Origin of the sequence: Rahnella sp. BIGb0236, from assembly GCF_004364755.1 — a bacterium.
GTDB lineage: Bacteria > Pseudomonadota > Gammaproteobacteria > Enterobacterales > Enterobacteriaceae > Rahnella > Rahnella victoriana.
Genome location: NZ_SOAO01000001.1, coordinates 1 through 57,671, shown reverse-complemented (window position 1 = coordinate 57,671; position 57,671 = coordinate 1). Strand labels below are relative to the sequence as shown.

Below are 57,671 nucleotides of genomic sequence, written 5' to 3'. Positions count from 1 at the left end.
AATCGGTGCCCTTGCAATAAATAAGCGGAATAAAACCAAGTTCAGCCAGTTCCTTTTCGCGACGGTCAGAGATCGCCACTTCTGTCGGACACTGCATGACCTTTTCGCCGGTCTGTGAAATGTAGTTGTAGGTTGGCAGGGATTTCACCAGACCACCGCCTTCCACGCCGCGGATTGCCGCGCACCAGCCGTGCTCTTCAAAAGCTTCCACCATACGGCCCGCTAAATCGTAAGCCGCGTTGACCCACAGGTAGCTGGCACCGTCGTTATTTTCGTCAATTTTCTCTTCGAAATTGAACGCATCCACGGACACGGTTTTCGCACCGTAAGGCAGACGGCCAATGACGCGTGGCAGCGTCAAACCGACATAGCGTGAGTCATCGCTCTGGCGGAAGGATTTCCAGCGGGCATAGTCGGAGGTTTCAAACAGCTTGCCCAGATCGCGCGGACGCGGCATTTCGGAGAAGGATCCCATAGCAAACATGCCAGGATTCGCAGCACTCAGGAATGGCGCGTGGGCTGCGGCGGCAACATGGGAAATGTGCTCGAGCAACTGAACATCTTCCGGCATGCAGTCGAATTCAAAATCGCCGACAAAAGCCGAATACGGGTCACCGCCGAAGGTGCCATATTCACTTTCATAAATGCTTTTAAATAAGGAAGACTGATCAAAGTCGGAGGCTGATTTAAAGTCACGCATCAGCTCTTTCTTGGTGCAGTTAAACACGCGCACTTTAGTGTTTTCTGTAACGCTGCTTTGCACCAGTTTGTGCAGACCGCGCCAGGAAGATTCCATACGCTGGAATTCCGGAGCCTGAATAATTTTGCTGACCTGAGAAGAGAGCAGTTCATCAATGGCCGCAATGCGGGCTTCGATGCTGCCGACCAGATCATTGGACACGATGACCGCGCCGGATGCCACTTCCGACAGGAAGTTATCCAGCTGACTTTTCACCTTGGTCCGGTCGGATTCGCGGCGGATGGCCTGGGTATTGTCGATAATCTGATCAAGATAATCGCCGGATTGCTCCGCCTGGGCAGAGGCGTTCATCACCTGGATATCGCTCATTCTGCATCTCCTTTGGCGGATTCTGCGTCTTTTGCGATACCTTCGAGCAGCTCAACCAATTGCTCTTTCAGGCGATCATTGCTGGCGGTGCGGTTGCGTAAATCGCTCAGTTGCTCACGCAGTTCAAGCAGCTTGCGCAGCGGTTCAACCTGCATCACCACGTTTTCCGGAGAAAAGTCGTCCATGCTGTTGAATTCCAGAGCGACCGCCATCTGGCCTTCTTTTTCTGGCAGGGTACTTTCCACCAGCATTTCGACTGCCGGTTTCATCCCTTCCATCACATTATTAAAGTTGTCTTTATCAATGTGAGTGAAACGACGGTCACGCAGTGGCATATCGTCTTTTGCGAAATCCCCGATCACCCCCATCACTAAAGGTAATTCTTTTTTGGATTCAGCGCCGCCGACTTCAACGTCATACGTTATTTGCACGCGGGGAGGCCGCGCTTTGCTCAGTTTATATTGTGTATTACTCACGGATAAATCACCATAAAGTTTGAGGAGGTAAAATTATGCGGGGATAATAAACAGTAATTAAGAGATTTCACATGTCACTCTGCTTATTATTATATTAACCACCTCTAAATAACTGAGATAAAAACCTTTAAAAACAACAAGATGCGTAAGCATTCATTTTATTAAAACAGTGAATTGAGGAGAGGGAAATGATTTATCGTGACAATTGAAAAAAAGCATTTTTCCTTTAGAGAATAAAACCTATTTTATTATCCCAAGATAATTTCTGTTACATATTATTTGCTTTGAATTTTCTTTGTGAGCAGGTATTACAAATAAAAAGGGTAGGATGAACTGTAAAACGCGTTATTTTTATCCAAAAACCTGACATTTTTGCTCCGCCGGCCAAATCTCGTTTGCCGGTAGCGATCCGCATAAACATAAATTCCACCGCCAATCAGGCAGATACATTTTTCTGTCTCTGACAGGCTTGATCAGCGCCACGCTGACGTGAATACTGTATATAAAACCAGTACCACGAGAACTCAGTATGATTTTACACACTCCCGGCAGCCCGCTGAAAAGTATCACCCTGCCGTTGTTTCTGGATCGCGTCCCTTGCGGCTTCCCTTCACCGGCGCAGGATTACGTGGAGGCGCAGCTCGATCTGAACAAACTGATGATCGCTCACCCGAGTGCGACCTACTTTATCCGCGTTTCAGGCCATTCGATGACGGACGCCAATGTTAACGACGGCGATTTGCTGGTGGTTGACAGCGCCCTGACCGCCGTGCACGGCGACATTGTGGTGGCGGCGGTGGACGGTGAGTTCACGGTAAAGAAATTATGTACCCGTCCGGTATTGCAGCTGGTGCCGATGAATCCGACCTATTCCCCCATCACTTTTCAGGATGAAGCGTCCCTGGAGATCTTCGGTGTGGTGACATTTATCGTGTACGCCACGAGATAGGCGCACCGCACACCCCGGGGTCAGATTTTCTGAATAAACCGCATTCGTGCTAAATCCTTATGATGGCAGGCATTTTTGTATGACAGCGCTGCCATTTTCATCAATAAGCGGGCTTATTAACCAAATATAGCCTGTGCTAACTTTCTTAACCAATACTATAACACCTTGAAAATACAGGTTTTTTTATTTCCTGTTTTGTGGCAGACTGCGCACCTCAATTAATAAACAGCCTTTTTTGTCCCTGAAGGCCTGACTGGTCCGTTTTTATGCAACTCTATACCGTCCTCATTCTGGCTTTTGGCATGTCCATGGATGCCTTCGCTGCGGCGATCGGCAAGGGCGCATCACTGCACCGCCCGCCACTGAAAGAAGCCCTGCGCACCGGACTGATTTTTGGCGTCATTGAAGCCATTACACCGGTTATCGGATGGGGGATCGGGCTGGCGGCCAGCCAGTTTATCATGAGCTGGGATCACTGGGTGGCGTTCACCCTGCTGCTGATCCTCGGTTTGCGCATGATTGTGCAGGCGTTCAAAAAAGAGGCCAGCGAAGAAACCGAAGCGCCCCGTCGTCACGGCTTCTGGTTGCTGGTGACCACTGCGGTGGCAACCAGTCTGGATGCGATGGCCGTGGGTGTCGGTCTGGCCTTCCTGCAGGTAAATATTCTGGTGATGGCGCTGGCTATCGGTGCCGCCACCACCATTATGGCGACGTCCGGGATGCTGCTTGGCCGCTTCCTCGGCGCGGCGATGGGGAAATGGGCGGAAATTCTGGGTGGCGTGGTGCTGATCGCCATCGGTACCTCGATCCTCGTCGAACATCTCGGTCTGCTGGGCTAGGTGTTTTCCGGCGGCGACGCCGGTGCCGCGAACCAGTTATCTTTGGTCACCATCACCGCGTTTTCCGGCTGATTCACAAAATTCGGCGACATAATCTGCACATTGAATTCGTTAAAGACATCCTGAATATGGCTGTGTAATTCCGTTCTCACCGCCGCGAGGGATTCGCCCGCCCGCAGATGCACCTGCAATTCATACGCGATATACCAGTCCATCAGGCTGAGCTGGCGGACCAGCGGTTTGTGCTGCGGATCGATGCCCTGCGTGCGGCTGGCGGCCAGTTCCAGCATGGCGTGCACCTGCCGCCACGGCGTGTCGTAACCGATGGTGACGCCGGTGGTCAGATTGACGCCGCCGCCCGGATTCTGGGCACTGAGGTTGGTGATCTTGCCGCTGACCACCACCGCATTGGGCACAGTGACCACGTAACTTTCACGGGTGATGATTTTCGTCGCCAGCATGCCGATTTCACTCACCAGCCCTTCGTTATCGCCAATGCGGATCACATCGCCTTTGCGCAGCGCACGGGAATAAATCAGCACCAGCCCGCTCATCGCGTGGTTCATCACCCCGGCCGACCCCAGCGTCAGCATCAGACCAAAGAACACGCTGACCCCTTTGAAAGCCAGCGAGTTGGCTCCCGGTAAAAACGGATAGGCCGCAGACAGTGCGAACAACCACACCATCACCGAAATCAGTTTACGCGTCGCCCCGACGGTTTCCGGATGCAGCCCCGGCACCTGAAGTTTGCGGGCCTCTACCCGCCGGAGCAGTATTTTCAGCAACTTGAGGATAAACGCGGTGAGCAGGAAGATGATCGCCACAATCAGCAAACCGGGGAACGCCGACACAATGGAGAGCGCGATCCGCTGGATGACATTCACCGACCAGTCGCCAAGGGATTCGCCCCAGACGCGCGTCCACGGATACAGGCGGAACAGCCAGCTCAGCCACAGATAGAATGCCACGATGCTGAGTAAAATCATCAGAGCCGCGTAGGCATGCACTTCCACCGCCCCCAGCAGGCTGCGCCAGCGATAGGGGATCCAGCCCTTCTTCAGCAAAATCCTGGCCGTAAAATAGGCTTTAACCCGCGACCAGGATCGAAAGGCAAGGTAATACAGCAGGATCAGCACAGCGGTGCCCGCCAGCACCTTAACGGTAGCGAGGGTCAGATACGAGGAAGAATACTGATCGATAAGCGAGGTGCGCTGCGCATTAAAACGCGCCAGCACCCGCTGCGCGGCCTGACCGAGCGTCAGGTCATCGCCTTCATCCAGATCACTTTCTGCCAGCAACATCAGCGGCTTACCATTGATAACAAATAACCGGCCCTGCTGACCATAACGCTGCACCGGCAGGATTTGCACCGGATGGCGCATGTCCTCCTCGCTGAGGGAACGCAGCGTATTGCGGATACGCAGCACCCGTTCCTCCGGCGTGGACAAGCCGAACTTCGCCTGCAACATCACGATCGGCTGGTGGAAAATATACACCGTCCGGGCTTTTTCCTGATCAGACGGTGACAGGCGCGGTTCCGCCGCCTGTGAGTGAGACACGCTGAAAAGGGCAATACATGCCAGAAAAAGAAAGACTCCGCCCCGCCTTATCAACGTCGGGATAAACGCGTTCAAGCTGTTGTCGGCCATTCACAGACTCCCTGACTCTCGTTTCGTTAATGTCTATTTATTCAATTTCTGCAACTGTATCTGGTCGGCGTATTTTGCTTTTTCTGCCAGCGCAGGAAATTGTGACGGAGTATAAAAATGCGCGGGCGTTTTCAGCCCGTGCATCTCGCTGCCGGGGTAAATTTGCAGTTCCCCCCGTGCAGACAAACGGTATCCCGCCACCGTCTCAGGCATCGTCAGCCGATAAGGCGGGATTTTTTCGAAAGGCACCGGCGTCGGAAAGCGGCTGTCGCTCAGATCATAGTTGCGGTTTAACACCAGAAATTTATCCGGCACCCGGCGCTTGCTGTTCCACCAGATGCCGTCCACCTCATGAAATTGCCGCTTGGTTTCCGCTTCACTGACCGCACCCAGCCGGATCAGCGCGTCGTGTAAGGCGGATCCCATCGCCGCGTTGTATTTTTCCGGCGAACCGGCGTGGCCGTGCAGGATGACGTTAATCGCCAGCCGCGCGCCCAGCAGATTGGAATAGAGATCTTCCGGCGAAAACGCCGAGATTTCCTCTGAAAAGCCTTTCACCGACTGGAAGCCATACCACTGGGCGATCTCATGCCATTGCGCCAGCTGAAAGGCCAGATGCCCCGCCAGCCAGGCCGCCAGGGTATACCGCTCCGCCGTTGTGTGCGGACGGGTAAACGCCTTCAGCTGAATGCGCCGCAGACCCAGCTCCTCGCTGTAGAACAACCGCCAGCCGCTGCCGAGGCGCGGGTAAATGCGGGTGAACAGGTAAAAGGTGTTATCCGCCGTGTCGCGTACGTGGGCGATATCGATAAAACCGCCGCGCCGGGTGTAAATCAGCCCGCTTTTTTCCGCGCTCAGCCCGACGATACTTTTCACCGCGCTGAGCGCACTGTCGTTGTAATGGTGCGTACCGAGCGAACCGGCGGATAACACGTTGCCGATCTGGTAAAACGGCACCGGCACGCCGATGGCGCGAACACGTAATCCATAGCCAAAGGCACAGCACGGACGCAGGGATTCCGGCGCGGTCAGGTGCCGGGCGACCGGTCCGACACGGGCAGCGGATTCGACGGGCAGAATGTCCGTCGGCATGGTTTCAGCATGGCTCACCGACGCCGCGCACAACAGCCACGTACACAGCATTTTGTGGTTCAAAAAGCCTCCGCAATTTGAAAATAAAAACCTGCGCTTTCCCGGCCGACGCCCAGATCCAGCCGCAAATTCATGTCCGGTTTTACCTCAAACCGGTAACCGGCCCCCGCATTGGGTAACAGAGGATGCGAGGTCAGATCCCCCGGTGTATCGCCCAGTGCGCCCATCCCCAGCCACAGCACATAACCGTGTCGCCAGTTGAGTTTTTTACGGTATTCAAGCTGGGTGCTGACCACGTCTTTATCGCGGTATTGCCCCTGATAATAGCCGCGTAACCGGCGGTCATCGCCGGCCAGCGAAAGACGGTCCCACGGCACATCGCCCTGTGAAAATCGTCCCCACACATCAAACGCCAGCACGTCGCTGTCATTGAGCGGCAGATAATGGTTGTACTGCAACTGCAAGGCGGTGAAATGCGTATCAGAACCGGTAGCCGGATCAAAAACGCTGTATTCGGCACTGAAAAACTGGCCATGCCGGGGCCGGGTGATCACATCACGGGTATCGTAATTCAGCGCGACGGAACCGCCGGAACTCTGCGACCGGGTGTCAGCACCGTAGCGGGTAAAAAGGTCGTTCTGATGGGGATCGTCCACGTCGGCGTGGATCGTCGAAAAATCCCAGCCCACGCCGCCATACCAATGATCGGCCAGCCGGTAGAAAATCTGAGGATGCAGGCGCAGCGAATTTTCGGTGTATTTCATTTCATCTCCCTGCGCCGCGTCGTAACCAATGCCCCAGAAACCGGTGGGGATTTTTGCCAGTGAGCCATCCACGAACAGCCGCCACTGGTCATCACTGAAAAAGGTGTAATTGGTCAGCCCCACGCCCAGCGCCCCGCTGGTACTGACAAAACCGGTAAACGACACGGAGGAGTTCTGCGTCTGCTTATCTTGCGGATCAATACGGTAAATGCCCGCCACCGCCGTGCCGAGACCGAGTTTCAGTTCCGGCGTATAAAACGGGCCAGGCAATACGCTCCAGTCCACGCCTTTGCTGGCATCAAAATGATTGTCCGCGCCGAGTTTATTGAGAAAACCGTCGATCTGCTCATGCGACAGTTCTCCGGCACTCAGCGGCGACACCATCAGACTCAGCACTCCGCCCGCCAGCCATGCTGATCTGTTCATCAGAATCGATATTCACCTGCAACAAAGAAGCTGTTGCGGTCGTTGAAACCGATTTCCGACAGCACGTTAAAGTTTTGCGTGATTTCGTATTGCGCCCCGATCAGCATATTCCACGGCGAATTCAGATGCTGTTTGACGTCAAAACGCCCCTCATCATCCTGATTGACGGCGCTGATCAGCGGCTGAAGTTCTGCGGGCATATGCAGATCAGACAGCTTGCCTTTGAATTCCTGCTGCACATCCTGATACATGCTGCCCACCCAAAGGCTCAGGTGCGAAGGTCCGGTGATGCCTTGCAGGTTGAAACGGTAGCCGGCGCGCGGCGAAACCGTCACTGCCGAAATACTGCCGTCAAGAATGTCGAAATCCGTGCGGGTGTAATTGGTATCCACCAGCGTAAACCAGTTGCCATAGCCGCCCGCCAGCGTGAAACCTGTGCCCCAGGTTCGCCCCTGAAAATCGAGGGTAAAGTCGATATCCTGCAAATCGCCGTTGCGGTACAGATTGTGGACCGAGGTGGCAATCACGCGGTTAAGGCCGGTATAGCGTGACGGATCCGCATCCACCGACACGTTGGAGACCGAAGACCCTTTGGTGTAGCCCAGCAGACCGTACACATTCAGAAAGGGAAACACCCACATATCGAGACGCAGATTTTCTGTCTGGCTGCGCTCGCGGGTTTTGGCGACATCAATATCAAACATGTCGGCAGGAATGGGATGCGCGCCTAATTTCAGGCCGGAAAAGGTGATGCTGTCGACATCGACGTTCTGACGCATATTCATATAACTGAGATTGACGCCAAACGGCAGCGGAATGGAATAGCCACGCGCCCGCGCCTCATCCCCCCAGATCGGGAAGGTGCGGCCGTCGTCACTGGCCGCGTCTTTCGGGTCCGTGACCGCGGGGGTTTCTGCCCCCGCCAGAGGTGCCCACCCGAGGCACAGCACGAGAAGAAAGGGTTGTGCCCTGCTGAATCTGTTCATCCGCCTCCGGTAATGCATTATTTCGCCTGAGCAGCAGGGAAAACGGTTTTCCAGTCAGTTTTCATGCTGACCACCGGCCAGCCTTTTTTCGCCGCCTCATCCAGACCTTTATCCAGTTTGCCGAAGCCGGATTTCCGGTCGTAGGCGTATTCGCGCGCGGCATCGTCGTGATGCAGATAAAGCACCAGATTCGGACCGGCGCCGGAAGAGACGTATTGCAGCATCGGTAAATCACCGTCGGAATTCCCAAACGCCAGCAGCGGCATCCGGCCAATGTAGCGGTGGATCGCCACCGGTTTATTTTCCGCGTCATCGATAAAATTGATCACGCCCTGTTTGACCAGCCGGGCATGGCCCTGTTTATCGATATCAAATTTGATCTTGTCGGTGGAGCCGATCACCTGCTCAGGCGGAATACCATAGGCTTTCTCCGCCCACGGCCGCATAAAGTCGGTGCCGCCGCCGGAGACAATATAGGTATTAAAACCGTGCTCCCGCAGATAGCTCAGCAATTCCAGCATGGGCTGATACACCAGTTCGGTATAAGGCCGTTTGAAACGCGGATCGCGGGCGGTATCAAGCCACGCTGACACGCTCTTTTTAAATTCTTCGGTGGTCATTCCGGCGTCGGCGGCATGTTCAATCGCCATCAGCCCCGGGTTACCGGTCGCCGCAACCGCATGCATGTCATTTTCCAGAACGCCTTTAAAGGGCTGCTGGTTCTTCCATTCAGGGTGTTGCGGAGCCAGCGCCTTAATACGATCCATCAGGTAAATCAGCTGAACGTAGGCCGGTTGTTCGGTCCACAACGTGCCGTCATTGTCGAACACCGCAATCCGCGCTTCAGGCATCACAAATTCCGGTCCGCCTTCCAGCGTCACCTTTTGCACGAAATCAATAATTTTTGATTTTGTGGCGGAATCATTCCAGGAAGGAAGGCTTGCCGTCGCCTCAGTGGCGGCATACGCCATCTGACAGGCGAGGACAATAAACAGCGTAAAAGCGACGACGACACGCGGCAATTTTCCGCCACGATGGGCGGAAACGCGGAATAAATAATTCATCTCAACATCCTGCTAAATAGAAAGAATTGTGTGTTTTCATCGGGAAGGCGTTTGCGTAAAGGCTAGTCAGTAAGTGAAATTATTTCTAGCAGATGGACACATCTTTTTATTTTTTGTTATCGGCTATTTGCAATTATCCGGTTCTTTCTCTAATCGTTAGATAGGCATCACGTCATTCCATCGCAAGCTGATCCCGGGCGAAATATGAAAAGACTTACTTTCTTGATAAGTGGCATTTTATTTTCCATGTCATCACAGGCGGCAGGGCTGTATCTGTATGAAATTGGCACCGAAGACACCGGCCTCGCCGGTGCCGGTCAGGCCGCCCGTGCGCAGGATGCCTCGACGCTGGTGTCTAACCCCGCAGGCTTAACCGAATTACCCGATCATATGCTGACCGGCGGCCTGCAGGCGCTTTACGGCCACACGCCCTATTCCCTCGATGATAATTCCGCCTTACGCGGCAGCAGCCCCGGTAACACCATCGGCTGGTTCCCCGGCGCCAATCTGTTTTATCAGCAGCGGCTGAATGATTCGTTATCCGCCGGGATCGGGCTGTATGGCAATTACGGTCTGGGGCTGGATTTTGGTGACTGGGCGGGTGACCGGCTGATTAAGAAAAGTACCCTGGTCGGACTGACGCTCAGCCCGGCGCTGGCCTGGAAAGTGAATGACCGGTTATCCTGGGGCGCGGGCATCGGGATTAATTACGGGTTTCTTTCCCTGACGCGCAATGTCGATGATGAGGATCATAAGCAGTCGGATCACGACTGGGCGCTGAATTTCCGCACCGGCGTGTTATTTAAAGCCACCGACCAGACCCGCGTCGGTCTGAATTTCACCAGTAAAACGCAGTACCATTTTAATATTGATGGCAAAGCGCGCTTCCCGCAGCTGGATAACCGGGAATATACCCTGCCGCTGACCGCCGACGTGAATACCCCGGACCAGCTGATGTTAAGCGTGGTGCATGACGTGAATAAACGCTGGTCGGTGATGGGCGATCTGGGCTGGCAGAACTGGAGCGCCTACGGCAGCAATCAGATCTACACCGGCAGCCGTCCGCTGGATCGCGACAACAAATTGCAGGACACCTGGCATACCGCATTCGGCGTGCAGTTCCGCCCGGATGAAACCTGGCGGCTGAATACCGGTATCGCCTATGACAGCAGTTTTTATAAATCGCAGGATGACGCCTCACTGACCATGCCTTCCGGCGCGGCGTGGCGTTTTGGTGCCGGTGCGCAGTATCAGGTGACCACCGCCAGCAATGTCGGTATGGCGTTTGAATACCTGACCATGGAATCGTCGCAGGTCGAAAACCCGCTGCTGAAAGGCGGTTATGACGATCCGTCGATTTATTTCTTCAGCATCAATTACAACTATGAATTCTGATTAAACGAACGGTTATCTGAAGCTCCATTGCACGCTGACCACGAACACGGCAGGAATAATAATCCCGCTTTCCACACCAAAGTAATCGGTAAAATTGTACTGAACGGCGTGGTAGATATACGGCGAGAACCCGATGCCGGTGACTTTTTTGAAATCGTTGTACGACCCTTCATCACCGCAATGTTTAAAGGCATCAAAGAAGAACTCACCGGTATACCCGTAGACCCCTTTGAACACCCAGCCGGTGTTGCCGGATACCCAGTCCCTTCGCAGCCCCAGCGCGATACAGCGGTCATCAAAGCTGTTTTTCATGGTGCCCGCTAACAGGCTGTATTTGGAATCTTCAGAGAATTTGCGTTCCACCGAGTAAAAGTGGTTATCAAATTTTTCATTGTACTGGCCGCGGTTGTGGGTCAGATGGTAAACAAAAGATCCGGTGTTTATGGAATATAAATTGATCTCGTCAGCCTGATTTGCCGCAGAGAGGAGTAACAACGGAAAGCATGACAAACCCCAGACTTTTTTGAGCACTTCAACCACCGCCTTAATGAACAAGAAGCTAAGTAGGAAATCGAGTCGCACCGGCCAGATGTGAGTATAGAATGTCCGCTAAAAAACGTTACGACGGAATTAGTTTCACAACGGGAATAATAGCGTCTTTATTATTGCGGTTCTGATCGTACCGGGGAGGTGTGAGTTAAGTTTTACTTAAGTAAAGTTATGAAATAGCGGAATCGTCTTATATTCCTCCATGTTATAAACACCTCAACTTTTAAGGATAAAGGGAGGGTATAAAGCTGTGACGACATTCACCAAAGACGTCATCAACGATATCATCAGCTGGATTGAAGTGAATATAGACACCCCGCTTTCAGTACAGTGTGTGGCAGAGTATTCAGGCTATTCAAAATGGCATTTGCAAAGAATATTCAAAAAGGAGACAGGATTAACCTTAGGGAAATATATCCGCAATAGAAAACTGACGCTTATCGCGCAGAACCTTAAAAACAGTAACGAGCCGATCCTCTCACTCGCATGCCGGTATGGCTTTGAATCACAACAATCTTTTACACGCTCATTTACCCACTACTTCTCTGTCTCACCGCACCGGTACCGTACCAGCGACTTCCGGGCGGAATATAAATATATTCATCAGCCTTCTTCTCCCGGCCGGAACAGACCTGTGACAAAAATCTGAAATATCCCCTTTCCAGCAACAAGGAGGTATTAACATGGAATGGTTGATTGAAAGAAATCTGGTTTGTCCTTCGACGGGGGCTGCCTTTGCGGTGATATCCAGCTATCGGAATCTGAGGATTATTTTATGGTACAAAAGCCATTATTTCCTGCGCCCCGGCGGCGAAGTTATTGTCAGCGATTTAGGCATCGTCGTGAATGGGAATATCCGTGACATTAGCCTTCTTCATGCTTTTCCGTTTAATGATAATCTCTGGCAGACGTTTGAAAAAAGCCTCGACTGTCCGGGCAATAAAGATCCGGCCCTGCATCACTGTGACCGCAAAGACACCTGCCATTTTGACATGTGCCCTTACGGTGTTCACGTCCACGCAATCTGAAGATCATTAACCCGCCTTTCGGCAGCCACGGCTTGCTGAAAGGCGTATGTCTGCGCTTTTACACCGCCATCGCCACCAGCACGGCAAACAGCAGGCTGACGTAAATCCGGGCGTGCAACACGTCGGGAACGGGCGGGATACAGCGGCGGGTCAACAGCATGCCGAGAAAACCGGACACCGTCAGCAGGATCAGGATTTTCACGCTGATAAAACCGACATAGCCTGCCGCCGGAACAGCCTGCAACCCGGCGAGACTGTAAGTCGCCGCGCCACAAATCGCCACCGGAAGGGAAAGCGGATTTGCCGCACTGACGCAGTCGCGCATCTCATAGCCATGCCGTCTGAGCAGCGGCACCGTCATCACACTGCCGCCGACGCCCAGCATGGCCGCCACGGCGCCAATGAAGATGCCCCCGGCCCGCGTGGTCAAACCGGATAATGCCTTCGGCTGAGGGCGGGCGATAAAACCTTTGCGGATCAGGCAGTCGGCCAGCGTGAACAGCAGATAAAGCATAAACATCCCGCGGATCGCCTCGTCCCTGATCATCCCGGCCAGCAGGGAACCCAGCACCGCGCCCGCCGCGATAAACCAGACCAGCGGAAACACGGTGCGGCCGATGATTTTCCCTGCCCGCCAGTTCTGAAAACTGGCCCAGCCTGCGTTAAAAATCATGACGGTGGTCGAGGTGGCGACCGCAATATGCATGGCGCTGGCCGACAGCCCGGCCTGTCCCGCCACGATGTGATAGACAAAAGGCACCACGACGAATCCGCCGCCAAAACCAAACAGTACCGTGGTCATGCCGGTCGTCAATCCCGCCAGAATAATGATGATGATATCGTTCACAAAGTCGCCCCGTTAAAAAGTGAGCGGCAAGATTAGCGGCTTCACGTCCCCCTTCCCATTTCAGCAGCGCTCATTTACCCTTGCGAATCAGTCAACCGGCAGCCTGACGGATTTTATGCGTAACGTTCATATCAATGATTATGATGGACTCGATCGTGAGATCGTGGCGGTGGGGAATGATTATCCGGGAGGCTTCGTCCTGCCTGAGCATCGCCACCGGCGCGCGCAGCTGTTGTACGGTGCCACCGGCATGATGCAGGTGGCGACGCCGTCGGGGAACTGGGTGGTTCCGCCCCAGCATGCGGTGTGGATCCCGCCGATGACCGCGCACAGCGTGAAATTTATCGGCGTTTCAACACGCAGTCTGTACGTTAAACCCGACACCGCCGCAAAATTGCATCCCGATGACCGCTGCAAAATTCTCACGGTTTCGCCACTGCTCAGGCAATTGCTTATCGATGCGGTTGAGCTGCCGCCGTTATACGATGCCGTCCGGGATCGTCTGCTGGTCGCCCTGCTGCTGGAAGAGTTAGCAGCAATGCCGGTCAGGGAATTTGAGATCCCGCTGCCGCAACATCCCCCGTTGCTCCGGTTATGTCAGGTGTTTTTAGAGGCGCCTTCGATTCACGATCCGGCAGACCGCTGGTCCGCCGCGCTGTTTATGAGCGCCAGCACCTTTCGTCGGCATTTTCTTCAGCAAACCGGCCTGTCATTTTCTGCCTGGCGGCAGCGTGCCTGTGTGCTGGTGGCGCTGGCGCAATTGGTGGAAGGTAAGCCGGTCAATGACATTGCGCTGTCGATGGGATACGACAGCGGATCCTCGTTTTCGACCATGTTCCGCCGCGTCACCGGACAGCCCCCGTCCTCCTGTCATCCTCAGACGTTAGCGGGCGGATAGCGACCGGTTTCAGATTATCTTCGCGCACAACATCGATATATTGATTTAACGGGATCATTCCTCACGAAATACTCACAACCTTTAACACAACATTTTCTTTACGCTGACGTTATCAGCGGAACTAACTTTTTAGGGTTAAGTCTACCTTTACAGTCAATGTAATGGTGTCATGGCGGCGATTGTAATCAATAAATCTTCCTGCATGATGAAGGTGTATTTAATGAGGGAAGTAATGAAAATATTAATCATCAGACGGGAAAATATCGGTGATCTGATCCTGACTACCCCGCTGATTTCGATACTGGCGAAAAATCATCAGGTCGATATGCTGGTTAATTCTTACAATAAATTAGTGCTGGAAGGTCACCCCGGCGTCCGTAAAGTGCATCATTATACCAAACTGCACCATGAAGGAACCATGAGGAAAAAGATCCAGGCTTTCTTCCACCGTATTGCCACCACCTTCAGAATATGGCGGGAAGGGTATGATGTCGCTATCGTGGCGGGCAACTGGAATAAAAGACCTTTACAGTGGGCGACATTATCGCGGGCGAAAAGAATCATTGCCATTGGCGAGGATGCGCCGGATGCCGTTACCGATAAAATACCGTATATGCCAGACGGTAAACATATGGTTGAACAGATGGCAGAACTCGCCCGGCCATTAGATTGTTATACGAAACCCGGCGCACTGGCATTATGGGTGACAAAATCCGAAAGGGAATTTGCCGTTCATAAAATAAAGAACACCTATAACATGCCGTTATATGGTGTGCAGATCAGCGCCAGAAAAGAAAAACAACGCTGGCCGGTTGAGAATTATATTGAATTCGCGCACAGGCTGTCGCGGACGGAGCCTTGCAAAATCATTCTGTTCTGGTCTCCGGGCGCAGAAGATAACCTGCAACATCCGGGAGACGATGAAAAAGCCCAACGCATTATGAACGCCTGCAAAGACATTATTATGGTGCCGTTCAATACGGTGAACATCCGCGAACTGATGGCCGGGATGTCCCTGTGTGACCAGATCATCACCAGTGACGGCGGCGCATTGCACATCGCCGCAGGCGTGGGAAGACCGGTGGTGGCGTTGTTCGGCAACAGCGATCCGCGGGTCTGGGGTCCCTGGAAAGTGCCGTGCCGGATCATTGCCTCGGCGGAGGAAGACGTCGCCCGACTTTCCGCCGAAGACGTTTTTCACGAGTTTATTGCGCTGAGAAATGAAGTGACGGATAGCCAAAAAATCTTTTCCCGTATGACAGGTAATCTGAACTGAAATGAAAGCCATGAAAATGAAGTTAATCAAAACAATATTGCATCTTTATTGTTTGTTAACGCGAAGAAAGACCTTTTCTCTTTCAGCACGGACAGCCGCACCGGAAAACATTGTCATTTATTCCACCACCGCGCTGGGGGATTATCTGATGAATACCCCGGCGATAATGCATTTAAAAACGAGTTTTCCCGCCAGCCGGTTTATTCTGGTGACCAGTAAAAAGAATCACAGTCTGGTGGTGCAATACAACTGGTACGATGATATTTATGTCTGGGACAACAAAGTGGTGAGAATACTGCCGTTAATCCTTAAACTCAGGAAACACAAACCTGACCTTAGCGTTATTTTACATGCACACTTTCCTTACGATGTGCTGTGTGCGGTATTATCCGGCAGTAAAATGATTTTACGTGATCACTACGGCAGTGAACCGGCTGTATTTAATCACTACTTAGATCATTGCTCGGGGTATTTTGACGGCCATACTATCCGGCGCAAATTAAAACTGATTGAACCGGTGTGTGAATACCCCGGTGAAAGCCGTATGCACCTGCCGGTGATCAATACGCCTGCGCCGCGTCTGTATTTACGCAAACGCATCGGCTTTCAGTTAGGCGCATCCAATGAATCGCGTCGCTGGCCGGTTGAATTTTTCAGCCAGCTCGCGGGGCTGCTGTTAAATGAATACCGTGATCTGGATATTATTATTACCGGCACGGCGGCGGAAAAACATCTGGCGGAGGATTTTTTAAAACGATTACCGGCGCACCATCAAAATAATATCTGCATCATGTCAGGACAAACGCCGCTGACCGGACTGGTGACGCTGGTAAAAAGCCTGAATATTCTCGTCACGGGTGACACCGGACCCTTACATATCGCCGTGGCCGCCGGGGTCAGAACCGTCAGTCTTTTTGCCACCGCCAACCCGGCCTATACCGGCCCCTGTCAGGATCCGCAAAAGCACATTATTTTGCACCGTCCTGAAGGTAAAAACGCGGCGCATCCCATGAGGGCGATCCTGCCTGCTGACGTATATCAGGCCGTCGGGGAACTGCTCAGGAGGCCACATGATTGTTAATCAGGCGCTGGAAAGAGAGATCATTGATTTTCTTGAACAGCATAACTGCCCCACTGTCTTCGGATTTTATAAAAAGATCAGCGGCGGTGATTTTTCATTAGTCACGCTTCCGCTCAATGAAATTCAGCGCGATACCTTAATGAATGACTTTTTTATCCGCTTTAAGGTCAATGCCAGAAATTATTTCACTTTCAATCACTTCCCGCGGGATGCGGGTTTTCTCAGCTCACTGGCTTTCAGTCTCCGCCGTCAGCGTGGCCGGGTGACGCCCGTCACCGTGAAAGCGTTGCACGATGCAGCGCTGAACGGCTTCTGGCCGGTTTATCTTCACGGGCAAAACGGATAACCGCCGCAAAACGACTGCCGGGGAAACGGTTTTACGGAGAAATCTGTAACCGCGCCTCTTTTTCGTGACAGAAACTATACTTTATTTTCATCAGGATAGTGGCACACGCAGGAGAAGACATGACCCCACAACCCCGACAGTTTTCGTTGAAGGTACTGACGATTAATACCCATAAGGGCTTCGCTGCGTTTAATAAACGCTTCATTTTACCCGAGTTGCGCGATGCGGTACGCACCGTCGGCGCTGATATCGTCTGCCTGCAGGAAGTGATGGGCGCGCACGAAGTGCATCCGTTGCATGTGGAAAACTGGCCGGACACCACCCATTACGAGTTTCTTGCTGACACCATGTGGAGCGACTACGCCTACGGGCGCAACGCGGTCTACCCCGAAGGTCATCACGGTAATGCCGTGCTGTCACGCTATCCCATTGAACATTATGAGAATCGCGACGTGTCGGTGGAAGGCAGTGAGAACCGTGGCCTGCTGTACTGCCGCATCGTGCCGCCGCAGCTTGAGTATCCTGTCCATGTGATTTGTGTGCATCTTGGGCTGCGCGAAGCGCACCGTCAGGCGCAGTTGACCATTCTGGCCGACTGGGTGAACGCGTTCCCGGAGGGAGAACCGGTGCTGGTCGCGGGCGATTTCAACGACTGGCGGCAGAAGGCCAGCTACCCGCTCAAAACGCAGGCGGGGCTGGATGAGATTTTCACCCGCGCCAGAGGGCGTCCGGCGCGCACTTTCCCGGTCAGTCTGCCACTCCTGCGTCTCGACCGGATCTATGTGAAAAATGCCAATGCCAGCGCGCCCGCCACGCTGCCGTTGCGTCACTGGCGTCATCTGTCCGACCATGCGCCGTTAAGCGCGGAGATCCACTTATGAACAGCGCATGGCGGGAAGGCAACCACATCCGGCTTCTGGTAAATGGCGACGAATATTACCCGGCGTTATTCGAGGCTATCGATAACGCTCAGCGGAAAGTGATCCTCGAAACCTTTATCTGGTTTGAAGATAACGTGGGCCGCCAGTTGCATGCGGTGCTGCTGCGCGCCGCACAGCGTGGTATCGACGTTCAGGTGCTGCTCGACGGGTATGGATCGGCGGATCTGAGCGAGCACTTCATCAGCGAACTGACGTCCGCAGGCGTGGTGTTCCGCTATTACGACCCGCGTCAGCGGCTGCTGGGGATGCGCACCAATCTGTTCCGCCGTATGCACCGTAAAATTGTTGTCATCGACAGTACGGTGGCGTTTGTCGGCGGGATCAATTACTCCGCCGAGCATGTGACCAGTTACGGTCCCGAGGCCAAGCAGGATTATGCCGTGCGGGTAGAAGGTCCGGTGGTGGATGACATTTTACAGTTTGAGCTGGAAAACCTGCCCGATCAGTCGCAAACCCGCCGGTGGTGGCAGCAACGTCGGCGCTATCATGCCGCCGAAAATCGCCAGCCCGGCGAGGCGCAGGCGCTGTTTGTCTGGCGCGATAACGACGATCACAGTGATGATATTGAGCGTCACTATCTGAAAATGCTGTCCAGCGCGAAGCGTGAAGTGATTATCGCCAACGCTTATTTCTTTCCCGGCTACCGTCTGCTGCACGCCATGCGCAATGCGGCACGACGCGGGGTGCGGGTGAAACTCATCGTGCAGGGCAATCCGGATATGCCGATTGTGAAAGTCGGCGCGGAGCTGCTGTACAACTATCTGCTGAAAGGCGGTGTGCAGGTGTATGAATATCGCCGCCGCCCGCTGCACGGCAAGGTCGCACTGATGGACGCGCACTGGGCGACGGTCGGCTCCAGCAATCTCGATCCGCTGAGTTTGTCGCTCAACCTTGAAGCCAATCTCATTATCCATGACCGTACCTTTAACCAGACGCTGCGTGAGGATCTCCACGGGATTATTGCCGAAGACTGCCAGCGTGTGGATGAAACCATGGCCCCGAAACGCACCTGGTGGAACCTGACGAAAAGCGTGGTGGCGTTCCACTTTCTGCGTAAATTCCCGGCAATGGTCGGCTGGCTACCGGCACACACGCCAAGGCTTTCTCAGGTAGCGCCGCCCGTACAACCCGAAATTGAAACGCAGGATCGGGTGACGACAGAGAATTCGGAGGTGAAACCCTGATGTCTGCATCGCATCCAAAATGGCGTCTGGCGAAAAAAATCCTCACCGGGATTTTCTTTATCGCCGTGGCCGTGCTGCTGGTGGTTTACGCCCGCACGGTCAACTGGCAAGACGTGTGGCAGGTCATCCGCCATTACAACCGCACGACACTGCTGATGTCGGTGGGGCTGGTGATTGTCAGCTATCTGCTGTACGGCTGTTACGATCTGCTCGCCCGCGCCTACTGCGGACACAAACTCGCCGCCCGTCAGGTCATGCTGGTGTCATTTATCTGCTACGCCTTTAACCTCACGCTCAGCACCTGGGTTGGCGGCATTGGTATGCGCTACCGGCTTTACTCCCGTCTGGGTCTGCCCGGCGGCACGATCACGCGCATTTTCTCGCTGAGCATTTCCACCAACTGGCTTGGCTATATTTTGCTGGGCGGCATTATTTTCACCTCCGGCGTGGTGGATCTCCCTTCGCACTGGTACATCAGCGACGGCACATTGCGCATTGTCGGCATTGCGCTGCTGGCGATGGTGGCGGTTTACGTCTGGTTCTGCGCCTTTGCGAAACACCGCCATATGACGGTGAAAGGCCAAAAACTGGTGCTGCCGTCGTTTAAATTTGCGCTGGCGCAGATGGTGATTTCCGCCGCCAACTGGATGGCCATGGCGGCGATTATCTGGCTGCTGCTGGGTCAGGAGGTCAACTATTTCTTTGTGCTGGGCGTGCTGTTAGTCAGCAGTATCGCCGGGGTCATCGTGCATATTCCGGCGGGGATTGGCGTGCTGGAAGCGGTGTTTATCGCGCTGCTGGCGGGAGAACACACCTCGCAGGGGGCGATTATCGCCGCCCTGCTGGCCTATCGCATGCTTTACTACTTCCTGCCGCTGCTGCTGGCGCTGGTGTGCTATCTGCTGCTGGAAAGCCGGGCGAAGAAATTGCGGGCGAAAAACGAGAAGGCCATGGCGGAATGACCTTCCGGGGAAAGACGCGCAAAACTGAGCGGCATGGCCGGTGAATGCTTACGCAGAAGAACCGCTAAAAGCCCGCTCTCAGCCACGCAAAAAGCACATTGCCGTTGTTGTAAGTGCCCGGAATATAGGTGAACTGCAGATTGATATTTTTATAGCCCGCAGAGAACAGCGGAAAGACAAAAGGCAGCGGCACGTAATTCGCGAAGTCATCCCGGGCGGTAATTCCCCCCGCTAAACCCAGGCCAAGGCGCAGGTCTTTGCTTTGGGTTAAATACCAGCCTTTCTCCCAGCCGTAACCGGCGGCGGGTTGCCATTCCCGGTGGGAATCCTGAAAGACCATCGCAAAAAGCCCGCTCCAGTTGCCCTCTGGCGTATAGCGCGAGACGCCGATCCCGCCGCCCCACGGCATCTCATTATAATTATCGGTTTTGTGCTTATCGTACATATAGCGGTTATGCCAGCTGAGAAACGGCAGATAGATATCGGTATATTGCGGTTCATTCCAGGTCTGCGAGACGTTGTCTTTGAAATCCTGCCATAAGCCGGATACGCCGCCTGCCGTGTCGTTCATCGTGCCGGCAGTCTCAGCGGCGACATTAAACACCAGGCAGAACAACGCGATGAGTAAAACGTAATTTTTCTTCCCTGTCATAAGTCCACCAAGGTTTAATTTCAGTTCTGTTTGAGTAAATGATAGTCGGGAAGTGGAAAGTTATCCGTCTGACCCGAGATTGCGATTTCGCAGTTCAGGCTCAGAAGAACGCACGCCTTCAGGCAAACACCCTGAATCCTTTAATGCCTGCAGGGCGACGTCGGAAAACAGTTGCCGGAACCAGACGGCGCTTCCCTTTACCTCATCCACTTTGCGGTAAAGCAGTGAAATCGGTTCGACCGGGAAATCGGGAGGTGTGTCGCAGACACTCAGGCCATACAACCGCGCCATGCAATGCGCCACTGTTTCAGGCACGGTCGCGATGGCCGGTATGGCCTGCAATACCGGGCCGACGGCGGAGTAGCGCGATACGCTGGCGACAATCTCCCGGCTGACACCGGCGAGTTGCAAAAAGGCATCCACCTCGCGGACGTCATTCCCCACCGATGACACAATAACGTGCTGCCGGTTTCCATACTCTTCCATGCTTAACGGCTGTGTCAGAAGAAGACGCTGCGGGTCGTACAGGCATTTCAGATGCTGATCAAAAAGCGGCTGGCGGATATGCCACGACGCCGGTTCACCGTGTACGGCCACGCTGAAATCGTAAGCCCCTTCCTCCAGCAACGATACCGAATCACGTTTGGTCGCGGCCACCGCCACGACCCGCGCATGCGGTGCCAGTTCACGGACACGCGCGGTCAATCCACCGAAAAATGCCATTTCCAGGTTATCGCACAACCCGACCCGAAATTCCCCTTCCCACGTTGCCGGATCGAAAGCATCCGGCGGCTGCACCGTGCGTTCGATCGTTGCTAACGCGCTGGCGATGTCCGGCGCTATCGCCAGCGCACGCGGCGTCGGCTGTAACTTGCGTCCCACACGGATAAAAAGTTCGTCGCCCAGGGCTTCCCGCAGACGGCGAAGTGCGCCGGAGAGTCCCGGCTGTCCGATGTACATCCGCTCTGCTGCGCGGCTGACATTCAGCTCTTCCATCAAAATGGTAAACGCATAAAGCAGATTCAGATCGAGGTTTCTCAGTGTCGGTGTTTTCATCATTTTCAGAGATAGTTGGTATGCCTGCTATCAATTTCCCAGATGTTATTCATTCCGTCAATATCACGCCATCCTCCGACGGCTCATACCCGGCGTTACCTTTGTCCCGCTGCCTGCCGGTGGGAAGGAGTTTTTATGTGTAAATTTCATGCAGTCCCGCTCAGTTCGCCGGACAACCCTGACCTCAGCCAGGGACAGGTGCTGATGATGGCGGCCGCGACAGGGATCGCGGTAGGCAGCCAGTATTACAATCAGCCGCTGCTGGGCATGATTGCCAATGATTTCGGTACGGCATCCGGTCTGATCGCCACCACAACCCAGACAGGCTACGCCCTCGGACTCATTCTGCTGGTGCCGCTGGGCGACAAGATGGAGCGACGGACGCTGATACTGCTTCAGTGCCTCGGGCTGACGCTGGCCATGGTGGCCGCCAGTCTTTCTCCCGGCATATATAGCCTTGCCTTTTCTTCGATGCTGACAGGGGTGTTCGCCACTATTGCGCAGCAGATGATCCCGCATGCCGCCGGACTCACCTCGTCTTTGCGCCGTGAATCGGTGCTGGCGACCTTAACCAGCGGGCTGCTGGCGGGCGTACTGCTTGCCCGAACCGTCAGTGGTTTCATGGGCGCATGGTATGGCTGGCGTTCGGTTTTCCTGCTGGGTGCGCTGCTGTCTGTGCTGATGATGGGCTGCCTTGCCATAAGGCTGCCGCGCAGCCAGCCGGATCGCCAGCCCGCCTACCCGCAATTACTCCGCTCACTGTTTACCCTCGCACGTCACGAACCCGTTCTCAGGAACGCCGCGCTGACGCAAAGTCTGCTGTTTTTCGGCTTCAGCGCGTTCTGGACAATTCTGGCGCTGTTGCTTCAGACGCCCCGCTTTGGCCTCGACAGCGGCAGTGCCGGTCTGTTCGGCGTGGTGGCGCTTGCCGGTGCCGTGCTGGCGCCCTTTGGTCTGCGAGTCACGGGTAAACGAGGGCCACAGCACGCCGCACTTTCCGGCGTGCTGCTGGTCGCGGCCAGTTTCCTGCTGATGATCCCGATGCAGACCCTGACCGGGCTGGGCATCGGCGTAGTGATGATGACCACCGGCCTGCAAATTTCGCTGATCAGTCATCAGAGTCTGATACTCCGCGCGGCGGGAAGCGCACGAGGCCGCTTTAACACCGTTTTCATGGCGGCACAGTTTGCTTTCGGCGCGGCCGGTTCTGCCGCCGCCAGTCTGGCCTGGGAACACGGTGGCTGGACCGCCGTGATGGTAATGGCCGCCGCTTCCGCCCTTCTGGCGCTGTGCGTCCGGCTGACACGCCTTTTTTAACACGACAAGGAGCTTTTTATGATTGAACAACATCAGATCGGGGACTTCACCCTCATTACATTGCAGGACGGAATTTTTCTCTGCGACACGGATTTTATCCCCGCATCCAAATCCGCTGAGGGCGAAGCACTGTATAAAAGCGTGGGTTTGCCTGCGACCGGGCCATCGCCGGAACCCATTAACGCCTTTGCCCTGAAAAAAGAGGATCAGTTGTGGCTGATTGATGCCGGTTGCGGTCGTGAACTCGGTCCGCGATTCGGCAGGGCACCGGCCGCACTGCAAAACGCCGGGTTCACGCTGGATCAGGTCGGAGGGATTATCCTGTCCCATTTGCATGAAGATCATATTGGCGGGCTGATCACGCAAGACGGCATGCCGCTTTATCCGCAGGCCACCCTGTATGTTTCAGAGGAAGAGCTGACATTCTGGACCCGCGCGACGTCGCAGGAAGATTATCCGCATCTGGTCACATCGGGGCTTTTCGCCCTGATTGCTTCGGTGTTACGGGCATATGAAGGCGCGGTGAAAACAGTGGCGGCCAACGCAGAGGTGCTCCCCGGTGTCCGGCTGGTGCCGCTGCACGGGCACACCCCCGGCCACAGTGGGATTGAGATCACCGGCGGTGGCCAGCGTTTGCTTATCTGGGGAGACGTGGTGCATTCGACCCTGTTGCAGTTGCGCTATCCGCACTGGAGCATCGGATTTGATATGGATCCGCCGCAGGCGCTGGCGACCCGCGTGAAATTGCTGGCACAGCTTGCCACTGAAGAGACGCTGATCGCCGGTCCGCACGTCTCGGGAATGGGCAAGATCCGCGACTGCTGTGACGGGGGATATACCTTACATCAGCACGGGCGGGGATGATTTTTAGTGCCGGTGACGGGCTTTTCGCCTGATAAAAGCCCCCCTCAGACTTTTCAGACTCAGTTCCTGCGCAGGGGCTGAGTCTCTCCACGTGATCTGACTCACAGATTTCCCGGCATTCATGCCGTCGTTTGCCGCTTAATCCGTGTTATTACCGTTTATCTCCCTCTGTGACCGCTAATCAGGTTTCCCGCCTTTGCACCGCTGATTTTGGCACCCTATAGCCGCAATAAAACAGATCCCACTTCTCTGCCAGCCATTCCTCAATTAAACCAAACAGAGAAGGGTTTTTCGTCAGTCTTTTAAAATAACCGGGTTATTTATGAATAAAAAAGCTTTCTTCAGGCACTTACCGTGGATGATTGTTGCGATCCTCGGTGCCTGCTGTCTGGGCGTCGTCGCCCTGCGGCGGGGTGAACACATCAGTGCGTTATGGATCGTCGTGGCCTCCGTGTCGGTTTATCTGGTGGCCTATCGTTATTACAGCCTGTATATCGCGCAAAAGGTCATGAAACTTGACCCGTCGCGCTCCACGCCTGCCGTGGTGAACAACGACGGTCTGAACTATGTGCCGACCAACCGCAATGTGCTGTTCGGTCACCACTTTGCCGCCATCGCCGGTGCCGGTCCGTTAGTCGGTCCGGTGCTTGCCGCGCAAATGGGCTATCTGCCGGGTGTGCTGTGGTTGCTGGCCGGTGTGGTGCTGGCCGGTGCGGTGCAGGACTTTATGGTGCTGTTTATCTCTTCACGCCGTAACGGCGCGTCTCTGGGCGAGATGATCAAAGAAGAGATGGGGCCGGTGCCGGGCACCATTGCCCTGTTCGGCTGCTTCCTGATCATGATTATTATTCTGGCGGTGCTGGCTTTAATCGTGGTGAAAGCGCTGGCAGAAAGCCCGTGGGGCGTGTTTACCGTCTGTTCGACGGTGCCGATCGCCCTGTTTATGGGCATCTACATGCGCTTTATCCGGCCGGGTCGCGTGGGTGAGATCTCGGTGATTGGCGTGGTTCTGCTGGTCGCTTCAATCTATTTCGGCGGCGTTATCGCCAGCGATCCTTACTGGGGTCCGGCGCTGACCTTCAAAGACACCACCATCACTTTTACCCTGATTGGTTATGCCTTTGTCTCTGCCCTGTTGCCGGTGTGGCTGATTCTGGCACCGCGTGACTATCTGGCCACGTTCCTGAAAATCGGCGTGATCGTCGGGCTGGCGATCGGCATCGTGATCCTCAATCCTGAACTGAAAATGCCTGCCCTGACCCAGTACATCGACGGCACAGGTCCGTTGTGGAAAGGCGCACTGTTCCCGTTCCTGTTTATCACCATCGCCTGCGGTGCGGTGTCCGGTTTCCACGCGCTGATCGCCTCCGGCACCACGCCTAAACTGCTGGCCTGCGAAACCGATGCACGGTTTATCGGTTACGGCGCGATGCTGATGGAATCCTTTGTGGCGGTAATGGCGCTGGTCGCGGCCTCGATCATCGAGCCGGGTTTATACTTCGCCATGAATACGCCGCCAGCCGGTCTGGGCATTACCATGCCAAACCTGCACGAACTGGGCGGCGATAATGCACCGATGATTCTGGCGCAGCTGAAAGACGTCACGGCGCACGCGGCGGCAACCGTCAGTTCATGGGGATTTGTGATCTCGCCTGAGCAGATTATGCAAACCGCGAAAGACATCGGCGAACCCTCAGTGCTGAACCGTGCCGGTGGCGCACCAACGCTTGCCGTAGGTATTGCGCATGTGTTCCACAAAATCATGCCGCTGGCGGATATGGGCTTCTGGTATCACTTCGGCATTCTGTTTGAAGCGCTGTTTATCCTGACCGCGCTGGATGCGGGTACGCGTTCCGGCCGCTTTATGTTGCAGGATTTACTGGGTAACTTTGTGCCGTTCCTGAAAAAAACCGACTCGCTGATCGCCGGGATTATCGGCACCGCAGGCTGCGTCGGGCTGTGGGGTTATCTGCTGTATCAGGGCGTGGTCGATCCGCTGGGTGGCGTGAAAAGCCTGTGGCCGCTGTTCGGCATCTCAAACCAGATGCTGGCTGCCGTCGCGCTGATCCTCGCCACCGTGGTGCTGGTGAAAATGAAACGCACGAAGTACATCTGGGTCACCATGGTGCCCGCCATCTGGCTGCTGATCTGCACCACCTGGGCGCTGGGTCTGAAACTGTTCAGCACCAATGCGCAGATGGAAGGCTTCTTCTACATGGCCGGTCAGTATAAAGAACGCATTGCTGCTGGCGGCGAGAGCCTGACACCGGAGCAGATCAGCAATATGCATCACATTGTGATCAACAACTACACCAACGCCGGGCTGAGTATTCTGTTCCTGATTGTGGTGTACAGCATCATTTTTTACGGTATCCGCGCCTGCCTTCAGGCACGTAAAACCGATAAACGGACCGATAAGGAAACCCCTTATATTCCGGTTCCGGCGGAAGGGATAAAAACCGTCTCCGGACACTAACCCTTTGCCTGAGAAACCCCGTTCTGCGGGGTTTTTCAGCATCAATACCAGGGAGTACGTATGTTTGACAACTTAGGTGCGGCGAAGAAATACCTCGGTCAGGCCGCACGTATGCTGGTAGGCATACCGGATTACGACACCTACGTTCTGCATATGCAGACCAACCACCCGGACACGCCACCGATGACTTACGAGGAATTTTTCCGTGAGCGCCAGCAGGCGCGTTACGGCGGGGACGGTAAAGGCGGAATGCGCTGTTGTTAAGAGGAGCACAACGATGGATCCGATTGCAGTCACAGTATTAACCGGTTTTCTGGGTGCCGGAAAAACCACGCTCCTGCGCCAGATTTTGCATACACAGCAGGAGATAAAAATTGCGGTGATCGAGAATGAGTTTGGCGAAATGCCCCTCGATAACCAGCTGATTGGCGACCGGGCAACCCGCATAACCACGCTGTCTAACGGCTGCATCTGCTGTACCCGTTCGGGCGAGCTGGAAGCGGCGTTGCTGGATCTGCTCGACAGCGTGGATAAAGGCGACGTGCAGTTTGACCGGCTGATGATTGAATGCACCGGCATGGCCGATCCCGGCCCGATCCTGCAGGCCTTTTTCGCCCATGACGTCATCTGCGAGCGGTATGTGTTAGATGGCGTGATCACGCTGGTGGACGCGGTACATGTTATGTCGCAGCTGGATCAGTTTCCGCTGGCGCAGTCGCAGATTGGTTATGCCGACCGCATCCTGCTGACCAAAACGGATGTGGCCGGTGACAATCCTGAACTGACCGCGCGGTTGCAACGCATCAACGCCCGCGCGCCGGTATATAACATGGTTCAGGGTGATATCGATCCGGCGTTGTTGTTCGATACCCGTGGATTTATGCTCGAAGAAAACGTGCTCGCGGTAAAACCGTTATTCCACCGCCTCGCGCCGCAGCAAAACGCCGTTTCTTCGATTGTGGTCGAACTGGATTATCCGGTCGGCCTGACGGCGGTTTCCGCCGTGATGGAAGAGTTGCTGGCCAGTTTTGCCGATAACCTGCTGCGCTATAAAGGGATGTTATGGATAGAAGACCAGCCGTGCCGCCTGCTGTTTCAGGGCGTGCAGCGGCTGTACAGTGCGGACTGGGATCGCCCGTGGCAGCCGGACGAAACGCCCCGCAGCGCACTGGTTTTCATCGGCGTGCAGTTACCTGAAACGCAAATCCGCGAAGCCTTTGACCGGCTGCGACCGGCCTGAGTCCTGTGTCCAAAAGAAAAGCGGCGGGGTTTACAGCCCCACCGTCTCCTTTAAGGATTTCAGATAGCGACGGCTGACCGGCACCACCTGACCATCGCGCAATAACAGTTCCGCCTGATTCTTATCCTCCAGACGGATTTCCTGCAAATAATCCATGTTTACCAGATACTGCCGGTGACAACGTAACAATGGCGTGCGCACTTCCAGCGTGCGTAAGGTCAGTTCGGTGAAAGTTTCTTTGCCATCCTGCCGCGTCACATACACCCCGCCCACCCGGCTGCTGACAAACGCCACATCCTCCATCTGCAACAGCCAGATACGGTTGCTGCTGATGCACGGAATAAACTTCAGCGGCTGCTGGTATTGCGGCAACTGCGTGACATCCTGGCCCTGATAACCCTGACGCAGACGACCCAGCGTTTTTTGCAGCCGCGCCGTCTGGATCGGCTTGAGCAGATAGTCAAACGCGCACTGCTCGAACGCCTGCACGGCATATTCTTCAAATGCGGTGAGAAACACGATGTGCGGCCGGTGCTGCTGATCGAGCATACCGACCATTTCCAGCCCGCTGATGCGCGGCATCTGGATATCCAGAAACACAATGTCCGGGCGGATTTTGTGGATCATACCGATGGCTTCAATGGCGTTGGTACACTCGCCGACAATCTCGATGTCGCTTTCATCCTGTAGCTGTAAACGTAAATTCTCCAGCGCCAGCGGCTCATCATCAACAATCAGAACTCTTAACATGTCCCTCCCTCAACCGGCAGACGTAACGTCACGCGGGTAAAATCATCAGGTTTACAGCTGACGGTAATGCCGAAATCGTCGCCAAAGCGCGCCCGCAGACGCTTATCGACCAGACTCATGCCTAATCCGTCGCCGCTTTCTTCCGGCTGATACAGCCCGGCATTATCTTCCACTTCGACGATCACCCGCGGCCCTTCACGGTAAGCACGAATAATAATATTGCCGTTACTCAGCAACTGCGAAGTGCCGTGTTTAATGGCATTTTCCACCAGCGGTTGCAGGGTAAAAGCGGGAAGTTTGTGAAAAGAGAATTCATCCGGCACCTGTAAATCCACGTTGAGCCGGGACGAAAACCGGGCCAGTTCGATTTGCAGATAGGCATTCACATGCTCCAGCTCATCGGCCAGGGTGACGATTTCAGAGGAACGTTTGAGATTTTTGCGAAAGAAGGTCGACAGATACTGAACCAGTTGTCCGGCCTTATCGCTGTCGTGGCGGATCACCGCCATCAGGGTATTGAGGGCATTAAATAAGAAGTGCGGATTGACCTGCGCGTGCAGCAGTTTGATCTCCGACTGCGCCAGCAGGGCTTTTTGCTGTTCAAATTTCCCGGCGAGGATCTGCGCCGACAGCAACTGAGCAATCCCCTCGCCCAGCGTGCGGTTGATGGAACTGAACAGCCGGTTACGCACTTCATACAACTTGATGGTGCCAATCACCCGCTGATTTTCGCCACGCAGCGGGATCACCAGCGTGGAACCCAGTTTGCAATTGGGATGCAACGAGCAGCGGTACGGCATCTCGTTGCCGTCGGCATACACCACTTCATCGTTCTCGATGGCGCGCCAGGTATACTCAGAGGCGATGGGTTTGCCCACCAGATGGTGATCGTCGCCGATGCCGGTAAAGGCCAGCAATTTCTCGCGATCGGTGATCGCCACCGCGCCGATATCCAGCTCTTTCAGCAGCACCTGCGCTACCTTCATGCTGTTTTCTTCGTTAAAGCCGCGCCGCAAAATCCCTTCCGTCGAGGCCGCCACTTTCAGCGCCGTGGCTGAAAACGCCGAAGTATATTTTTCGAACATCGCCCGCTTATCCAGCAGAATGCGCATAAACATCGCGGCACCGAGCGTATTGGTGACCATCATCGGTGCGGCAATGTTACTGACCAGATGGAGCGCATCGTTAAACGGCCGGGCGATCAGCAGTATGATCACCATTTGCAGGATCTCAGCGACGAACGTCACCCCGGCCGCCACCAGCGGATTAAACACCTTATCGATGCGGCCGCGTTTGATCAAAATGCTGTGTACCAGACCGCCTAATAATCCCTCGGCGATGGTGGAAATCATGCAACTCAGCGCCGTCATGCCGCCCATCGAATACCGGTGGATACCGCCGGTCAGACCGACCAGACCGCCGACCACCGGCCCGCCAAGCAATCCGCCCATCACCGCGCCGATGGCACGGGTATTGGCGATAGAATCCTCGATATGCAGGCCGAAATAGGTGCCCATGATGCAAAAAATAGAAAAGGTGATATAGCACAATAATTTATGCGGCAGGCGAACCGTGACCTGAACCAGCGGAATAAATAACCGCGTTTTACTCATCAGCCAGGCAATCACCAAAAACACGCACATCTGCTGTAACAACAGCAATACCAGATTAAATTCGTACATTCCCGTGTATCCAAAGTGTCCAAAATCCAACAAGCGGGCAATATAACGTGCTGAGATAATTTTTACCTTGACCCCGCCCGAAGAATCCGCGCCCGCCCTGGCCGTTTCTTACAAAACATTTTCTTTCCTTCGCCGTCAGCAAGATAGCGGCAACAACGCATTAGGACTTTTCTCTTCCCCTTACTCATGATTATACTGTATGTATGAACAGTATCTTGTGGGTATCGAAAATGAACTCCTTACAGCGGTCGCACCACCATGTTTGCCCTCGTTGATGTGAACTCCTTTTACGCGAGTTGCGAAACCATATTCCGCCCGGATCTGCGCGGGCGGCCGGTGATTGTCTTGTCGAATAACGACGGCTGCGTCATTGCCCGCAATGCCCTCGCCAAACAGGCACAAATCGAGATGGGGGCACCTTTTTTCAAAGTGCGTGACACCATCCGGCGTCATAACGTGGCGGTGTTTTCATCCAACTACGCGCTGTACGCCGACATGTCCAGCCGGGTAATGACTTCGCTGGAACTGCTGGCACCCGCAGTGGATATCTATTCCATCGACGAGGCGTTTCTGGATATCACGAATATTGATAACTGCATGTCGCTGGCGGCGTTCGGTAAGCAAGTGCAGGATAAGATCTGGAAGGAGAATCACCTGATGGTGGGTGTCGGCATTGCGCCCACCAAAACGCTGGCCAAACTGGCAAACTTTGCGGCGAAAAAGTGGAAAGGGACGCATGGCGTGGTCGATTTATCGCGCACGGACCATCAGCGGATCCTGATGGGAAAAGTGGATGTCAGTGAAGTCTGGGGCGTCGGGCGGCGCATCAGCAAAAAACTCAACATGCTGGGGATCACCACCGCGCTGCAACTGGCTGACTGCCCTTCTGCCCTGATCCGCAAGCATTTCAGCGTGGTGCTGGAACGCACCGTGCGCGAACTGCGCGGCGAGTCGTGTCTGGCCTTTGAGGAGTCGGTGCCGACCAAACAGCAGATCATCTGCTCACGCTCTTTCGGCGAACGCATCACGGACTATCAGGACATGCGCGAAGCCATCTGCAACTACGCGGTGCGCGCCGCCGAGAAACTGCGCGCTGAGCATCAGTATTGCCGCTATGTGTCGGCGTTTGTGAAAACCAGTCCGCACGACGCCAACGTCCCCTATTACAGCCCTCATGCCGGGATCAAACTCATGACGCCGACGCAGGACAGCCGCGATATTCTCAGCGCCGCCGTGCGCTGCCTCGACCAGATCTGGCAACCCGGCTATCGCTATCAGAAAGGCGGCGTGATGCTGGGCGACTTTTTCAGTCAGGGCGTCGCCCAGCTCAATTTATTCGATGAATATCAGCCACGAAAAAACAGCGAACAACTGATGGCAACGCTGGATGAGATCCACAAAAAAGGCACCGGCAAAGTCTGGTTTGCCGGTCAGGGGATCCAGCGCGGCTGGGCGATGAAACGCGACATGCTGTCACCGGCGTATACGACGCGATTTGAGGAAGTACCCGTTGCTCATTAGCCTGATTTATTCGGATATAAGCGCCAGCTGGATAACAGATTGTCACAAGATAGGGTCTAAATGAGATGACCGATTAACCAACCAGGTTCTCACGCTGATTATTCTGCAAGTTTTGGGAATGATTGTTTTTGGATGAACCACCTAAGTGAAGCATAATCAATTAGCCTGTCATGTGCCTGGAAGGGCCATTACACGGATAAAAATACGCTAACTTAATGCCTTCAGTCTTGTATAATTGACTTTGTTTGTTAGGCTATTCAATAATCGTTTCTGCATGTAAATGTTTTTACCTTGTTATCTCATGGCTGGATAAAAAATGGTGGGAAAATGGAAATTGCTTCTCTGGCGAGTGCCGTTAAATTATTTAACCCTGTATTACCTTATTTGAAAAAAGTATTCATATTCGACACTTTTTTCTCAATGCCAGATGGAAAGAAAGCTGAAGCTATAAATTACATCACAACGTGTACTGATGAAGACGATGCGCTTGAGAAGTATAAACAGGAACTAAAAACATTAGAGTATAAAATATCTCAGCATATACCGCTAAACAACTACATTTTAAGGTATTATTTATTAAGTCGTAAAAAAAACGAAAAGTTTTGCAAATCTTTATTCGTAAGTAAAAGTTTTTATGAATATAAGGATTCTGAAGTAACTATAAAAAACAATATCATGTGGTTACCCACCCTCATGTTTTTAATAGGTATTTTGGTGGGGTATGGCACAATAACCTTCTGGCAAAACATAGAATCCTCCCCCTTACGCTGGGTGTATTTACTATGTGGATTGCCCGTAAGCATTCAATATATTATTTATTCCTCACACATGTTATTTGGCTACATCCAACTTAGAAAACACGTAAACGACTTTAACCTTTTTATATCCATTACGCGTATAAAAAGGGCATTACTAAATAACGTATTTCTTTGAAAGATGCTTTTTGAAAAAAGACTGTGTTTTTACGCCTTCATTTTGACAGTGGGTTTTCAACCATGAGCGTACACAGTCTTTTCGCAGGCAGCCCCCACAAGCTGCCCCCGCCCTTACTTCTTCTTATCAAACATCGATTTCAAATCAGCAAAAGGATTGTACGTCGCCGCCTCAACATCGTTTTGCGCGTCCTCGCCTGCCACCACGCGGGTGCCGTACTGGTCAGCTTCGGTGTATTTCGAGTGTTCGTGGTCGTGGCAATACAGACACAACAGTTCCCAGTTACTGCCGTCTTCCGGGTTGTTGGTGTGGTCGTGATCGATATGGTGAACCGTTAACTCCCGCAGGTTTGAATACACAAATTCCCGCGTGCAGCGTCCGCAGACCCACGGATAGATTTTAAGGGCCTTCTCGCGGTAGCCGCTTTCCAGCCGCGCATAGTTTTTTGGGATCAGAGCCATTGCCGATGTTACCTGTGATAGAGAGATCGTTTAACGAAAGTGCGCCTAATATATCTCATAAGGGAACAGAAGGAGAAATGGCAAAGCAGGAAGTGAATGCAGGAAACTCCCTGTGGCGGGGATGCCACAGGGAGAGACAGATTACGGTGTGACGATATTGAACCAGAACTCAAACTTATCCATGTATCCCAGCATCTCGTCCAGTTTGGCACCGTTGCCGGTCACCTTCACATCCCCTTTATCTTCAGCCTGTTTCAGAGTCTCTTCCTTCAGGATGATTTTATTCAGGGTGTCGCGGTTCAGCACAATGGTGGCATCGGCGTCTTTCGCTTCGGCATTCGCCGTATGGTTCAGCACGCCATTTTCCAGCTCCAGCTTGTACTTGCCGCCGTCACTGCCCAGATCGACGTTAAATACCGCCTTCGCATTCGCCGCTTTCTCGCCGTTGATATGCACGCCGAGGTAGTCGAAGAACATCTCCGGCGACATCGCTTTAACCGTATCCGGGCTGGCCGTGTTCGGCGTTGGCAGTTTTTGCACGCCGTTACGCAGTTCCTGCGCGCCGGTCAGATAGAAGTTACGCCACGGACCAGACTCCGCCTGATAGCCTAACTGCTCCAGCGCATCCGCCTCGAGGTGACGTGCCGCCTCGTTATTCGGATCGGCAAAGACCACTTTGCTGACCACCTGCGCCACCCAGCGGTAATTCCCCTGATCAAAGTCCTCTTTGGCTTTTTTCAGGATATTGTCCGCTCCGCCCATGTAATCGACGAATTTCTTCGCGGCTTCTTCCGGTGGCAGTTCATCCAGTGTGGCCGGGTTGCCGTCAAACCAGCCGAGATACAGCACATAGGTGGCTTTGACGTCGTGACTGACAGAGCCGTAATAGCCGCGGCTGGCCCAGGTTTTGGCTAAGCCATCCGGCAGTTTGAAGTTCGCCGCAATTTCATCACGGGTCAGGCCGGTATTGGCCAGACGCAGGGTCTGGTCGTTGATGTAGCGGTACATATCGCGCTGGCTTTTCATCAGCTTAACGACGTTATCGTTACCCCAGGTTGGCCAGTGGTGCTGCGCCATAATAATTTCCGCTTTATCGCCCCAGCGGTTGATCGCATCGTTTATGTATTTTGACCACGCCAGCGGATCACGAATTTTTGCCCCGCGCAGCGAGTAGGTGTTATGCAGCGTATGAGTAATATCCTCTGCCGCTTCGATCATTTTTTTCTCTTCGACATACCACAGCATCTCGGAAGGCGCTTCCGAACCCGGCGCCATCATGAAATCGTAGGTCAGCCCGTCGATGGTCTCTTTCTGGCCGGTTTTGGTGATGTAGTTGGTCGGCGCGATCAGCGTGACGGTCCCGGCCGAGGTGGTTGTCCCCAGCCCGGCACCGACCTGTCCTTTCGCATCGGGTTGCAGCAGGTTGCCGTACATATAACTGGCGCGGCGGCTCATGACGTTACCGGCCATGATGTTTTCGGACACCGCTTCATCCATAAATCCGGCCGGGGCATAAATTTTCACCTTGCCGGATTTCACATCCGCTTCGTCAACCACGCCGCGCACGCCACCGTAGTGGTCAACGTGGCTGTGGGTATAAATCACCGCGACCACCGGCTTTTTGCCGCGATTTTTATAGTATAAATCCATGCCCACTTTTGCCGTTTCTGCCGACACTAAGGGGTCAACCACCGTAATCCCTTCTTTCCCTTCAATAATGGTCATATTGGAAAGATCGAGGTTGCGGATCTGATACACGCCGTCGGTCACTTCAAACAGACCGCTGATATTGATTAACTGAGATTGTCGCCAGAGGCTGGGATTCACGCTGTCCGGCGCTTTATCGCCTTCCTTGATAAAGGCATATTTCTGCGGATCCCAGACCACATTGCCCTGTTCCCCTTTGATCACATCAGCCGGGATTGCCGCAATGAAGCCTTTATGGGCATTGGTAAAATCGGTGTTGTCAGAGAACGGAAGCTGATTATAAAGCGCGTCATTGGCTTGTTTGGTGGCTGCCGTGGCGTCCTTCGGGGCAACCTGTGCATAGAGCGGTGTGAGCGTTGTGGATGAAAGCAGCCCTGCCAGAGCAAGACTTTTGACTATCAATTTAAGTTTCATTCCTTATCCTCAAAAAGTAATCATTCCCTGTTGGGAATCGGGTCATTAATCCGCCGCTCTGCCTCACACGGGGTACAGCGCCGCCGGATTAATTTTTATGACTCTTAAAAAAGATAATAGAGATGTTACATATCGCAACTTATCCACATAAAAATTTTAAGATTTATCTTTTTGCGATATTTATTACAGCCTGTGCGGCGGAAAGGATAACCCCTGCCATTCATAACGGAAATCGGGCTAAAATGGATGCATCTATGAACGGCTTTCATAAGTGCTGTTTACGCTGTTACCGTCAATTTAAGGAAATCCCCCGTGCTGAAAGAGAACTTCAATGAGCTGCAAATTTTCCTCGTCGTGGCGAGAGAGCGAAGTTTTACCCGGGCGGCGGGAAAGCTGGGTGTTTCTCAGTCGGCGCTCAGCCACGCGGTAAAGGCTCTGGAAGAACGTTTAAACCTGCGCCTGCTGACCCGCACCACCCGAAGCGTGGCACCGACCGAAGCCGGTGAGAAAATTATCGCCTGCCTGGAACCCCGTCTGGCGGATCTGGAGCAGGAACTGCAAGCGGTGATCCAGCTGAACGGGTCGGCCTCCGGCAATATCAAACTGTCTGCGGGCGAACACTCGGCGCGCTGCCTGCTGTGGCCCAAACTGAAACCGTTTTTAAAGCAATACCCGGAAATCAGCATTGAGCTGGTGGTGGATAATGGATTTGTGAATATCGTGGATGGCCGTTTTGATGCCGGTGTGCGGCTTGGCGAAAGTATCGATAAAGACATGGTGGCGGTCAGGATCGGGCCGGATATGCGCATGGCGATTGTCGGCGCGCCAGCGTATTTTGCGCAACAGGGTCTCCCGCAGACGCCGCATGAACTGCAACATCACCGCTGCATCAATATGCGTTTGCCGACCGCCGGGGGCGTCTATCACTGGGAGTTTGAAAAGGACAACAAACCGCTGAAGGTCAGGGTGGAAGGGCAACTGACCTTTAACCTGCTGTCCGAACGAATCGATGCGGCGCTGTCCGGTTTTGGTATTGCCTGTGTGCCGGAAGACACGATTGTGGATCAGGTGAAATCCGGCGAACTGGTGCAGGTCTTGCAGGAATGGTGCCCTGAATTTCCCGGCTATTATCTGTATTACCCGAGCCGGAAACAGCATCCGCCCGCCTTCGCGCTGATGATTGATACCCTGCGTTATTCCGGCTAAGCGCCGGAGAAGCGCAGAAGACAAAACGGCGACACATTTTACTGTGTCGCCGTTTTCGTTTACGCCAGCCGGGCGAGAATGCGGCGAAGAGCAGACGGCGTCAGCGAATATCCGCGCCGTTGGTGCTGATCACCTTCTGATACCAGTGGAAAGATTTCTTTTTGTAGCGGTTGCCGGTGCCGGAAATGTTGTCATCGAGATCGACATAAATCAGGCCGTAGCGTTTGCTCATCTCACCGGTGGACATACTCACCAGATCGATACAGCCCCACGGGGTGTAACCCATCAGCTCGACGCCGTCTTCAATGGCTTCGGCCATCGCCTCAATATGCTGACGCAGATAGTTGATGCGGTAATCGTCGGCGATAAAGTGGTTTTCATCCGGTTTATCCACCGCGCCCAGACCGTTTTCCACGATGAACAGCGGCTTCTGATAACGGTCGTACAGCTGGTTGAGGGCGATACGCAGCCCCACCGGGTCGATTTCCCAGCCCCATTCGCTGGCCTCAAGGAACGGATTTCGTGCGCCGCCCAGCAGATTACCCTGCGCGGAGACGGCATCCGGATTGGTTTTATTGATGGTCGATGACATGTAATAACTGAAACCGATGTAATCCACCGTATGCTGTTTAATCAGATCCAGATCGCCCGGCTGAATATCCAGTTCGACGCCCTGCGACTGCCAAAGACGTTTCGCGTAGTACGGATATTTGCCGCCCGCCTGCACGTCGGCGCAGTAGAAGTTAAACGTCTGGGTCTCTTTCAGGGTTTCGAGCTGATTCACCGGATTGCAATCGTAGGCATAATTTGTCGCAAACAGGATCATGCAGCCGATCTGAATCTCTGCACGCGTTTCGTGGGCGATTTTCACCGCCAGACTGCTGGCGACAAACTGGTTATGCCACGCCTGATATTTGGCCTGCGCCTCCAGCGCGCCGGTTTTCACCGTCAGCCCCTGACTCATGATCGGGAAATGCGCCGCGCTGTTGATCTCGTTAAAGGTCATCCAGTATTTCACTTTATGACCAAAGCGGGTCAGGACCGTGCGGGCAAAGCGTTCGAAGTGGCCGATCAGTTCGCGGTTTTTCCAGCCGCCAAACGCCGTCGCCAGATGCAGCGGCATTTCATAGTGGGAAATCGTGATCACCGGCTCAATGCCATGGGCGATACAGGCGTCGATCACCGCGTCATAATGTTTCAGCCCCGCTTCGTTCGGCTGCTGTTCAATACCGTTCGGGTAGATGCGCGTCCAGGCGATAGAAAAACGGTAACACCTGAACCCCATCTCGGCAAACAGGGCGATATCTTCCTGAAAACGGTGATAGTGATCGATGCCCTTGTGGTTCGGATAGGTGTACTTTTCGCTATCCAGCGTGAAATCGAATTCCGGTGAGGAAACAATACTTAAGCGCGCCTTGCCGCCGGGAATGGCATCCACAATCGACAAGCCTTTGCCATCCTGATCGTAAGCGCCTTCAACCTGATTCGCCGCCGTCGCCCCGCCCCACATAAAACCTTGCGGAAATTTCGCTTTCATCACCACTCTCCTTGAAAAAATCCATTAACTTATTGATTCAATGAACTGATAATACAACTCATATAATTGACGGCTATATTTATTTCTTAACTTTACGTCTGAATACAATACGTTGATGACATCCGTGCATCCGATGAGGAGCGTTGCGTTATGCCACAAATATCGTTGATCTACCCTCTCCATGAACATTCTGAGGCCTGTCTGTGTCACAGCCCCGCGTTCAGACGTATCAATACCGTGCTGACAGAGGAAGCGGCAAAAGCCCCGCCAATCACCGCCGCGACGGTTTCCGCTGCCCTGTCCGACGCCAGTTCGCCACACGACGAAAACCCGGCCCCGTCTGCGCCGCTGAAAGCCTTTATCAACGTGCGTATTTTTGACGGGGTGTCCGATGCCCTGCGCGAAGGGCTACAGGTCATTGTCGAAGGCAATAAAATCAACGCCGTTGAGCCAGCGGGGACACCGCTGCCCGCCGGAATTGACGTCATTGACGGGGCGGGCGGCGTGCTGATGCCGGGGCTGATTGACGCCCACTGGCACGCCATCATGGCCCGCCCGTCGATGATGACCGCCATGACCGCTGACTTCAGTTATATCCAGGCGCTGGCGATTGCAGAGGCAAAGGCGACGGTGCTGCGCGGCTTTACCACCGTGCGGGATATGGGCGGGCCGGTTTTTGGTCTGAAACGGGCGATTGACGAACGCATCACCGCCGGACCGCGCATCTATCCTTCCGGCGCCTTTATCTCGCAAACCGGCGGGCACGGCGATTTTCGCCTGCTGCATGAAGTGCCGCGTGCGCCGGGAGACAACCTGAGTTATATCGAACGGGTGGGCATTACGGCGATTGCCGACGGTGCCGATCAGGTGCTGCTGCGCGCACGGGAACAGCTGATGCGCGGCGCATCGCAGGTGAAATTTATGGCGGGCGGCGGCGTGGCGTCCCTGTATGACGGCATTGATGTCACCGAAGGATCGGTGGCGGAGATTCAGGCCGCCGTCACCGCGGCTGAAAACTGGGGAACGTACGTCACGGTGCATGCGTATACCGCGCGGGCGGTGACCATGGCGATAAAAGGCGGCGTGAAGTGCATTGAACACGGTCAGCTGGTGGATGAGGAAACCGTGCAGCAGATGGCGAAACAGCACATCTGGTGGTGTCTGCAACCTTTCCTGAACGATGAAGATGCCGTGCCGATGGCCACTCCGGCGTCACGCGCCAAGCAGCGGGTGATGTCGGCAGGCACTGACACGGCCTATCAACTGGCAAAAAAATATCAGATCGACACCGCCTGGGGCACGGACACCTTGTTTGACGCCCTGCTCGCCACCCGTCAGGGCGCGCAGTTAGCCAAGCTGAAACGCTGGTATACGCCGCCGGAAATTCTGAAAATGGCCACCAGTGTGAATGCCCAATTATGCGCCCTGTCCGGCCCGCGCAATCCTTATCCGGGGAAAATTGGCGTCATAGAAGCCGGTGCGTATGCCGATATGATTGTGGTGGCAGGCGATCCGCTGACGGATATCGATCTGATTGCGCAGCCGGAAGAGGCGTTTCGCGTGATCGTCAAAGACGGGGAGATCCTTAAAAATACGCTGTAAAAACATCGCCGTGATGCCCTGCGGTACGGGGCATCACGGCGGAGGATCACACCCAGATACGGTAATTATGCACGTTACCGGCGGCTTCCCGCAGGGCGTTTTGCACCTCTTCCGTCAGTTCCCGTTGCGGGAAATAACGGTACGGCGGGCGCAGAACAGACGTGTGGTTGAAACCGCAGCCGTTAAAATCCCCCCGGGTACAGTTGAACACTGACTCCGCGTCATGCAGATATTCGCCGCCAAAGCCTTTATATAATTTGCAGTGATCGGTCAGCCCTTTCACATTAAACACATTCAGCTCCGACAGCGTGCGGGAGTCTTTACCGATACCAAAGCTGTACTGGTATTTGTAAATCGGATCCGCAACGTCATTGTCGAACAGGTTGTTATAAAGATGAATGTCGCCAAACCGCACGCGCGGCGTACGCTGCACGATGCGGTGAAAGACATTGTCATGGAAGGTGACGCGCAATTTGCCGCTGTCTTCCGCGTCATTGCCGTCGCTGTGGCCAATCAGGATTGTTTTATCATGCAGCGTAAAGAAGCAACGCGAGACGGTGATGTAATCCGACGCCCGCTTGATGTCCAGGGCGCCATCATGCTGCACGTATTTCCAGCCATCGACAATTTTGTACATGTCCATGGTGAAACGCCCGTCACTGAAAGCCACATTACTGACCCAGACATGATGAGCGCGGATAATGCTCAGCCCGTCCCATTCGGCGTTCCAGCCGTCACCCTCTTCAAACTGCGGGTCGACATCCACCGGATTTTCGATAAACAGGTTGTGGATAATGACATTGTGGACATCCTGAACGATCAGCGCGCTTTCGATAAACTTCGCATTCTGATCGATACCTATCAGCGTGGTATTGCTGCTGATGAATATCCGTCCCCGCCGCGACTGATCCTGCCGGTTGAGATAAGGCGAACCGCCGCTGGCGTCAATCACACCGCCAACCCAGATGCATTTATGATGGTCGCCGGACTCGTTGAGCGCCTCCCGCAGTTCTTCGATATGGGTCACGTAATAACTGAGGATGGGCCTTTCGCCCCCGCCGGTCGTGCCGCCCGTTTCAGAGGCCCAGCCGGAAGGGGTGTCAGACCAGGGTTCATGCGGTGGAATATGATGTATTGATTTCATCGGGACAACTCCTTTTTATGGAAATAAAAATGAGGGTGACCACTGCTTTTCATCCTGACGCTTTTCATTCATCTGTCTTTCAATCCGAAAAAAGCGTCAGGCTATTGCTCTGTGCCTGGCAATATTTTTGTATAACGCAATACGATTTCCGACCTGTAATTTATTAATCAGACGGGTGCGGTGGGCATAAAATGTTTTCATATTCATGCCCAGCCTTTCGCCTATCTCATGGGTACTCAGCCCGTTCTGCATACCGAGTAACACTTCCTTTTCCCGGCCGGATAAAGGATGCCTGACCCGGTAATTAAACCGCGCATTATCCACCAGCAGACAGGACAGGACTTCTTTTACCGGCGTTCGCCGGTCAATAAACGTCACATTCTCCAGATGGCAGTGCGTGTAATAATCGAGATCACTGGATATAAAGGCAAAAACTTTTCTATCCTGGAATAAGCAGGGGCTGGCCTGCAAATGATTTGTCGTCTCCACATCCACGATATAATAATTTTCATCAATCAGCTCGCGTGACAACAGCGCACTCAGGCCGAGGATGAAAAAATAATCGTCAGAAATTACGGAGTTTGATAAATCCATATAACTTCCCTTTCTGAACTGTCCTTTTATGTATTCATACGTCATTAAATACTGTGGTTTGCTTTTATAAAATTTACAGAAACTACAAATTTATGACACCCCTAATGCACCGGCCCTTTTCCGGACCGTTAAAACTATTCACATACGCTGACTTTTTTGCTATCAACCATAAAAAACACTGCAAAACAATCAGATAACCACACAAACCACCGCAATGCGCGATAATTTCAACATTTAGAAACGCCGTAATAAATAGGTTTTTCTTAATGATTTGCGATGATTTGATAGTCATAACTTGAGAAAAAACCAAAAATGGAATTTTCTTAGGGAAAATACCTGATTGTCGCCGTCGTTTTATCGTTTCAGATTAGGGTGAATTTTACACTGTTAACAAATGACCAACATCAGCCTCGGATTATTTTTATGTACGTCAGAGACTACGCCTGTAGCCTCCCTCTGAAATAACCGCATTACGGAAAGTTGTTTATTATTCATTTAAACGGAATGCTTTAAAACCACTGCCCTTACTTTCACTTTGCGGTGCGTTATGCGTCTTTTTAATCAGATATTTTCTGCCGCCCTGCGGTCTGGCCTGTTTTGCAAATATCTGCGGCAACGCCACGCACTGCTTTTTATGCTTCGCCGGGCAATCAATAAAAATCAACTCATTCCGTTTATTCAGCCGATTGTGGATGCCCGCACAGGAAATACCGTGGCGGGCGAAGTGCTGATGCGGTGGAAACATCCTGCGCTGGGGAATATCTCCCCGGAGTGTTTTATTCCGCTGGCGGAGCAAAGCGGTCTTATTTCCCGCATTACCGCCTACGGTATTCAGTCGGTGGCCCGCACCATTATCTCAACGGCGTTTATTTACCGCCCTGACACCACGTTATTCTTTAACGTTGCCGCGAAGGATTTTGAAAATCACGACATTCTTCTCGCCTGCCAGCGCTTTATGCAGCAAACCGGGCTGCCCGATTTATGCATCGGTCTGGAAATTACCGAAAGGCAAGCCGTGACCGGATCCGATCTGTTGCAGGAATTGTGCGAAAAACTGGAAGGTCTGGGCGTCCACCTTTCTATGGATGATTTCGGCACAGGAAATTCGAATTATCATTACCTGATGCTGTTTCAGCCGCGTTATATCAAGATCGACAAACTGTTCACCTGCGGGATTGAAACCGACCGCAGTAAAGCCGCCATTGTGCGCAACATTGTCGCTATCGCCCGCGAACTGCATTGTCTGACCATCGCCGAAGGGGTGGAAACCGGCTCACAACGGGAAACGCTGGCGGCGATGGGCGTCAGTCATTTTCAGGGCTATTTCTTCTCCCGCCCCGTGGAGGCGTCAGTGTTCTTTCATCAGCTGATGGAGCCGCTTCCCCTGCGCTGAAACGGTCTTTTCATCTCACGCCACAAAAAAAGGCGGGCTGCTCTGATGCAGTCCGCCTTTTTTGTTATCCGTAATGAAGGTGTGTTACCAGTTGATATCCAGGGTCGCCGCCGCCGTGGCCGGGCCAGGTTCTGCCGTCGGGTGCGGACACAACACCCACACCAGATTGTCAGACCAGGACTGCGTGGAAGACACCGTGCGCAACGTCGCTTTGCTGCTATCCATACGCATGGACGAGCCTTTGGTGGTACATCCGGCCTCTGCGCTGGCGTTTGCGCCCATAAAGCCACGGATATCCCCCGCAATACCGCCGCCTGCGGTCGAGATCATCGGCAGCGTATAATCATCGCCTGCCTGGGTTTTCGGGGTCACGGAATAGGTGATATCCGCGCTGGCACCGACGTCGTTAGTACAGTTCACATTCAGCGAAGACTGCACCGCAATCCCCTTGCCGTCCGTTGCCTGACCCGGCGTCACGTCACCGAATGGCACGACCGCCGCAGTGTTCATCGAACATTGCGTTTTGGCCACGACCAGGTTGGCGAAGTTCAGTGAGAGCTGCTTGTTGGAGCCGCTGGTTTTATGCAGCACCAGATAGGTCGTCGGTAACGGCCCTGCCGCGGCCGTTGGCGACACATACACCCCGTAGGTCACATTGAGCGAGGTGATGGTTCCATCCAGACTGCTGAAGTTGCCGCTGATCGGGCGCTTTATCGCCGCACAATGCGACGCGGTGCCCGGCGTCTGCCAGTCAGTGGTAATGGCCCCTTTACTGTCCCAGGTGGCGGAATAGGTGTCGGTGACCACGTTGGCGTTGGCTGTCGGCGTCGCCGTAATGGTTGTCGCGTTCAGGCTGCCGGTCAGGACAATCAGCACGCCCGGTTGGATCTGATAGCCCGACCAGCCGTCTATGGTGGTGTAGGGCTCGCCTGCTATTGAGCAGGTTGCGGCATTGTTGTCATTCGGCGTGGTTTTCCAGGCCGCCAGTTTCCAGCCCCAGCTGTAGGTCAGCGCGGTGGATACGTTATAGGGACCGTTCGCGGCCCCGTTGATGGTCGGCGCCCAGGTGCCCATCCGGGTGTAACCCTGCGGAAGGTTCATCGCGAAAACCTGCTGGCATGACAACAGGGCAAAAGCGGCCATGCAGGTGATCCCGCGTCGGCGGAAGGCTTTCGCCAAAAAACGCTTAAAAACAGACATCTTATTTCCTATATCAACAATTTGTAGAGACGAAAATCTGGCCCGATGAGGTTGATTACCAGCTCATGTCAAGCGTCACCGCCGCCGTGGCAGGACCGGGTTCTGCGGTCGTCCGCGGGCATAACACCCAGACCAGTGGATCAGACCAGTTCGTGCTGGTAGTGACCGTGTGCAGGCTGACTTTGGTGCCGTCCATCGGCAGTGAGGACGTGCGGTCTGCACAACCGGCTTCTGTCGTCGCGGATGCGCCCAGAAAACCGCGCACATCACCCTCAACGGTGCCGCTGGCCGACTTCATCGGGATGCTGAAATGGTCACCGGCCTGTGTTTTCGGCGTTACCGAATAGGACACCGGCAGTGCGGTGCCGGAAGGATTGCTGCACGTCACATCCACCGAGGAGTTCACCGCGACCTTGCGGTCATCCGGCGTGACATCACCGAAGGCAATCGCAGGCGTTGAATTCACCGTGCAGTCCATGCCACTCCACGCCAGCGACAGGATACGCCGGTCAAAGGTCGCCGGCGTGACGTTCCAGCGGTAGCCACGCGCGGCCTGTGCGTAGACGGTTTTTGCTGCCATTTTGGCGGCTCCCGGCTGCACATAGACGCCGTAACCCATCGCCGACTGCGAGCCGCCGCCGCTGTTCATTTCCACCGCGCCAAAAGACTGATTAAAGGTGGTCATCACCCCCAGACAGTCGGTGCGAATACTGACGTCGCCGCTGCCGTTGCCGGATTTGTCCCATGACGCGGACGACACGGTGTTCAGATCCGGCGCGCCGTTAGGGATAAACGTGCCACCGGTGGCGTTCGGGTTCATGGTCCCGGAATTGATGACAATCTGACCGGATATGGAACCGAACGGGATCATCAGAATGCCGGGAGAAATCTCATAACCGCGATAGCCGTCATAGGACTTCATCGGATACATCGATGCGCATTCCGCGCTGGGCACCGGCACGGGGGAAACCACCACGGTGCCCGCGACACCTGATGCCATAAAAGGCACCACGTTTTGTGAGTAATACCAGCCGGGTTTGTTGGCCGGAATGGTATCGCCGTCGGTCCATGTCAGCCGGGTATTGACCACGTCACTGACCACCTGATACCCGGATTTGAGTTCAAGCGCGGCGCTGTTCACTCCCCAGAAAAGGGTCAGGGCACCTAAAAACATCCTTGCTGTCATCACAGCTCCTTAAGAAATGAGGGATTGAAAATGCCGCGCCCGGGAGCGCGGCCTGTTATCAGCGGCATTCGCCATCAAGCTGAATGACCGGCATTTGCGCCGTCGGAGCCAGCCCTTGCAGGTTGTAACTGACGCGGCACTGTTTATCGCTGCCTTTACCCCAGCTCACGGAGAGCTGGCCTTTTTGCGGCAGACCGGTCAGATAGACCTGCCCGTTATCGCCAACGATACCGGTGATCTCCTCACCGCCGGCTTTCTCCGCCAGCGAGGCGGTGGCACCGAACGGCACCACGCCTGCCCCGCCCGCACGGGTCAGGGTCATTAACACCTGATAACCGATGCGCGTGGCAAAGTTGGCTTTCACCACCGCGCCGTTGGTCGGATAGACCGTCTGCTGGTTCTGTGGCAAATCGACGTTATCCGGCAAGGTGGACGGATCCAGACCGATGCTGTTGCGGCTGTAATCCGACAGATACGGCACCACGGCGAAACCACGGGAATCCGTCTTGCCGCTGCCGTTCGACAGGCTGACATCCTGCGCACCCGGCGCACTGACCAGCGCCACCGAACTGCCCAGCGAACGTGACAGCGTCACGCCTTCACTGTGCACAATTGCGCCGCCGCTCATGTTCAGGTTCATCGAACGCATGTCGTTCGAATAGCCGTAACCCGCCGCCACGTTGCCTTTGCTGCCCTGATAGCCAAGATTCAGGGTGCTGTTGCTGACCTGATCCTGATTCCCCCAGCCCTGCATCGCGCTGTACGACACCTTGCCGTCAGTAGTGCTGCCGCTGAGTCCCGCCTGATTCTGCGTGCGCCCGTGGTTGTCATGGGTGATCTGACTGGTGGCATAGGCATTTTGCAGCGCCGGTGCCGCAGTAAAGATGCTGAACGGCACGTTCACGTTGAACGACACCTGACGGTTTTCCGGCCAGTCGCCGTGACCTTTCATGCGGTCAACGGTGTAGTAAAGTCCGTAACTGACGCTGTGATAACTGCCGTTATAACCGGCAGACAGGCTGGTCAGCGTTTTGGTGGATCCCCAGTAATCATCACGGCTGGCGCGCAGGCTGACCGAGCCGAGATTGCCGAGCTGCTGCGAGACCTGAGTCTGGAAGCTGCTGCGGCGACGGCTCATCACCCACGGCGACACGTCTTCACGCGCCGAATAACCGATGCTGTTGTATTCCGCGAAGCTGTAATAGTTGCGGGTCGAATACCGCAGCGCGGTCAGATCAAACGAGGTGCCGGTGGTCAGCAGACTTTTCGAGTAGCGCACCCGCCATGAACTGCCTGCCTGACGATCTTCATGTTCCAGTCTGGTGCTGGAAAACGTTCCGTCTGCCGACACCGCCCCCAGGTCGCCCATCGACACGCCGGTCCCCATGCTCAGCGCACTGTAGTTCTGCGACGCCAGCAGGCCGCCGTACAACGTCAGGTTTTTCGGCAAACCGTAGATCAGCGTGGTCATCACAAAGTCAGATTCGCGCGAACCCTGGGTGTTGCCGCCGTTGTAGCGTCCGGCCGTGGCTTCGTATTTGATTGCCCCCGGTCGCAACATCACCGGCAGCGACGAATACGGCACCACAAAGCTGTGCACGCTGCCGTCGGCTTCCGTCACCGCCACATCAAGGTCACCGGAGGTGCCTGCCTGATACAGATCTTTGATTTCAAACGGCCCCGGTGCGACATACGTTTCGTACACCACATAACCGTTCTGGCGCACAGTGACGCGGGCATTACTGCTGGCGACACCGCTGACCTGCGGCGCAAAGCCTCGCAGACGGGATGGCATCATCTGTTCGCTCGAACTCAGCTGCACACCCCGGAACGGCACGCCGTCCAGCACGTCGCTGCCGGTGCTGGTTTCCCCCATCGTGACGCGAGAGCGCCAGTCGCGGATATCCCGTGACAGGTAAGTATTCGAAAAACGCGTGCTGTCGCTGCTGTTACTGCTGCTGTCGGCATCCGAATGGCTGTGCGTCAGCGTGCTGCGCAGACGCCATGCGCCGAGGTTGGCCCCGGTCTGCACGTTGGCGAACAGGTTATTGCTGGTCCGCGTGTCGCTGTTGATACTCTGCTCGTTGCGTCCGGCGCTGAGGTTGTAGTTAAACAACATCGCCGGAATACCGTCATCCCACTGCGCCGGATCCGACTGGCTGTCCTGACCCGCCTGCATCGCCACCTGCGGAATACTGAGGTCAAGACGCAGATGCGACAGATCAAACTTCACCGTCGATTGCGGGATCAGTGCGCTCAGATCGGCCACCGGCTGGTCTTCCGGCAGTCCTTTAAACGCAGGCAACTGACCGACGTTGACGCCAAGTGCGCCAAGCATTTCCGGCGTCAGTTGTGGCATCACATTGCCCTGAGTATTTTTGCTGAACTGCACATCCCGTGAAACCGCTTCACGCTGGTTCACATATACCGTGACCGGATACGTGCCTTCGGCCATCCCGCCCGCCTGAGAAAAGGCGGAAAGATCCACATCAGATGTGCCGGTGCCCAGTGACAATAATTCAGGGTCGAAATAATCCGCCGCCCAGCCAGGCTGGCAGCTCATCAGTACAAAAAGGGCGAGCGTTTTGCGCGGGAAGGCGCGGGTGCTGGCTACCATGCCGTTAGTCCTTAAACAGGACGTCAATGTCTTACTCAAAATCGTTCCCTGCTCTGCAATTAGTGATTTTCTGCGCCGGTTTTCCCGGCGTTACAATGTCTGGCGCTGCAACGGCGTCACCTGACTCTCTTCATCCAGCACCTGCCATTCCACCGCGCCCTGCGCACCGCCGCTCACGGCGTATCGCTGCTGGCCTTTCGGCGGCACCAGCTTGCGCAGTTCAGCGGCCGGAAGCGGTTTTCCGCCCACGCTCAGCTGGCTGAAGTTCAGGTAAAACGGCGTCGGGTTATCCGCCACCAGCACATCGCCTTGCAGGCTGAAACGCAGCTGCTGCACTGCCTTTTTCACCCCGCCTTCCGGCAGTCCCTCCGGCCGGTAAAACAGCTTGAGGTTGTTCACCACCGCCACCACCAGTTGCCCGCCGTTCTGGCTGGCTTTATCCGGCACGGACGGAATCCCTTTCACCGACAGGTAAAAGACCGATTCCCGATCCTGCGGCAGCGACATGTCGGTGATGCGCAACCGCAGCTGCAACGGATCGCCCGGCTCCACGCGCTTTAACGGCGGCGTGACCAGCAGCGGGATCGTCGCTGACGGGCCTTTGCGTTCCTCTTCTGCCGCCGGTAAACCGGTGGCGGCATCCAGCGGACGGATCCACGACTGCATCAGATACGCGCGGTCGGTGTTGTTGGTCAGCGACCAGGTGATGCCCTTCTTCTCCGACGCCGGATAGACCAGCCGGAACTGCGTGAGCGACAAACCGGCTGGCTGTTCCGGCGAGGCGAAACCCGGCATCGCCACAGCCAGCGCCGTGGCGACCACCGCGACACACGCCGGTAATTTCAGGGAAAATCTCATGGCGCTTCTCCGCTTTGCACGGCGGCGTGGTAAACCGCACTGTTACCGCCATAGTCATTAATCACCGACCAGTGCGCCTGCCGCGGATGGCCGGTCAGCGGATAACTGACCGACGAGAACGGCGCAATCATCGCCCCCTGAGTGCGGACGTCGATCTCCGTGCCGTCGAGCTTCAGGTGCGAGAAGGTCAGGTAATACGGCGTCGGGTTGCCGACCTGCACCTTTCCGCCGGTCAGATGAAACGTTAAACGTCCCTGCGCTTCTTCCGGTGCCAGCGACAATCCGGCCGGGCGGTAAAACAGCTTGATGGTGTTCCGGATGCCGACAGACACCCGCGCCGCCAGCGAGGCCTCGTCCGCCGTTTCCGGCAGCGTCATGGCCGGTACGGCGATCGCGGTGAAGTAAAAGACCGACTCCCGATCGACCGGCAGCGCGGCTCCGTCCTTACGCAAAATCCGCAGGGTGTTTTTGCTGTTGGCTTCCAGCCGGAACAGCGGCGGCGTGGCGAGAAACGGCGCGGCTTCATGGCCCTGCGGCAGTGTCACCACCGCCGACTGCACCAGATAAGGCCGCGAGCCGTTGTTTTGCAGGGTCAGCGTTTGTGCGCTGTCCCCTGCCTGAAAAATGACCCGCGTGCGGCTGAGGCCGATGCCGCCGTCTGCGGCGGCCGCGCCCTGCACCAGCGCCATCAGGACGCCGGTTATCAGCACCATGCGGCGTAAACACAACGAAATAACATGCACGGCTCACCCCTTACTGGTAGGCAAAATCAAAGGTCACGGCGGCATTCAGCGTGCCGCCTTTGGTGGCGGCATCGGCGCATTTGTTCCCGCAGGACAGCGCCACGCTGAGCGGGATGCTGACGCTGCCGCCGTCAAAGGCCGACGCGCTGAGCAGCACCGGCAACACGGTGTTGTTGTTCACCACATCGCCGGTGGCCGTGGCAATGTGCACGCCATAGTTCACCGCCTTGGTGGTGGCCGGTTGCAGGAACAGGAAATCGCCCATACTGGTATTCCCCACGCCCGACACCTTCACGCCCGGCTTTTGCACCGCACCGACAAACCCGGCGCACTGCGACACGGTGAGGGTCAGGGTCAGCGGATTCGCCAGACTGTCGCCCTGGCGGATCGCCGATGACGACACGTCACCAAAATCCAGCGACGCCGGAGCAGAAACCTGACAGGTCGGCGCCTGAAAGTTCGCGGAAAACTGCACATCCGTTGCCGCCGGACAGCTGGCTGTCGCCAGCAGGAACAGGCAAAGCGATGCCCTCAGGGCGAAGTGACGTCCTGATAAAGAGTTATGATTTTTCATCGTGTCTGTCTGTTGAACGCGTTAGGGGAAAATAAAGGCGAAGGTGATCCGGGCGCTGACTGCACCCGCCGTCGGCATCGGGTCACCATTGCTGTGCACCAGTCCCACGGAGAAAGGCTGCACGGCGCTGTTGTCGCCGGTGACCGTCACGGTATCGCCCGGTGCCACGGTATCAGCGGCGTTATAAAAATCGCTCAGGTTGGTCAGCGTGCCTTTTTTCAGCATAAAACCGGCGTACTTCGCCGTTGAACTGGCGGCACGGAACAGCTGAGCGTCATTTAAGCCTGACGACTCACCGGTCACACTCAGCGCAGGTGTCTGCCCCTGCATATCCGTGCAGTCGAGCGTCACCGCCAGCGGCAGGATTTGCGCGGTGCCGGTGGCGAACTGCGTGGTGTTTTGATTGCCAAAACTGAGGCTGGTCTGATCCAGCGACACCTGACAGCTGCCATCGGTGATGTTGGCTTTAATGTCTGTCGTGGCGGCCAGCGCCTGACTGACCGGCATACCTGATAACATCAGCAGCAGGCCGGAAGAAATATGTTTAATTAACCGTGCCACGGAACGCCTCCACGCCACCAAAATCATTAATCGCGGCCCACTCAGCTTTCCCCTGCCCGGCGGTCACCGGATAGGTATTGGCAGCAAACGGCGCAATCATGCTGGTGCCTTTGATCACATCGAGTTTCACTTTCTTGCCATCAATCATCAGCTTATTCAGCGAGATGTAATAAGGCGTGGGATTGCTGACGTTGACGCCCTGACCTGTCCGGACAAACTGTAATTTGCCCATCGCCTCTTTTTGCGTCATCGGCAAATTATCCGGACGATAGAACAGCTTGATGGTATTGCCGGTGGCTACCTGCAATGTCCCGCCGACATTCTCCGTGCGGGTCTCCAGCCCGGTTTTACCGGTCGGGATCGCCATAATATTCAGATAAAAAACCGACTCCCGGTCATGCGGCAGAGCATTCGCTTTTTTCAGAATACGAATTTTATTGGTGGAATCAGGCTCAATACGAAATAACGCCGGTGTCGGAATAAACACGCTGTCTGTCGTTTGGCCTGAAAGGGATCCGGAAATACCGACATTAATAAGATAAGGTTGATTTTGTGAGCGGTTATTAATGTCAATACTCTGCGCACTGTCAGCCCCGTTAAAAATAACCCGTGAGGCACCCAGCGAAATACTGGCTATCGCCGGTGCGGTCAATACCAGGCTCAGGCTGAGAATAAACGCCCACTTGTGATAACACTTCATACTGTTCCTGCCCGTTAAACGAAAAAGAGAGGCCGTAATAACCCTCTCTTTTCTGTACTGCTTATAGTGACGTTCTGAAACCGCTTACGCTTAGTTGCTGACGTAAGAGATTTTCACTGGCGCGTGGTAAGCACCCGGCTGAACGTTCGCTTTATCCAGCACTGCCATACCGGTGTTGAAGGTATAGGTCAGCGCGCCGGAAGCATCCGCTACCACAGGGATGCTGGTGTTGTTGGTCACCTGAGTGGTGCCATCTTCACGGGTCAGCATGAAGCCTGCGGACTGGCCAACATCGCTCAGGAACACGGTTTCGTTACCGGTCGCAACAATGCCGCTGACCTGCAACGCGCCCGCTTCGTCTTTGCTGCAATTTTTCAGGGAAACCAGCAGAGGCTCTTCACCAATCTGTTTTTTCGCTGCGTCGAAAGCGATTCTAGAGAAAGAACCGACGTTCAGGGTGGAAGCGCCGTTATTTGCCGTCACTTCACACGTGGTGTCGACAATATTGCCCTGCAGCTGGACGTCAGCCTGAGTAGCAGCCTGAACCTGACCCGCCATAGCCATCATCAAAGCAACAGGCGCAAGGGCGATAATTTTATTCATTACTAAATCCTTTATTCAATATAAGTATTACGACAAGAGAAAAGTTATTTCAGCCTGCCTTGGCTGAGGAGGAGATAATACGCAGGGGAGAAAAGATAAAATATCAGAGAGGCTTTATTTTCACGAAGGGCGCAGACTACAGGTGTAGGACAACAAATATATCGCAATGGCAGAATTTATTAATGGCGGGCAGTTTTAGCATACATTTCAATGGCGCTGTTGAACATCCGTATTTGTTGTTCCAACGCATTAAGATTTTCTTTAATCACCGGCCCGGTTTCTCCGGCGGCCAGGGCGTCTTCTAATTTTTCGGCAAGTTCATGCAATGCCGTCGCACTCAGCAGTTGCAGGGTGCCGTTAAGGCGGTGCAGGTGATGTTGCAGGACGCCCCATTCCTGCTGCGCCAGCGCCTGTGACGCGGCGGTCAGATCATTTTCATTCTCCGTCCGCGCCTGTTCCAGCATCTGCATCATCAGTTTTTTATCACCGAGACTGTGCGCTTCCAGCGTCGGCATATCGACAAACTCTTCCAGCGCCAGACTCGCGGCGGGCAGGTTCATGCCGCTGAGCGCGGCTTTCAGCTGTTGCAGGTCGATGGGTTTAAACAGGCACATATTCATGCCCGCCGCCAGACAGCGTTCTTTTTCGTCGGTCTGCGCGTTGGCGGTCAGCCCCCAGATCACCATCTGCTGGTCGCGTTCGCGCACCCGCCGGGTCAGCGTGATGCCATCCATATGGGGCATATTCAGATCGGTGATCAGCAGGTCATACTCTTGTTTTTGGATCAGACTGAGTGCCTGAAGGCCGTCTTCGGCCTCATCCACATGGTAGCCGAGCATGTCCAGCTGGCGGCGCAGCAACAGCCGGTTGGTCGGATTATCTTCGGCAATCAGGATGCGCAAGGCGGCTGGCAGGGTCGCCTGCTGTTCGGCGATCAGCGGCACGGCGGGCGCATGGTCAGAGGATTGCGTCATCAGCGTGACCATCATGGTGGTGCCCATGCCCGGCTGACTGGCGATGCTCATCTGCCCGGCCATGCGTTCCACCATTTCACGGCAAATCACCAGCCCCAGCCCGGAGCCGATATTGCGCTTGCCGACCTGCGTCTGACTGAAAGGTTTGAACAGTTGCTGCTGCTCACCGGCGCTGATCCCCGGTCCGGAATCCCGCACGCTGAGTGACAGATACACCCGCTCCTCGCCCAGCGCCTGCGTGTGCGCCATCACTTCGACGCCGCCTTCCTGCGTAAACTTGACGGCGTTACTGAGCAGATTCGCCAGCACCTGTTTGGTGGCCTGCGGATCGAGCCACAGGGTTTTGCCCGCTTCGAGGCGGCAATCCACCGTCAGCCTGAGGTTTTTCTGCCGCGCCAGCCCGTCGAAATTCGCCACCGTGGTATGGATCAGCGAATCCAGATCGACCCATTCCGGTGTCAGGGTGAAATTGCCCGACTCGATTTTTTCCATGTCCAGCACGTCACCAATCAGGCCGATCAGCGTCTGCGCGGTGCTGTAGGCCAGTTCGATGGTGTCTTTCGCTTCTTCCGCGCTTTGTTTACGGGTGGTCAGTAATTCCAGGAATCCCATGATCGAGCTGACCGGCGTGCGGATTTCATGGCTCATGCTGGCGAGAAAACGGCTTTTCGCCTGACTGGCATCGATGGCTTTGTCTTTCTCGACCTGCAACGCTTTCATCAATTGGCGGGATTCGGTGATGTCCTGCCAGCCGCAAATCAGGGTGGCGGGCAACTCATCCGGCATCCGGCATGAGGTGAGCCAGTGCAGGATCAGGCGATCTTCTTCGCCGTTGTTCAGCACCAGCTGATGAGTGATCACCGTATCCGGCGTCAGCCCTTTCTGGATTTCCTGCTGCACATCGGGGAACACATCCGCCAGCGGGCTGCGCCGGTCATACAGCGAATAGCGCATGGCCTCGCGGCGTTCCGGCGTAAAGAATTCACCAAAGGCGCTGTTGTAGCTTTCCAGTTCACCGTCCGGCGTGATGACATACACCGGCACCGGAATGGCGTTGGACAAGGTCTGGCGCAGGATCAGCTGATAACTCAGCGCCGCCTGCGACGCCTTGCCCCGGCTGATCGCCCGCAGAAGATAGACACCCCACAGCAGGCTGCTGATGACCAGCAATGCGGCCAGCCCCGCCACCAGATAAAATGGCCGGTTATACAGATTCCAGGTGCCGATTTTCACATCCGGCGCTTTCACCCATTTTCCGGCCAGATTGAGGATCTCTTTCGGCGGAATATCATCCAGCGCCTTGTTCAGAATACTTTGTAATTCCAGCGCGTCACGCGGGATTGCAAAGGCAATCTGCGCCGACGGCTCATCCGGAATGCGGGTGTAGGTCATCATCTCAGGATAATAGTGATCGATGATAAACCGCGACGCGAGCTGGGTAGACACCACGGCGTCCACATCGCCGAGCATCAGTTTGCTCAGCGCCGTACTGGTATTTTCGGCAATCACCCAGGTCACGCCGGGATATTTCTTCTTCAGTTTTTCACTCAGCGGATGATACGCCGGTATCGCCACTTTCGACCCCGGCGACAGACTATCCTCGTGCCCGCTCGTGTCGCGGGTCACCAGCACAAACGGCGTGGCAATAAACGGATGGGTAAATAACATCTGCTCTTCGCGTTCGGTACTGTAAGTGGCGGTCGGCAAAATATCCCAGCCACCTTTGCGCATGATATTCACCATGTCGCTGTTTGAGTTGGCGATCACCGGCTCAAAGGACAAACCGGTCTGCAACTGGATCAGGTTGAGAATATCGCCGAGCAGGCCGCGGATTTCCTGATTGTCATCAATCATGCTGAACGGCGCGTAATACGGGTTGATCAGCACATGCAGCACCGGATGGCGGGAGACCCAGCGTTCTTCCTGCGGCGTGAGTTTCATCGCCTTATTTAAAAAGGAAATATTGCCGTTATCCACCCAGGACTGCGCCACCTGTTTGTGCGTCTGCTCGCTCAGGGAACTGATAAAGGTATCGAGAATGCCCCGTAACTGCGGCTGGCTGGCGAGCACAATAAACGCGTTGCCGGTCTGCGGTTCGCGCCAGAATTTCACCATGTCCAGCGCCTGATAAAAATCGCGCACCAGAATAAAGCTGGAGGTGAGATTGTTGCCAAAAAAGTAGTCGTTTTCTTTATTGGCGACCGACGCCAGCGCCAGATAGTTATCCGCATAGGCGGTGATCTGCGCCTGCGGAAACACCGTTTTGATAAAGGCGTCGGAAGGATAGCCTTGCTTAATCGCCACTTTCACCGCGTCATGCTCATCCGACAAGGGTTTCATCACATCGGCCTGACGGGTCACCAGCGTCGGAAAAGCGCGGACCAGCGGCAGCGAGGCGGTGAACGGTGCCGCCAGCGGTTCTCCCCCCGACGGGGAAGTCAGGATCAGATCAAGGTTGCCGCCCTGAAGTGCCGCCAGGGCCTGTGGCTGATTCGCATAGTGTTTGATCACCACGCGGACTTGCAGGGAATTTTCCAGCAGCAACAGATAATCGGCGTTCATCCCCCGGTAGCGACCGGTGGAGGTGTTCATGTTGAGCGGCGGGGTTTCCGTGCCATACACGCCGACAGTCAGTGTCCGTTTGGCCGCCAGCCACAGCAGATCGAGATGGCTTAACGGCAGCGCAGGGGTAAAGACCTGATAATCGCTGGCAAGGGTGAGGGTTACCGGTTCAGGCGTGGCGGCGCGCAGCGGGCAGACGACCGCCAGCAGAAGAAACATCACGGCCATCACCCGGCGGATCATGGCATTACCCGATTTTATTGCGTTGGGCAAAAGAGAAGAGATCCATTAACGACCTGCAGTTCAGTTTTTCCATTAAACGGCTTTTGTAGGTGCTCACCGTTTTATTGCTGATGTTCATCTCCGAGGCAATTTTCATATTATCGGTACCCGCGAGAATATAACGCATCACTTTGATTTCCTGACTGGACAGCGACTGCAACATTTCCTGCTCCGAGGAAAGACTGCCCATAAAAGCATGCAGGGATAAAGGGAAATAACTGTAGCCATTCAGGGAGGCATTCACCGCCGCGATAATATTGGTCATCCCCTCTTTTTTACTGATAAAGGCATTCGCCCCCGCATCGGCACTGCGTTTGCCGTAAAACAGATCGTTTTTGGCAGAAACCACAATAATAATGCGGCTAAACGCCTGCTTGCGCAGTTTCTCCACCACCTCAATGCCGCTCATCACCGGGATATCGACATCCACGATCACCAGATCCGGGTACAGCTGATCCACCAGTTGCAACGCCTGTGCGCCATCACCGGCTTCACCGACCACGGTGATCCCCTCGCTTTCCAGCAGGTTTCTGATCGCCATACGGGCTAGCGGATGATCGTCAACAATGACCGCATTTAATTTATGGGTTTTGCTCATGCTCTGGCAGTCTTCTTTTTCAGCAACGGGACTATTTTCAGTCTACCTACTCCGAATGCCCATTTCTATGCACATTAAGAAAAATAGTACCGGTTAATTAATTTTCCCTGCGGACTTCACGTGTAGGATATTCCCTGCAAAAGTTTCCGATGCGTCTGGTGTATTTCATCGGCCGTGACGTTTATTCTTACTTTTCAATTTAAATGATGGATCACCTCAACACGCCCCGGTCTGCGTGGGGTTTACTATTCTCATGAAGAGAACCAATGCACAATTAATTTGTCTGGCGTTACTTTTTATATTTAACTTACTGTCTGTTCCCTGTTGTTATTTTAATTCGACACCACCGCCAGAACCCCGCCGTGCTTATATTGCCAGAAATCTCCTCCCGGTTTCCGCTCCCGTGAATAAACCGGCGGAGCCGGTTATGCCGGTGAAGCGTATCGAAACGGTCAGCATGGCGAAAGCACGTTACGCCAGAGATGACCGTAATAACGCCCGAATTCTGAAAGCGCAGATGGCCTATCAGCAGGCACTGAATGATTACAACCGCCGGATCCAGTACGGCGGCGCGTCGGCAGTGTCGCAGGAAGATATTCAGCACGCCCTGATCGCCGTGAACAACAGCAAAGCCGCGCTGGATAAAGCCATTCAGAAATACCGGCGCACCTTGCAGGCTGATCAGCGTCAGCTTTAATGTTGGTCTTTTTGCCGGTCGTCAGTAATAGTTAATTTTGACGATCACGGACGCCTCAAACTGCCCGAGCGTCAGCGCCCGGCCGGGAATGGCACTCAGTCTGGCGCTGAAATTTTTCGTCACCTCATTCACGTTATTCAGTGCGGCAAAGTCATCGTAACGGTTAAAGACAACCGGCTGATCCTGATCGTTATACAGCATCAGTCTGGCGCCGTTTTGCAGGTCAATCGCCGTGTTATCCAGCAACGGACTGGCGGTGGAAAACTCCGCCTGTAGCGAGAAATTATCCAGACATCCCTGTTTCACCGCCCTGATGGCAAACGGCAGCGAAATGCCGGACGAGCGCGATAAGGTGGTTGACTGGATCGCGCCGAAATCCACAATCTGGGATTCCGGCCAGACTTTCAGGTCAGAACCGCAGGCCAGAAAGCGGACCCCCTGCAATCCCGACAGATTATATTTAAGGTTTTTCGCCCCCGGCGTGTTGTTGACGCGGCTGCTGCCGTCGAGCTGAAACACCGTAAACTGATCCGTCCCCTGATAATACCCGGCGGAAGGCGGCGTGCCGGTCACCTTGATATACAGACGAAACGTCACATCCAGCGTCACACTCCCGCCCCGCTGGATCGGCGTGCTGTTGGTGCTGGTGCGTTGCTGATCCTGCTCCAGTTCCTGCCCGTTGTAACTGACGCCCAGCCTTAATCCCTCGCCAATCGACTGGGATTTGGGGTTGAAGTAAAAATGCACCACGTCAATGATCGACCCCAGCACGTTGTCGCAGTAGGCTGTCACGTTGATGTCATTGGATTCCCACACCTTGGTTCCAGGGGGAACATTGGCCGGGATCGCCAGTTGCCCGACCGGGATCGCCGGTTTATCCACGATGCCGGTGCCTTTTTCGACACAATCCAGCGCCAGCGCGTGACGGGAAAATAACAGCACCAGCAGAATGGCTGCCATCCGCCACGGGAGTAATCTGTACATAGCAGGCATCACCTTTCCTTAACGTTTTACGGGCTTGCTGACGATCTGACACGGCGAGGTCTGGCAGCGGTATTCGTTCACCTGCAAACCGCCGTAATCGTCCATGTAACCGAGGCTGTATTGGTTACTGACATAGCGGCTGCCGGTGAGATTTTCCGTCGC

The 57,671-nt window shown here is 54.6% G+C and carries 53 protein-coding genes (1 of these 53 running past the window's edge); 23 read left to right on the top strand and 30 right to left on the bottom strand.

Features of this window, described 5'->3' with window-relative positions; genetic code table 11:
• On the bottom strand, nt 1–1,069 hold the 5' portion of the coding sequence (gene tssC / locus EDF78_RS00270; protein WP_133822209.1) for a type VI secretion system contractile sheath large subunit. The gene continues 413 nt to the left of window position 1, outside the view; only the first 1,069 of its 1,482 coding nucleotides appear in the window; the start codon lies at nt 1,067–1,069; the stop codon falls past the left edge of the window.
• Nucleotides 1,066–1,545, bottom strand: coding sequence for a type VI secretion system contractile sheath small subunit (gene tssB, locus EDF78_RS00265; protein WP_095925655.1), 480 nt, complete (start codon nt 1,543–1,545; stop codon nt 1,066–1,068). The genes tssC and tssB overlap by 4 nt, the downstream gene beginning before the upstream one ends.
• Before the next feature lie 529 nt (nt 1,546–2,074).
• Between tssB and umuD the strand changes: the two genes are divergently transcribed.
• A complete protein-coding gene (gene umuD / locus EDF78_RS00260) occupies nt 2,075–2,494 on the top strand; it encodes a translesion error-prone DNA polymerase V autoproteolytic subunit (protein ID WP_095925654.1) in 420 nt (139 codons plus the stop codon).
• A gap of 266 nt (nt 2,495–2,760) precedes the next feature.
• Nucleotides 2,761–3,333 (top strand): manganese efflux pump MntP, encoded by a 573-nt coding sequence (gene mntP / locus EDF78_RS00255; RefSeq protein ID WP_133822208.1) that lies wholly within the window; start codon nt 2,761–2,763, stop codon nt 3,331–3,333.
• Here mntP and EDF78_RS00250 read toward each other — a convergent pair.
• From EDF78_RS00250 to EDF78_RS00230, 5 genes are read right to left on the bottom strand one after another with little or no spacing between them, the layout of a single operon-like run.
• Nucleotides 3,330–4,982: a mechanosensitive ion channel domain-containing protein gene (locus tag EDF78_RS00250; RefSeq protein ID WP_133822207.1), complete on the bottom strand. Its 1,653-nt coding sequence runs from the start codon at nt 4,980–4,982 to the stop codon at nt 3,330–3,332. The two genes, mntP and EDF78_RS00250, sit on opposite strands and share 4 nt — an antisense overlap.
• A gap of 33 nt (nt 4,983–5,015) precedes the next feature.
• Nucleotides 5,016–6,074 (bottom strand): DUF4056 domain-containing protein, encoded by a 1,059-nt coding sequence (locus EDF78_RS00245; protein WP_243839413.1) that lies wholly within the window; start codon nt 6,072–6,074, stop codon nt 5,016–5,018.
• 59 nt (nt 6,075–6,133) lie between these two features.
• Complete coding sequence (locus tag EDF78_RS00240; protein ID WP_133822206.1) at nt 6,134–7,264, bottom strand: BamA/TamA family outer membrane protein; 1,131 nt, start codon at nt 7,262–7,264, stop codon at nt 6,134–6,136.
• Nucleotides 7,264–8,250 carry a porin family protein gene (locus tag EDF78_RS00235; protein ID WP_233432946.1) on the bottom strand — a complete coding sequence of 329 codons (987 nt, stop codon included), beginning with the start codon at nt 8,248–8,250 and terminating at the stop codon, nt 7,264–7,266. The genes EDF78_RS00240 and EDF78_RS00235 overlap by 1 nt, the downstream gene beginning before the upstream one ends.
• A 17-nt stretch (nt 8,251–8,267) precedes the next feature.
• Nucleotides 8,268–9,314, bottom strand: a complete 1,047-nt coding sequence (locus EDF78_RS00230; RefSeq protein WP_243839398.1) for an HAD family hydrolase — start codon at nt 9,312–9,314, stop codon at nt 8,268–8,270.
• A gap of 204 nt (nt 9,315–9,518) precedes the next feature.
• On the opposite strand from EDF78_RS00230, the gene EDF78_RS00225 reads away from it, so the two are divergent.
• On the top strand, nt 9,519–10,709 hold the full coding sequence (locus tag EDF78_RS00225) for an outer membrane protein transport protein (RefSeq protein ID WP_131693037.1): 1,191 nt from the start codon (nt 9,519–9,521) through the stop codon (nt 10,707–10,709).
• A gap of 12 nt (nt 10,710–10,721) precedes the next feature.
• Here EDF78_RS00225 and EDF78_RS00220 read toward each other — a convergent pair whose 3' ends face one another.
• Complete coding sequence (locus EDF78_RS00220) at nt 10,722–11,219, bottom strand: hypothetical protein (protein ID WP_162928629.1); 498 nt, start codon at nt 11,217–11,219, stop codon at nt 10,722–10,724.
• A gap of 289 nt (nt 11,220–11,508) precedes the next feature.
• Between EDF78_RS00220 and EDF78_RS00215 the strand changes: the two genes are divergently transcribed.
• The gene (locus tag EDF78_RS00215) at nt 11,509–11,907 is read left to right on the top strand and encodes a helix-turn-helix domain-containing protein (protein ID WP_095925649.1); all 399 of its coding nucleotides are present in this window, start codon (nt 11,509–11,511) and stop codon (nt 11,905–11,907) included.
• A gap of 34 nt (nt 11,908–11,941) precedes the next feature.
• Nucleotides 11,942–12,286 (top strand): anti-adapter protein IraM, encoded by a 345-nt coding sequence (gene iraM, locus EDF78_RS00210; RefSeq protein WP_131693036.1) that lies wholly within the window; start codon nt 11,942–11,944, stop codon nt 12,284–12,286.
• Between the two features lie 58 nt (nt 12,287–12,344).
• Here iraM and EDF78_RS00205 read toward each other — a convergent pair whose 3' ends face one another.
• Nucleotides 12,345–13,133 carry a sulfite exporter TauE/SafE family protein gene (locus tag EDF78_RS00205; protein ID WP_133822205.1) on the bottom strand — a complete coding sequence of 263 codons (789 nt, stop codon included), beginning with the start codon at nt 13,131–13,133 and terminating at the stop codon, nt 12,345–12,347.
• A 115-nt stretch (nt 13,134–13,248) separates the two neighbouring features.
• Here EDF78_RS00205 and EDF78_RS00200 point away from each other — a divergent pair, with 115 nt between their 5' ends.
• The 7 genes from EDF78_RS00200 to EDF78_RS00170 all read left to right on the top strand — a co-directional run bounded on the left by EDF78_RS00200 (nt 13,249) and on the right by EDF78_RS00170 (nt 19,821).
• The gene (locus EDF78_RS00200; RefSeq protein ID WP_133822204.1) at nt 13,249–14,031 is read left to right on the top strand and encodes a helix-turn-helix transcriptional regulator; all 783 of its coding nucleotides are present in this window, start codon (nt 13,249–13,251) and stop codon (nt 14,029–14,031) included.
• A gap of 232 nt (nt 14,032–14,263) precedes the next feature.
• On the top strand, nt 14,264–15,307 hold the full coding sequence (locus EDF78_RS00195) for a glycosyltransferase family 9 protein (protein WP_133822203.1): 1,044 nt from the start codon (nt 14,264–14,266) through the stop codon (nt 15,305–15,307).
• 166 nt (nt 15,308–15,473) lie between these two features.
• Nucleotides 15,474–16,388: a glycosyltransferase family 9 protein gene (locus EDF78_RS00190; RefSeq protein WP_347876868.1), complete on the top strand. Its 915-nt coding sequence runs from the start codon at nt 15,474–15,476 to the stop codon at nt 16,386–16,388.
• Nucleotides 16,378–16,734, top strand: a complete 357-nt coding sequence (locus EDF78_RS00185; RefSeq protein WP_131693033.1) for a DUF1493 family protein — start codon at nt 16,378–16,380, stop codon at nt 16,732–16,734. Before EDF78_RS00190 ends, EDF78_RS00185 begins: the two co-directional genes overlap by 11 nt.
• A gap of 119 nt (nt 16,735–16,853) precedes the next feature.
• Nucleotides 16,854–17,615 carry an endonuclease/exonuclease/phosphatase family protein gene (locus tag EDF78_RS00180; RefSeq protein WP_133822201.1) on the top strand — a complete coding sequence of 254 codons (762 nt, stop codon included), beginning with the start codon at nt 16,854–16,856 and terminating at the stop codon, nt 17,613–17,615.
• Nucleotides 17,612–18,859, top strand: a complete 1,248-nt coding sequence (gene clsB, locus EDF78_RS00175) for a cardiolipin synthase ClsB (protein WP_133822200.1) — start codon at nt 17,612–17,614, stop codon at nt 18,857–18,859. The genes EDF78_RS00180 and clsB overlap by 4 nt, the downstream gene beginning before the upstream one ends.
• A complete protein-coding gene (locus EDF78_RS00170) occupies nt 18,859–19,821 on the top strand; it encodes a lysylphosphatidylglycerol synthase domain-containing protein (RefSeq protein ID WP_133822199.1) in 963 nt (320 codons plus the stop codon). Before clsB ends, EDF78_RS00170 begins: the two co-directional genes overlap by 1 nt.
• A 64-nt stretch (nt 19,822–19,885) precedes the next feature.
• Here EDF78_RS00170 and pagP read toward each other — a convergent pair whose 3' ends face one another.
• Together pagP and EDF78_RS00160 are read right to left on the bottom strand one after the other, a co-directional pair.
• On the bottom strand, nt 19,886–20,473 hold the full coding sequence (gene pagP, locus EDF78_RS00165) for a lipid IV(A) palmitoyltransferase PagP (protein WP_095925641.1): 588 nt from the start codon (nt 20,471–20,473) through the stop codon (nt 19,886–19,888).
• Nucleotides 20,474–20,533: 60 nt separating this feature from the next.
• On the bottom strand, nt 20,534–21,529 hold the full coding sequence (locus EDF78_RS00160; protein WP_243839397.1) for a LysR substrate-binding domain-containing protein: 996 nt from the start codon (nt 21,527–21,529) through the stop codon (nt 20,534–20,536).
• 135 nt (nt 21,530–21,664) lie between these two features.
• Here EDF78_RS00160 and EDF78_RS00155 point away from each other — a divergent pair, with 135 nt between their 5' ends.
• The 5 genes from EDF78_RS00155 (at nt 21,665) to yjiA (ending at nt 27,426) form a co-directional block, all read left to right on the top strand.
• Nucleotides 21,665–22,846 carry an MFS transporter gene (locus EDF78_RS00155; protein ID WP_133822197.1) on the top strand — a complete coding sequence of 394 codons (1,182 nt, stop codon included), beginning with the start codon at nt 21,665–21,667 and terminating at the stop codon, nt 22,844–22,846.
• A gap of 18 nt (nt 22,847–22,864) precedes the next feature.
• Nucleotides 22,865–23,710 (top strand): MBL fold metallo-hydrolase, encoded by an 846-nt coding sequence (locus EDF78_RS00150; RefSeq protein ID WP_133822196.1) that lies wholly within the window; start codon nt 22,865–22,867, stop codon nt 23,708–23,710.
• A gap of 322 nt (nt 23,711–24,032) precedes the next feature.
• Nucleotides 24,033–26,186: a carbon starvation CstA family protein gene (locus tag EDF78_RS00145; RefSeq protein ID WP_133822195.1), complete on the top strand. Its 2,154-nt coding sequence runs from the start codon at nt 24,033–24,035 to the stop codon at nt 26,184–26,186.
• Between the two features lie 60 nt (nt 26,187–26,246).
• Nucleotides 26,247–26,450, top strand: coding sequence for a YbdD/YjiX family protein (locus EDF78_RS00140; protein ID WP_013578144.1), 204 nt, complete (start codon nt 26,247–26,249; stop codon nt 26,448–26,450).
• 13 nt (nt 26,451–26,463) lie between these two features.
• The gene (yjiA, locus tag EDF78_RS00135) at nt 26,464–27,426 is read left to right on the top strand and encodes a GTPase (RefSeq protein ID WP_133822194.1); all 963 of its coding nucleotides are present in this window, start codon (nt 26,464–26,466) and stop codon (nt 27,424–27,426) included.
• 30 nt (nt 27,427–27,456) lie between these two features.
• Here the strand turns inward: yjiA and btsR are convergent, their stop codons facing one another.
• The gene (gene btsR / locus EDF78_RS00130) at nt 27,457–28,176 is read right to left on the bottom strand and encodes a two-component system response regulator BtsR (RefSeq protein ID WP_095925635.1); all 720 of its coding nucleotides are present in this window, start codon (nt 28,174–28,176) and stop codon (nt 27,457–27,459) included.
• Entirely contained in the window at nt 28,170–29,858 is a 1,689-nt protein-coding gene (locus tag EDF78_RS00125) for a sensor histidine kinase (RefSeq protein WP_133822193.1), read from the bottom strand. Before EDF78_RS00125 ends, btsR begins: the two co-directional genes overlap by 7 nt.
• Before the next feature lie 258 nt (nt 29,859–30,116).
• Here EDF78_RS00125 and umuC point away from each other — a divergent pair, with 258 nt between their 5' ends.
• On the top strand, nt 30,117–31,379 hold the full coding sequence (gene umuC, locus EDF78_RS00120) for a translesion error-prone DNA polymerase V subunit UmuC (RefSeq protein ID WP_133822192.1): 1,263 nt from the start codon (nt 30,117–30,119) through the stop codon (nt 31,377–31,379).
• Between the two features lie 327 nt (nt 31,380–31,706).
• A complete protein-coding gene (locus EDF78_RS00115) occupies nt 31,707–32,312 on the top strand; it encodes a hypothetical protein (protein WP_133822191.1) in 606 nt (201 codons plus the stop codon).
• A gap of 113 nt (nt 32,313–32,425) precedes the next feature.
• On the opposite strand, the gene yajD is transcribed toward EDF78_RS00115, so the two are convergent.
• Together yajD and EDF78_RS00105 are read right to left on the bottom strand one after the other, a co-directional pair.
• Entirely contained in the window at nt 32,426–32,773 is a 348-nt protein-coding gene (yajD, locus tag EDF78_RS00110) for an HNH nuclease YajD (RefSeq protein WP_095925628.1), read from the bottom strand.
• A 141-nt stretch (nt 32,774–32,914) separates the two neighbouring features.
• On the bottom strand, nt 32,915–34,894 hold the full coding sequence (locus EDF78_RS00105; RefSeq protein ID WP_131693023.1) for an alkyl sulfatase dimerization domain-containing protein: 1,980 nt from the start codon (nt 34,892–34,894) through the stop codon (nt 32,915–32,917).
• Between the two features lie 312 nt (nt 34,895–35,206).
• On the opposite strand from EDF78_RS00105, the gene EDF78_RS00100 reads away from it, so the two are divergent.
• Nucleotides 35,207–36,100 carry a LysR family transcriptional regulator gene (locus EDF78_RS00100; RefSeq protein WP_133822190.1) on the top strand — a complete coding sequence of 298 codons (894 nt, stop codon included), beginning with the start codon at nt 35,207–35,209 and terminating at the stop codon, nt 36,098–36,100.
• Between the two features lie 100 nt (nt 36,101–36,200).
• Here the strand turns inward: EDF78_RS00100 and EDF78_RS00095 are convergent, their stop codons facing one another.
• The gene (locus tag EDF78_RS00095) at nt 36,201–37,637 is read right to left on the bottom strand and encodes a 6-phospho-beta-glucosidase (protein ID WP_133822189.1); all 1,437 of its coding nucleotides are present in this window, start codon (nt 37,635–37,637) and stop codon (nt 36,201–36,203) included.
• A 150-nt stretch (nt 37,638–37,787) separates the two neighbouring features.
• Between EDF78_RS00095 and EDF78_RS00090 the strand changes: the two genes are divergently transcribed.
• Entirely contained in the window at nt 37,788–39,239 is a 1,452-nt protein-coding gene (locus tag EDF78_RS00090; protein ID WP_133822188.1) for an amidohydrolase family protein, read from the top strand.
• Between the two features lie 46 nt (nt 39,240–39,285).
• Here EDF78_RS00090 and EDF78_RS00085 read toward each other — a convergent pair whose 3' ends face one another.
• Nucleotides 39,286–40,383 (bottom strand): pectate lyase, encoded by a 1,098-nt coding sequence (locus tag EDF78_RS00085; protein ID WP_095925624.1) that lies wholly within the window; start codon nt 40,381–40,383, stop codon nt 39,286–39,288.
• Nucleotides 40,384–40,479: 96 nt separating this feature from the next.
• Nucleotides 40,480–40,977, bottom strand: coding sequence for a helix-turn-helix transcriptional regulator (locus EDF78_RS00080; RefSeq protein WP_095925623.1), 498 nt, complete (start codon nt 40,975–40,977; stop codon nt 40,480–40,482).
• Nucleotides 40,978–41,524: 547 nt separating this feature from the next.
• Here EDF78_RS00080 and EDF78_RS00075 point away from each other — a divergent pair.
• Nucleotides 41,525–42,370, top strand: a complete 846-nt coding sequence (locus EDF78_RS00075) for an EAL domain-containing protein (RefSeq protein WP_133822187.1) — start codon at nt 41,525–41,527, stop codon at nt 42,368–42,370.
• Nucleotides 42,371–42,454: 84 nt separating this feature from the next.
• Here EDF78_RS00075 and EDF78_RS00070 read toward each other — a convergent pair whose 3' ends face one another.
• The 11 genes from EDF78_RS00070 to evgA form a co-directional block, all read right to left on the bottom strand.
• Nucleotides 42,455–43,570, bottom strand: a complete 1,116-nt coding sequence (locus EDF78_RS00070) for a hypothetical protein (RefSeq protein ID WP_133822186.1) — start codon at nt 43,568–43,570, stop codon at nt 42,455–42,457.
• Nucleotides 43,571–43,625: 55 nt separating this feature from the next.
• Nucleotides 43,626–44,756, bottom strand: coding sequence for a hypothetical protein (locus tag EDF78_RS00065; protein WP_133822185.1), 1,131 nt, complete (start codon nt 44,754–44,756; stop codon nt 43,626–43,628).
• Between the two features lie 58 nt (nt 44,757–44,814).
• Complete coding sequence (locus EDF78_RS00060; RefSeq protein WP_095925619.1) at nt 44,815–47,373, bottom strand: fimbria/pilus outer membrane usher protein; 2,559 nt, start codon at nt 47,371–47,373, stop codon at nt 44,815–44,817.
• 90 nt (nt 47,374–47,463) lie between these two features.
• Nucleotides 47,464–48,231, bottom strand: a complete 768-nt coding sequence (locus EDF78_RS00055; protein WP_133822184.1) for a molecular chaperone — start codon at nt 48,229–48,231, stop codon at nt 47,464–47,466.
• Nucleotides 48,228–48,974, bottom strand: coding sequence for a molecular chaperone (locus EDF78_RS00050; protein WP_133822183.1), 747 nt, complete (start codon nt 48,972–48,974; stop codon nt 48,228–48,230). The genes EDF78_RS00055 and EDF78_RS00050 overlap by 4 nt, the downstream gene beginning before the upstream one ends.
• Nucleotides 48,975–48,984: 10 nt before the next feature.
• Complete coding sequence (locus EDF78_RS00045) at nt 48,985–49,548, bottom strand: fimbrial protein (RefSeq protein WP_095925616.1); 564 nt, start codon at nt 49,546–49,548, stop codon at nt 48,985–48,987.
• 21 nt (nt 49,549–49,569) lie between these two features.
• Entirely contained in the window at nt 49,570–50,109 is a 540-nt protein-coding gene (locus EDF78_RS25660; RefSeq protein WP_233432942.1) for a hypothetical protein, read from the bottom strand.
• The gene (locus EDF78_RS00035; RefSeq protein WP_133822182.1) at nt 50,093–50,809 is read right to left on the bottom strand and encodes a molecular chaperone; all 717 of its coding nucleotides are present in this window, start codon (nt 50,807–50,809) and stop codon (nt 50,093–50,095) included. Before EDF78_RS00035 ends, EDF78_RS25660 begins: the two co-directional genes overlap by 17 nt.
• Before the next feature lie 90 nt (nt 50,810–50,899).
• Nucleotides 50,900–51,412, bottom strand: coding sequence for a type 1 fimbrial protein (locus EDF78_RS00030; RefSeq protein WP_095925614.1), 513 nt, complete (start codon nt 51,410–51,412; stop codon nt 50,900–50,902).
• Nucleotides 51,413–51,591: 179 nt separating this feature from the next.
• A complete protein-coding gene (locus EDF78_RS00025) occupies nt 51,592–55,221 on the bottom strand; it encodes a transporter substrate-binding domain-containing protein (protein WP_133822181.1) in 3,630 nt (1,209 codons plus the stop codon).
• The gene (gene evgA, locus EDF78_RS00020) at nt 55,196–55,828 is read right to left on the bottom strand and encodes an acid-sensing system DNA-binding response regulator EvgA (protein ID WP_095925612.1); all 633 of its coding nucleotides are present in this window, start codon (nt 55,826–55,828) and stop codon (nt 55,196–55,198) included. Before evgA ends, EDF78_RS00025 begins: the two co-directional genes overlap by 26 nt.
• Before the next feature lie 427 nt (nt 55,829–56,255).
• Here evgA and EDF78_RS00015 point away from each other — a divergent pair, with 427 nt between their 5' ends.
• A complete protein-coding gene (locus tag EDF78_RS00015; protein ID WP_119824504.1) occupies nt 56,256–56,525 on the top strand; it encodes a hypothetical protein in 270 nt (89 codons plus the stop codon).
• A gap of 21 nt (nt 56,526–56,546) precedes the next feature.
• On the opposite strand, the gene EDF78_RS00010 is transcribed toward EDF78_RS00015, so the two are convergent.
• A complete protein-coding gene (locus EDF78_RS00010) occupies nt 56,547–57,509 on the bottom strand; it encodes a fimbrial protein (RefSeq protein WP_243839396.1) in 963 nt (320 codons plus the stop codon).
• Between the last annotated feature and the right edge of the window lie 162 nt (nt 57,510–57,671).

Excerpts from the sequence above, each read along its gene's own strand:
- umuD (WP_095925654.1), top strand. The coding sequence starts at position 2,075 with ATGATTTTACACACTCCCGGCAGCCCGCTGAAAAGTATCACCCTGCCG.
- mntP (WP_133822208.1), top strand. The coding sequence starts at position 2,761 with ATGCAACTCTATACCGTCCTCATTCTGGCTTTTGGCATGTCCATGGAT.
- EDF78_RS00250 (WP_133822207.1), bottom strand. The coding sequence starts at position 4,982 with ATGGCCGACAACAGCTTGAACGCGTTTATCCCGACGTTGATAAGGCGG.
- EDF78_RS00245 (WP_243839413.1), bottom strand. The coding sequence starts at position 6,074 with ATGCCGACGGACATTCTGCCCGTCGAATCCGCTGCCCGTGTCGGACCG.
- EDF78_RS00240 (WP_133822206.1), bottom strand. The coding sequence starts at position 7,264 with ATGAACAGATCAGCATGGCTGGCGGGCGGAGTGCTGAGTCTGATGGTG.
- EDF78_RS00235 (WP_233432946.1), bottom strand. The coding sequence starts at position 8,250 with ATGAACAGATTCAGCAGGGCACAACCCTTTCTTCTCGTGCTGTGCCTC.
- EDF78_RS00230 (WP_243839398.1), bottom strand. The coding sequence starts at position 9,314 with ATGAATTATTTATTCCGCGTTTCCGCCCATCGTGGCGGAAAATTGCCG.
- EDF78_RS00225 (WP_131693037.1), top strand. The coding sequence starts at position 9,519 with ATGAAAAGACTTACTTTCTTGATAAGTGGCATTTTATTTTCCATGTCA.
- iraM (WP_131693036.1), top strand. The coding sequence starts at position 11,942 with ATGGAATGGTTGATTGAAAGAAATCTGGTTTGTCCTTCGACGGGGGCT.
- EDF78_RS00200 (WP_133822204.1), top strand. The coding sequence starts at position 13,249 with ATGCGTAACGTTCATATCAATGATTATGATGGACTCGATCGTGAGATC.
- EDF78_RS00195 (WP_133822203.1), top strand. The coding sequence starts at position 14,264 with ATGAAAATATTAATCATCAGACGGGAAAATATCGGTGATCTGATCCTG.
- EDF78_RS00190 (WP_347876868.1), top strand. The coding sequence starts at position 15,474 with ATGCATTTAAAAACGAGTTTTCCCGCCAGCCGGTTTATTCTGGTGACC.
- EDF78_RS00185 (WP_131693033.1), top strand. The coding sequence starts at position 16,378 with ATGATTGTTAATCAGGCGCTGGAAAGAGAGATCATTGATTTTCTTGAA.
- EDF78_RS00180 (WP_133822201.1), top strand. The coding sequence starts at position 16,854 with ATGACCCCACAACCCCGACAGTTTTCGTTGAAGGTACTGACGATTAAT.
- clsB (WP_133822200.1), top strand. The coding sequence starts at position 17,612 with ATGAACAGCGCATGGCGGGAAGGCAACCACATCCGGCTTCTGGTAAAT.
- EDF78_RS00170 (WP_133822199.1), top strand. The coding sequence starts at position 18,859 with ATGTCTGCATCGCATCCAAAATGGCGTCTGGCGAAAAAAATCCTCACC.
- pagP (WP_095925641.1), bottom strand. The coding sequence starts at position 20,473 with ATGACAGGGAAGAAAAATTACGTTTTACTCATCGCGTTGTTCTGCCTG.
- EDF78_RS00160 (WP_243839397.1), bottom strand. The coding sequence starts at position 21,529 with ATGAAAACACCGACACTGAGAAACCTCGATCTGAATCTGCTTTATGCG.
- EDF78_RS00155 (WP_133822197.1), top strand. The coding sequence starts at position 21,665 with ATGTGTAAATTTCATGCAGTCCCGCTCAGTTCGCCGGACAACCCTGAC.
- EDF78_RS00150 (WP_133822196.1), top strand. The coding sequence starts at position 22,865 with ATGATTGAACAACATCAGATCGGGGACTTCACCCTCATTACATTGCAG.
- EDF78_RS00145 (WP_133822195.1), top strand. The coding sequence starts at position 24,033 with ATGAATAAAAAAGCTTTCTTCAGGCACTTACCGTGGATGATTGTTGCG.
- EDF78_RS00140 (WP_013578144.1), top strand. The coding sequence starts at position 26,247 with ATGTTTGACAACTTAGGTGCGGCGAAGAAATACCTCGGTCAGGCCGCA.
- yjiA (WP_133822194.1), top strand. The coding sequence starts at position 26,464 with ATGGATCCGATTGCAGTCACAGTATTAACCGGTTTTCTGGGTGCCGGA.
- btsR (WP_095925635.1), bottom strand. The coding sequence starts at position 28,176 with ATGTTAAGAGTTCTGATTGTTGATGATGAGCCGCTGGCGCTGGAGAAT.
- EDF78_RS00125 (WP_133822193.1), bottom strand. The coding sequence starts at position 29,858 with ATGTACGAATTTAATCTGGTATTGCTGTTGTTACAGCAGATGTGCGTG.
- umuC (WP_133822192.1), top strand. The coding sequence starts at position 30,117 with ATGTTTGCCCTCGTTGATGTGAACTCCTTTTACGCGAGTTGCGAAACC.
- EDF78_RS00115 (WP_133822191.1), top strand. The coding sequence starts at position 31,707 with ATGGAAATTGCTTCTCTGGCGAGTGCCGTTAAATTATTTAACCCTGTA.
- yajD (WP_095925628.1), bottom strand. The coding sequence starts at position 32,773 with ATGGCTCTGATCCCAAAAAACTATGCGCGGCTGGAAAGCGGCTACCGC.
- EDF78_RS00105 (WP_131693023.1), bottom strand. The coding sequence starts at position 34,894 with ATGAAACTTAAATTGATAGTCAAAAGTCTTGCTCTGGCAGGGCTGCTT.
- EDF78_RS00095 (WP_133822189.1), bottom strand. The coding sequence starts at position 37,637 with ATGAAAGCGAAATTTCCGCAAGGTTTTATGTGGGGCGGGGCGACGGCG.
- EDF78_RS00090 (WP_133822188.1), top strand. The coding sequence starts at position 37,788 with ATGCCACAAATATCGTTGATCTACCCTCTCCATGAACATTCTGAGGCC.
- EDF78_RS00085 (WP_095925624.1), bottom strand. The coding sequence starts at position 40,383 with ATGAAATCAATACATCATATTCCACCGCATGAACCCTGGTCTGACACC.
- EDF78_RS00080 (WP_095925623.1), bottom strand. The coding sequence starts at position 40,977 with ATGGATTTATCAAACTCCGTAATTTCTGACGATTATTTTTTCATCCTC.
- EDF78_RS00075 (WP_133822187.1), top strand. The coding sequence starts at position 41,525 with ATGCGTCTTTTTAATCAGATATTTTCTGCCGCCCTGCGGTCTGGCCTG.
- EDF78_RS00070 (WP_133822186.1), bottom strand. The coding sequence starts at position 43,570 with ATGTCTGTTTTTAAGCGTTTTTTGGCGAAAGCCTTCCGCCGACGCGGG.
- EDF78_RS00065 (WP_133822185.1), bottom strand. The coding sequence starts at position 44,756 with ATGACAGCAAGGATGTTTTTAGGTGCCCTGACCCTTTTCTGGGGAGTG.
- EDF78_RS00060 (WP_095925619.1), bottom strand. The coding sequence starts at position 47,373 with ATGGTAGCCAGCACCCGCGCCTTCCCGCGCAAAACGCTCGCCCTTTTT.
- EDF78_RS00055 (WP_133822184.1), bottom strand. The coding sequence starts at position 48,231 with ATGAGATTTTCCCTGAAATTACCGGCGTGTGTCGCGGTGGTCGCCACG.
- EDF78_RS00045 (WP_095925616.1), bottom strand. The coding sequence starts at position 49,548 with ATGAAAAATCATAACTCTTTATCAGGACGTCACTTCGCCCTGAGGGCA.
- EDF78_RS00035 (WP_133822182.1), bottom strand. The coding sequence starts at position 50,809 with ATGAAGTGTTATCACAAGTGGGCGTTTATTCTCAGCCTGAGCCTGGTA.
- EDF78_RS00030 (WP_095925614.1), bottom strand. The coding sequence starts at position 51,412 with ATGAATAAAATTATCGCCCTTGCGCCTGTTGCTTTGATGATGGCTATG.
- evgA (WP_095925612.1), bottom strand. The coding sequence starts at position 55,828 with ATGAGCAAAACCCATAAATTAAATGCGGTCATTGTTGACGATCATCCG.
- EDF78_RS00015 (WP_119824504.1), top strand. The coding sequence starts at position 56,256 with ATGCCGGTGAAGCGTATCGAAACGGTCAGCATGGCGAAAGCACGTTAC.
- EDF78_RS00010 (WP_243839396.1), bottom strand. The coding sequence starts at position 57,509 with ATGTACAGATTACTCCCGTGGCGGATGGCAGCCATTCTGCTGGTGCTG.